The organism is Nostoc sp. 'Peltigera membranacea cyanobiont' 232, from assembly GCF_002245985.1.
GTDB lineage: Bacteria > Cyanobacteriota > Cyanobacteriia > Cyanobacteriales > Nostocaceae > Nostoc.
This window is the reverse complement of record NZ_NOLK01000025.1, coordinates 1-57,671: the sequence shown is the minus strand read 5'-3', so window position 1 is coordinate 57,671 and position 57,671 is coordinate 1. Positions and strand designations below refer to the sequence as shown.

At 41.9% G+C, this 57,671-nt stretch carries 49 protein-coding genes and 5 tRNA genes (1 of these 54 running past the window's edge); 30 read left to right on the top strand and 24 right to left on the bottom strand.

Annotated features, from left to right (window positions below; translation table 11 throughout):
* A protein-coding gene (locus CDG79_RS11225) for a Uma2 family endonuclease (protein ID WP_094342210.1) crosses the window boundary here: on the top strand, positions 1 to 349 show its 3' portion. It extends 254 nt beyond the left edge of the window; 349 of the gene's 603 nt are visible here — the last part of the coding sequence; its start codon lies beyond the left edge, outside the window; the stop codon is at positions 347 to 349.
* Positions 350 to 890: 541 nt separating this feature from the next.
* Here CDG79_RS11225 and CDG79_RS11220 read toward each other — a convergent pair.
* Entirely contained in the window at positions 891 to 1,523 is a 633-nt protein-coding gene (locus CDG79_RS11220) for a tetratricopeptide repeat protein (RefSeq protein ID WP_094342209.1), read from the bottom strand.
* A gap of 142 nt (positions 1,524 to 1,665) precedes the next feature.
* On the opposite strand from CDG79_RS11220, the gene CDG79_RS11215 reads away from it, so the two are divergent.
* The 3 genes from CDG79_RS11215 to CDG79_RS11205 all read left to right on the top strand — a co-directional run bounded on the left by CDG79_RS11215 (position 1,666) and on the right by CDG79_RS11205 (position 4,065).
* The gene (locus CDG79_RS11215) at positions 1,666 to 2,454 is read left to right on the top strand and encodes an SDR family oxidoreductase (RefSeq protein WP_094342208.1); all 789 of its coding nucleotides are present in this window, start codon (positions 1,666 to 1,668) and stop codon (positions 2,452 to 2,454) included.
* Positions 2,455 to 2,547: 93 nt separating this feature from the next.
* The gene (locus CDG79_RS11210; RefSeq protein WP_094342207.1) at positions 2,548 to 3,261 is read left to right on the top strand and encodes a rhomboid family intramembrane serine protease; all 714 of its coding nucleotides are present in this window, start codon (positions 2,548 to 2,550) and stop codon (positions 3,259 to 3,261) included.
* Positions 3,262 to 3,393: 132 nt separating this feature from the next.
* The gene (locus CDG79_RS11205; RefSeq protein WP_094342227.1) at positions 3,394 to 4,065 is read left to right on the top strand and encodes a rhomboid family intramembrane serine protease; all 672 of its coding nucleotides are present in this window, start codon (positions 3,394 to 3,396) and stop codon (positions 4,063 to 4,065) included.
* A 34-nt stretch (positions 4,066 to 4,099) separates the two neighbouring features.
* On the opposite strand, the gene CDG79_RS11200 is transcribed toward CDG79_RS11205, so the two are convergent.
* The 5 genes from CDG79_RS11200 to CDG79_RS11180 form a co-directional block, all read right to left on the bottom strand.
* Positions 4,100 to 6,280: a GumC family protein gene (locus tag CDG79_RS11200; RefSeq protein WP_094342206.1), complete on the bottom strand. Its 2,181-nt coding sequence runs from the start codon at positions 6,278 to 6,280 to the stop codon at positions 4,100 to 4,102.
* Between the two features lie 219 nt (positions 6,281 to 6,499).
* Complete coding sequence (locus CDG79_RS11195) at positions 6,500 to 7,861, bottom strand: polysaccharide biosynthesis/export family protein (RefSeq protein WP_094342205.1); 1,362 nt, start codon at positions 7,859 to 7,861, stop codon at positions 6,500 to 6,502.
* A gap of 310 nt (positions 7,862 to 8,171) precedes the next feature.
* Positions 8,172 to 8,894 carry a cyanoexosortase B system-associated protein gene (locus tag CDG79_RS11190; RefSeq protein ID WP_094342204.1) on the bottom strand — a complete coding sequence of 241 codons (723 nt, stop codon included), beginning with the start codon at positions 8,892 to 8,894 and terminating at the stop codon, positions 8,172 to 8,174.
* Between the two features lie 138 nt (positions 8,895 to 9,032).
* Positions 9,033 to 9,926, bottom strand: a complete 894-nt coding sequence (crtB, locus tag CDG79_RS11185) for a cyanoexosortase B (RefSeq protein WP_094342203.1) — start codon at positions 9,924 to 9,926, stop codon at positions 9,033 to 9,035.
* Positions 9,927 to 10,038: 112 nt separating this feature from the next.
* Positions 10,039 to 11,232, bottom strand: a complete 1,194-nt coding sequence (locus CDG79_RS11180; RefSeq protein WP_189524960.1) for a DegT/DnrJ/EryC1/StrS family aminotransferase — start codon at positions 11,230 to 11,232, stop codon at positions 10,039 to 10,041.
* A gap of 561 nt (positions 11,233 to 11,793) precedes the next feature.
* Here CDG79_RS11180 and CDG79_RS11175 point away from each other — a divergent pair.
* Both CDG79_RS11175 and CDG79_RS11170 read left to right on the top strand, forming a co-directional pair.
* A complete protein-coding gene (locus tag CDG79_RS11175; protein WP_094342202.1) occupies positions 11,794 to 13,347 on the top strand; it encodes a GAF domain-containing sensor histidine kinase in 1,554 nt (517 codons plus the stop codon).
* Between the two features lie 243 nt (positions 13,348 to 13,590).
* Positions 13,591 to 15,009 (top strand): IctB family putative bicarbonate transporter, encoded by a 1,419-nt coding sequence (locus CDG79_RS11170; RefSeq protein WP_094342201.1) that lies wholly within the window; start codon positions 13,591 to 13,593, stop codon positions 15,007 to 15,009.
* Between the two features lie 109 nt (positions 15,010 to 15,118).
* On the opposite strand, the gene CDG79_RS11165 is transcribed toward CDG79_RS11170, so the two are convergent.
* Positions 15,119 to 15,191 (bottom strand) — tRNA-Val (locus tag CDG79_RS11165).
* Positions 15,192 to 15,333: 142 nt separating this feature from the next.
* Here CDG79_RS11165 and CDG79_RS11160 point away from each other — a divergent pair.
* A complete protein-coding gene (locus CDG79_RS11160) occupies positions 15,334 to 15,954 on the top strand; it encodes a metal-binding protein (protein WP_094342200.1) in 621 nt (206 codons plus the stop codon).
* A 3-nt stretch (positions 15,955 to 15,957) separates the two neighbouring features.
* Positions 15,958 to 16,785, top strand: coding sequence for a nucleoside triphosphate pyrophosphohydrolase (gene mazG, locus CDG79_RS11155; protein ID WP_094342199.1), 828 nt, complete (start codon positions 15,958 to 15,960; stop codon positions 16,783 to 16,785).
* A gap of 22 nt (positions 16,786 to 16,807) precedes the next feature.
* On the opposite strand, the gene CDG79_RS11150 is transcribed toward mazG, so the two are convergent.
* Positions 16,808 to 18,025 (bottom strand): transporter substrate-binding domain-containing protein, encoded by a 1,218-nt coding sequence (locus CDG79_RS11150; RefSeq protein ID WP_094342198.1) that lies wholly within the window; start codon positions 18,023 to 18,025, stop codon positions 16,808 to 16,810.
* A 443-nt stretch (positions 18,026 to 18,468) separates the two neighbouring features.
* Between CDG79_RS11150 and CDG79_RS11145 the strand changes: the two genes are divergently transcribed.
* On the top strand, positions 18,469 to 20,754 hold the full coding sequence (locus CDG79_RS11145; protein WP_094342197.1) for a PAS domain-containing hybrid sensor histidine kinase/response regulator: 2,286 nt from the start codon (positions 18,469 to 18,471) through the stop codon (positions 20,752 to 20,754).
* A 203-nt stretch (positions 20,755 to 20,957) separates the two neighbouring features.
* Here the strand turns inward: CDG79_RS11145 and CDG79_RS11140 are convergent, their stop codons facing one another.
* Positions 20,958 to 22,973, bottom strand: coding sequence for a zinc metalloprotease HtpX (locus CDG79_RS11140; RefSeq protein ID WP_094342196.1), 2,016 nt, complete (start codon positions 22,971 to 22,973; stop codon positions 20,958 to 20,960).
* Between the two features lie 411 nt (positions 22,974 to 23,384).
* Here CDG79_RS11140 and CDG79_RS11135 point away from each other — a divergent pair, with 411 nt between their 5' ends.
* The 3 genes from CDG79_RS11135 to CDG79_RS42255 all read left to right on the top strand — a co-directional run bounded on the left by CDG79_RS11135 (position 23,385) and on the right by CDG79_RS42255 (position 25,478).
* Positions 23,385 to 24,692 carry a glutamate-5-semialdehyde dehydrogenase gene (locus CDG79_RS11135; protein ID WP_094342195.1) on the top strand — a complete coding sequence of 436 codons (1,308 nt, stop codon included), beginning with the start codon at positions 23,385 to 23,387 and terminating at the stop codon, positions 24,690 to 24,692.
* A gap of 154 nt (positions 24,693 to 24,846) precedes the next feature.
* Complete coding sequence (locus CDG79_RS11130; protein ID WP_094342194.1) at positions 24,847 to 25,302, top strand: type II toxin-antitoxin system VapC family toxin; 456 nt, start codon at positions 24,847 to 24,849, stop codon at positions 25,300 to 25,302.
* Positions 25,303 to 25,304: 2 nt separating this feature from the next.
* Complete coding sequence (locus CDG79_RS42255; RefSeq protein ID WP_189524959.1) at positions 25,305 to 25,478, top strand: hypothetical protein; 174 nt, start codon at positions 25,305 to 25,307, stop codon at positions 25,476 to 25,478.
* A gap of 68 nt (positions 25,479 to 25,546) precedes the next feature.
* Here the strand turns inward: CDG79_RS42255 and CDG79_RS11125 are convergent, their stop codons facing one another.
* Positions 25,547 to 26,962, bottom strand: coding sequence for an isochorismate synthase (locus CDG79_RS11125; protein ID WP_094342193.1), 1,416 nt, complete (start codon positions 26,960 to 26,962; stop codon positions 25,547 to 25,549).
* Between the two features lie 309 nt (positions 26,963 to 27,271).
* Between CDG79_RS11125 and menA the strand changes: the two genes are divergently transcribed.
* From menA to CDG79_RS11110, 3 genes are read left to right on the top strand one after another with little or no spacing between them, the layout of a single operon-like run.
* Complete coding sequence (gene menA, locus CDG79_RS11120) at positions 27,272 to 28,168, top strand: 2-carboxy-1,4-naphthoquinone phytyltransferase (RefSeq protein ID WP_094342192.1); 897 nt, start codon at positions 27,272 to 27,274, stop codon at positions 28,166 to 28,168.
* 13 nt (positions 28,169 to 28,181) lie between these two features.
* Positions 28,182 to 29,171 carry an o-succinylbenzoate synthase gene (locus CDG79_RS11115; RefSeq protein WP_094342191.1) on the top strand — a complete coding sequence of 330 codons (990 nt, stop codon included), beginning with the start codon at positions 28,182 to 28,184 and terminating at the stop codon, positions 29,169 to 29,171.
* Complete coding sequence (locus CDG79_RS11110; RefSeq protein WP_094342190.1) at positions 29,156 to 30,538, top strand: 2-succinylbenzoate--CoA ligase; 1,383 nt, start codon at positions 29,156 to 29,158, stop codon at positions 30,536 to 30,538. Before CDG79_RS11115 ends, CDG79_RS11110 begins: the two co-directional genes overlap by 16 nt.
* Here the strand turns inward: CDG79_RS11110 and CDG79_RS11105 are convergent.
* The 3 genes from CDG79_RS11105 to CDG79_RS11095 are packed head-to-tail and all read right to left on the bottom strand — an operon-like array spanning position 30,531 to position 31,715.
* Entirely contained in the window at positions 30,531 to 30,977 is a 447-nt protein-coding gene (locus CDG79_RS11105; protein WP_094342189.1) for an acyl-CoA thioesterase, read from the bottom strand. The genes CDG79_RS11110 and CDG79_RS11105 overlap by 8 nt on opposite strands.
* A gap of 16 nt (positions 30,978 to 30,993) precedes the next feature.
* Positions 30,994 to 31,452 (bottom strand): type II toxin-antitoxin system VapC family toxin, encoded by a 459-nt coding sequence (locus CDG79_RS11100; RefSeq protein ID WP_094342188.1) that lies wholly within the window; start codon positions 31,450 to 31,452, stop codon positions 30,994 to 30,996.
* Entirely contained in the window at positions 31,449 to 31,715 is a 267-nt protein-coding gene (locus tag CDG79_RS11095; RefSeq protein WP_094330234.1) for a FitA-like ribbon-helix-helix domain-containing protein, read from the bottom strand. Before CDG79_RS11095 ends, CDG79_RS11100 begins: the two co-directional genes overlap by 4 nt.
* 180 nt (positions 31,716 to 31,895) lie before the next feature.
* Between CDG79_RS11095 and CDG79_RS42250 the strand changes: the two genes are divergently transcribed.
* Genes CDG79_RS42250 through CDG79_RS11080 form a run of 3 tightly spaced genes read left to right on the top strand, consistent with a single transcriptional unit; the run spans position 31,896 to position 34,168 of the window.
* Positions 31,896 to 33,032 carry a hypothetical protein gene (locus CDG79_RS42250; protein WP_189524958.1) on the top strand — a complete coding sequence of 379 codons (1,137 nt, stop codon included), beginning with the start codon at positions 31,896 to 31,898 and terminating at the stop codon, positions 33,030 to 33,032.
* 4 nt (positions 33,033 to 33,036) lie between these two features.
* Complete coding sequence (locus tag CDG79_RS11085) at positions 33,037 to 33,402, top strand: hypothetical protein (RefSeq protein WP_094342187.1); 366 nt, start codon at positions 33,037 to 33,039, stop codon at positions 33,400 to 33,402.
* A gap of 7 nt (positions 33,403 to 33,409) precedes the next feature.
* The gene (locus CDG79_RS11080) at positions 33,410 to 34,168 is read left to right on the top strand and encodes a hypothetical protein (protein ID WP_094342186.1); all 759 of its coding nucleotides are present in this window, start codon (positions 33,410 to 33,412) and stop codon (positions 34,166 to 34,168) included.
* A 77-nt stretch (positions 34,169 to 34,245) separates the two neighbouring features.
* On the opposite strand, the gene CDG79_RS11075 is transcribed toward CDG79_RS11080, so the two are convergent.
* Positions 34,246 to 34,330, bottom strand: a tRNA-Ser gene (locus CDG79_RS11075).
* Positions 34,331 to 34,461: 131 nt separating this feature from the next.
* Positions 34,462 to 35,382 (bottom strand): TIGR04168 family protein, encoded by a 921-nt coding sequence (locus CDG79_RS11070; protein ID WP_094342185.1) that lies wholly within the window; start codon positions 35,380 to 35,382, stop codon positions 34,462 to 34,464.
* 149 nt (positions 35,383 to 35,531) lie between these two features.
* On the opposite strand from CDG79_RS11070, the gene nadA reads away from it, so the two are divergent.
* The 5 genes from nadA to CDG79_RS11045 all read left to right on the top strand — a co-directional run bounded on the left by nadA (position 35,532) and on the right by CDG79_RS11045 (position 38,722).
* Complete coding sequence (nadA, locus tag CDG79_RS11065) at positions 35,532 to 36,506, top strand: quinolinate synthase NadA (RefSeq protein ID WP_094342184.1); 975 nt, start codon at positions 35,532 to 35,534, stop codon at positions 36,504 to 36,506.
* 122 nt (positions 36,507 to 36,628) lie between these two features.
* Positions 36,629 to 36,714: transfer RNA gene (locus tag CDG79_RS11060), tRNA-Tyr, on the top strand.
* 87 nt (positions 36,715 to 36,801) lie between these two features.
* Positions 36,802 to 36,873, top strand: a tRNA-Thr gene (locus tag CDG79_RS11055).
* 155 nt (positions 36,874 to 37,028) lie between these two features.
* The gene (locus CDG79_RS11050) at positions 37,029 to 37,934 is read left to right on the top strand and encodes a DNA-methyltransferase (RefSeq protein WP_094342183.1); all 906 of its coding nucleotides are present in this window, start codon (positions 37,029 to 37,031) and stop codon (positions 37,932 to 37,934) included.
* The gene (locus CDG79_RS11045; RefSeq protein WP_094342182.1) at positions 37,931 to 38,722 is read left to right on the top strand and encodes a PmeII family type II restriction endonuclease; all 792 of its coding nucleotides are present in this window, start codon (positions 37,931 to 37,933) and stop codon (positions 38,720 to 38,722) included. Before CDG79_RS11050 ends, CDG79_RS11045 begins: the two co-directional genes overlap by 4 nt.
* A 140-nt stretch (positions 38,723 to 38,862) precedes the next feature.
* On the opposite strand, the gene CDG79_RS11040 is transcribed toward CDG79_RS11045, so the two are convergent.
* On the bottom strand, positions 38,863 to 39,123 hold the full coding sequence (locus tag CDG79_RS11040; protein WP_094342181.1) for a chlororespiratory reduction protein 7: 261 nt from the start codon (positions 39,121 to 39,123) through the stop codon (positions 38,863 to 38,865).
* 616 nt (positions 39,124 to 39,739) lie between these two features.
* Here CDG79_RS11040 and CDG79_RS11035 point away from each other — a divergent pair.
* Together CDG79_RS11035 and CDG79_RS11030 are read left to right on the top strand one after the other, a co-directional pair.
* Entirely contained in the window at positions 39,740 to 39,940 is a 201-nt protein-coding gene (locus CDG79_RS11035) for a hypothetical protein (protein ID WP_094331674.1), read from the top strand.
* Positions 39,928 to 40,953, top strand: a complete 1,026-nt coding sequence (locus CDG79_RS11030) for a response regulator (RefSeq protein ID WP_094342180.1) — start codon at positions 39,928 to 39,930, stop codon at positions 40,951 to 40,953. The genes CDG79_RS11035 and CDG79_RS11030 overlap by 13 nt, the downstream gene beginning before the upstream one ends.
* Before the next feature lie 122 nt (positions 40,954 to 41,075).
* Here the strand turns inward: CDG79_RS11030 and CDG79_RS11025 are convergent, their stop codons facing one another.
* Complete coding sequence (locus CDG79_RS11025; RefSeq protein WP_189524957.1) at positions 41,076 to 42,281, bottom strand: histidine kinase; 1,206 nt, start codon at positions 42,279 to 42,281, stop codon at positions 41,076 to 41,078.
* A gap of 1,497 nt (positions 42,282 to 43,778) precedes the next feature.
* Here CDG79_RS11025 and CDG79_RS11020 point away from each other — a divergent pair.
* The 3 genes from CDG79_RS11020 (at position 43,779) to CDG79_RS11010 (ending at position 47,618) form a co-directional block, all read left to right on the top strand.
* Positions 43,779 to 45,179, top strand: coding sequence for an S-layer homology domain-containing protein (locus tag CDG79_RS11020; protein WP_094342178.1), 1,401 nt, complete (start codon positions 43,779 to 43,781; stop codon positions 45,177 to 45,179).
* A gap of 302 nt (positions 45,180 to 45,481) precedes the next feature.
* The gene (locus CDG79_RS11015) at positions 45,482 to 46,561 is read left to right on the top strand and encodes an SGNH/GDSL hydrolase family protein (protein ID WP_094342177.1); all 1,080 of its coding nucleotides are present in this window, start codon (positions 45,482 to 45,484) and stop codon (positions 46,559 to 46,561) included.
* A 13-nt stretch (positions 46,562 to 46,574) separates the two neighbouring features.
* A complete protein-coding gene (locus CDG79_RS11010; protein WP_094342224.1) occupies positions 46,575 to 47,618 on the top strand; it encodes a M42 family metallopeptidase in 1,044 nt (347 codons plus the stop codon).
* 145 nt (positions 47,619 to 47,763) lie between these two features.
* Here the strand turns inward: CDG79_RS11010 and CDG79_RS11005 are convergent.
* A tRNA-Thr gene (locus CDG79_RS11005) sits at positions 47,764 to 47,835 on the bottom strand.
* A 33-nt stretch (positions 47,836 to 47,868) separates the two neighbouring features.
* Between CDG79_RS11005 and CDG79_RS11000 the strand changes: the two genes are divergently transcribed.
* Entirely contained in the window at positions 47,869 to 48,162 is a 294-nt protein-coding gene (locus CDG79_RS11000) for a DUF3493 domain-containing protein (RefSeq protein ID WP_094342176.1), read from the top strand.
* Between the two features lie 166 nt (positions 48,163 to 48,328).
* Here the strand turns inward: CDG79_RS11000 and CDG79_RS10995 are convergent, their stop codons facing one another.
* Positions 48,329 to 50,023: a DUF1565 domain-containing protein gene (locus tag CDG79_RS10995; protein WP_094342175.1), complete on the bottom strand. Its 1,695-nt coding sequence runs from the start codon at positions 50,021 to 50,023 to the stop codon at positions 48,329 to 48,331.
* A gap of 427 nt (positions 50,024 to 50,450) precedes the next feature.
* On the opposite strand from CDG79_RS10995, the gene CDG79_RS10990 reads away from it, so the two are divergent.
* Entirely contained in the window at positions 50,451 to 50,921 is a 471-nt protein-coding gene (locus CDG79_RS10990; RefSeq protein ID WP_094342174.1) for a hypothetical protein, read from the top strand.
* 173 nt (positions 50,922 to 51,094) lie between these two features.
* On the opposite strand, the gene CDG79_RS10985 is transcribed toward CDG79_RS10990, so the two are convergent.
* The 5 genes from CDG79_RS10985 to nusA all read right to left on the bottom strand — a co-directional run bounded on the left by CDG79_RS10985 (position 51,095) and on the right by nusA (position 57,585).
* A complete protein-coding gene (locus CDG79_RS10985; RefSeq protein ID WP_094342173.1) occupies positions 51,095 to 51,292 on the bottom strand; it encodes a hypothetical protein in 198 nt (65 codons plus the stop codon).
* Between the two features lie 193 nt (positions 51,293 to 51,485).
* Positions 51,486 to 52,115: a low-complexity tail membrane protein gene (locus tag CDG79_RS10980; RefSeq protein ID WP_094342172.1), complete on the bottom strand. Its 630-nt coding sequence runs from the start codon at positions 52,113 to 52,115 to the stop codon at positions 51,486 to 51,488.
* A 105-nt stretch (positions 52,116 to 52,220) separates the two neighbouring features.
* The gene (infB, locus tag CDG79_RS10975) at positions 52,221 to 55,388 is read right to left on the bottom strand and encodes a translation initiation factor IF-2 (RefSeq protein ID WP_094342171.1); all 3,168 of its coding nucleotides are present in this window, start codon (positions 55,386 to 55,388) and stop codon (positions 52,221 to 52,223) included.
* 482 nt (positions 55,389 to 55,870) lie between these two features.
* The gene (locus CDG79_RS10965; RefSeq protein WP_094331183.1) at positions 55,871 to 56,140 is read right to left on the bottom strand and encodes a YlxR family protein; all 270 of its coding nucleotides are present in this window, start codon (positions 56,138 to 56,140) and stop codon (positions 55,871 to 55,873) included.
* A 149-nt stretch (positions 56,141 to 56,289) separates the two neighbouring features.
* On the bottom strand, positions 56,290 to 57,585 hold the full coding sequence (gene nusA, locus CDG79_RS10960; RefSeq protein ID WP_094342170.1) for a transcription termination factor NusA: 1,296 nt from the start codon (positions 57,583 to 57,585) through the stop codon (positions 56,290 to 56,292).
* Positions 57,586 to 57,671 lie beyond the last annotated feature (86 nt).

Genomic DNA, 57,671 nt, shown 5'->3' with positions numbered 1-57,671 from the left:
AAAGTATTTCTATCCAGATGTGGTGGTAACTTGCGATGAGCGCGATCGCGATCCACAATTAGTACAATTTCCCTGCTTAATTATCGAAGTGCTATCACCTTCAACAGAAGCAGCCGATAGGGGAAAAAAGTTTGCCAAATATCGCCAATCTCCAACCTTGCAAGAATATGTCTTAGTACAAGTAGCTCAACCGGGTGTGGAAGTGTTTCGACGTAATGACCAGGGAAAATGGGTACTGTCGGAGTATAATTTGGGCGATATATTGCGACTGGAATCGGTGAATGTAGAAATAGCGATCGCCCATTTGTACCGACAAGTGCAGTTTGAAACCGAAGCCACCGAAAATTAGAATAGATGAGCGATGAGGATGCGATCGCGTAGCAGCTCTTGCAGAGGATTGCCCACTCATGGTAGAGATTAATTAATCAAGTGGACTCAGGTAAATCAATAATCCTCTTGAAGCTAAGGAAATTAGCAAATGTCTTGATAACGAAAAAATAGAAGCTTGGATTGATTTTTATTCAGATCAAGATTGGCTATGTACAAAAACACCTATTCCCAAAAAATCTAGTCCTGATTGAATACAGCAGAGAGAAACTAAAACACCCTTTTCTCTATGGAAGCAGCTTAATGGTGAATCTCACGATCGCTATTTTACGAATGAAGAAGTTCTCAAAGCAATTCTAAATCTGTAAAATTCAATATGTGGTTCAGTACTTCGTATGCCTTTTTATAAAGCTTAATTTATTTAAGTAGAACAGGGTAAATAATTAAAGGTTTGTAGTGAGAACTTTAGTTCTCAAATCAGGACTAAAGTCCTTACTACGAAATGATTTTCGCTAAAGTTACATTACTTTACATAGGTTGTTTTTTTCAAGTCGTTCTACTTACTATTGAGCAAATATAGTCCATCCTCGCAGAGTTTTATGTACCTGCGCTAGATACCACATATAATCATCAATTTTGTAATTATCAGCAGCTTTAACTATATATTCATGAGCCAAATCAACATTATTCTCAAGTTCGTAATATAATCCCAAGTAAAGATGACTGTAAAAATTCCCTTTTATCCCTTCTGATTGACCCACAGTTAAAACATCATCTGGTGTACAATTTCCCGCATAAAAATCATATACGCTCTGCATGATACGTCGAGGGTCATTTTTCACAGTTAGTAAAGAATTACGCGCCTCTTCAACACCTAACGAACAAGCTATGCAGAGATATCGCCATACTGTTTCTTCTACATCTTGAGCATTCACTGTCAAATCTATTTCAAATTGTTCAGCGCCCTCAGCAAATCTTTCTGCATAATAATACGATAATCCCCGTTGCCAGAGGTAGGATTTAATACTGGCATCCAGTTGCTCTGCCATATCAAAATCTTGAATAGATTCATCAATCTTGGCCAGTTGAAAGTTAACCATACCTCGACGAATGTAAGCATTAGGGTTTTTCGGCTGATTGCGGATGGTTTCGTTCCAGTGCTGGAGTTGATTTTCCAGAGAATTTGAAAAAAACATGGGTTTTGAATTGGAATTAGATGCAGTTGATGGTTTAGGGATTGCGATCGTCTACATTACGACAAAAGGCGATCGCATCGGGCACTTGCAAGATAAACTCTTAGGTTATTAGCTTTAAAATAAAAAATCCGCAGAATTACAAATGAGCGATGTCTACGGCGGGCTACGCCTACGCTGGACACTGACAGGAAAAAAAGCACTGATTACAGGTGCTACCAAAGGCATTGGACTAGCTGTTGCCAATGAGTTCTTATCTCTGGGTGCAGAAGTCACAATTGTGGCTCGGAATTCTCAGGATGTTGAGCGACAACTCAATACCTGGCAACAAGCAGGATTACCTGTTTATGGGATTACGGCAGATGTGGCAGCCCCTGATGGGCGACAAGCCATTTTTGAGCAGGTTGGCAAAACCTGGGATAAATTAGACATCCTGGTTAATAATGCGGGAACCAATATTAGCAAAAAAGTAGTAGAGTATACAGCCTCTGAGTATGAGTTTCTTATCCAGACAAACCAGACATCTATTTTTGAGATGTGCCGTCTATTTTACCCTCTGCTGCAAAATGGGGAAAACAGCAGCATTGTGAATATAAGTTCTGTAGCAGGTTTAGTCTCAAATCGTACAGGTGCTCCTTATGGTATGACGAAAGCAGCTATAAATCAACTGACGCGATCGCTATCAGTTGAATGGGCCTGCGATCGTATTAGGGTAAATACTGTCGCACCTTGGGCGATTCGCACACCTCTAACCGAGTCTGTACTCGATAACCAAGATTTTCTCAAATTAGTTTTATCACAAACACCTATGGGAAGGGTTGGTCAACCAGAAGAAGTAGCGGGTTTAGTGGCATTTCTTTGTATGCCTGCGGCATCTTTCATCACTGGACAATGTATCACTGTCGATGGTGGATTTTTGGCTTTTGGTTTTTAAGTGCCAAAGCGAAATCCATCCACGAGGTAGAAGAAACTACTTGCAAAATTCAGTATTGTAGAGTTTGTGCCTTAGAATCAGGAAAAAACGCCCGTGGTTCCCATTAGAGATAATAATCCGACCAAAATCACGCCTTATGTAACTTATGGGTTGATTGCTGCTAATATCCTCGCTTTTCTTTATGAAGCAAGTCTTCCCCCACAAGCATTAAATGGGTTTTTGCACCTTGCAGCTGTAGTTCCACGAGAACTCACCTTAAGCTTCGGTGGTACTTCTCTACATCAACCAGTACCAGAGTGGGCAACTTTGATTACCTCGCAATTTTTGCATGGTGGTTTCTTGCACTTAGCTGGCAATATGCTGTTTCTCTGGATTTTTGGTAACAATGTTGAAGATAAGTTAGGCCATGCCAAATATTTGCTGTTTTATTTAACTTGCGGTGTTTTGGCATCATTAACACAGTGGTTCTTCGCTCAAGATTCTAGCATTCCTTCTTTGGGCGCAAGTGGTGCGATCGCAGGCATTCTGGGAGCGTACATTCTCCGCTTTCCCAACGCTGAAGTTCTCGGTATAGTGCCTTTAGGATTTTTCTTCCCGACTTTCCGCGTTCCGGCATATTTCTTTTTGGGATTCTGGTTTCTCGAACAAGCCTTCTACGGGCTTGCTAGTCTTGAAACACCTACAAACATTGGTATGGAAAGCGGCGGTATTGCCTACTGGGCCCATGCAGGCGGGTTTATCTTTGGGGCAATTCTCGCCCCACTGTTGGGTTTATTTAGCGATAAATCCCAGGAAGAATCTTGGTAAAAGTAATTCTTTATAGTATTACAGTCACCCTCAATTATAGTGATTGATTTAATAGGTTAAATTGCCTAACCTTCGCAACTGTTAGCCTTACAAGCTATATTGCAGTTAGTCAATAATTTAGGAAAAACACCTGTGTTTCCCCTCTACGACGAAAATCCAACGCGAATCACCCCGTATTTCACCTACGGGTTAATTGGCATGAATATTTTAGTTTTTATTCACGAGGTGAGCCTGTCACATGCACAATTGAGTCAATTTTTAAATCAGTATGCGGTAGTGCCTCAAGAGTTAACCACCAATTTAAATGGGGAGTGGATAACCTTATTTACGTCACAATTCTTACACGGTGGTTGGTGGCACTTAATCTCAAATATGGTGTTTCTCTGGGTTTTTGGCAACAATATAGAAGATCGATTGGGTCATGCCAAATATCTGATTTTCTATTTGGCATGTGGTGCTTTAGCTGCCTTATGCCAATGGTTTATTGCCATGAATTCTGAGATTCCTTCCTTGGGAGCAAGTGGTGCAATTTCTGGGGTTTTGGGTGCGTATATTATCCGCTTTCCCCACGCTAAAGTTATGACCTTAATATTTTTGGGTTTTTTTATCACCACAATCAGAGTTCCAGCACTAGTAATAATTGGACTTTTTGTGGTGCAGAATTTAATCTCCGGTCTTGCTACCCTGCAAACAGCCGCTAATATGACTGTGCAAACTGGTGGAGTTGCCTATTGGGCGCACATTGGTGGTTTTGCTTTTGGCGTAATTCTCGCTCCCCTATTTGGGTTGTTTAGACGTGACTAATGGATAATTGGGTATTGGCAATTAAATCTCGTTCTTATTTGGCACCTGCTGACACTTCTTCTGATTTTTCAACAGTTTCCGATTCTACCTCAGATGTCGTTGGTGATTGTAAGACTTGTTCAGGTAGAGAAACAATAATATCAGCGCCATTGATAATTGCTCCTAATAACCCTAGTTCCGATTCAACCAATTGATCGATAGCTTCACCTAGCATATTCTCTTGTGTATAGTGTGGTCGCGCCACTATTACCATGCCATCGCTATAAGGTTGAATTAACAGAGGGTCATTGGATATGCTGAGGGGACTAGTGTCTAAAATAACTAAATCAAAACGTTCGCGGACATCCTCTATCAGCCGCCGCATTTCGCTAGACTCAAGAATAGCTGCTGATTGCCGCACAGGCCCAGGACTCGGAATAATATATAAATTTTCTACATCAGGAACTAAACGAATACATTCACTTAAGTTAGCGTAATAACGCAGGGGTTCAATAGTGGATTCGGGGTCAGGAATTACTTTCAGGGATGTACAACGAGAAGGCGATCGCAAATCTGTTTCGATAATCAAGGTTCTTTTACCAGCACGGGCAGAAGCTATACCCAAGTTATAAGCACTTGCGGTCTTACCCTCTAAGCTACTGGTGCTAGTAATCAACACCACTTTTAAGTTGTTACCACCAATTCGGCGCAGATTACTGCGGAACTTCTCATAAAATTCCAAATAAGGAGAATCGGCGGAAAGTACCACAGGCACTGCTTCTCGATCGAAATCATCAACAGGCATTAAAGGCAATTCTCCCAACACCGCCACATCCCTTTGCTTGAGGCTCTCGCGAATATCCTCCCTGGTTTTGAAAGTCCCTTCCAGCGATCCCAGTAAAAATATTACCCCGCCACCAATCACCACACCTAAGAAACCGCCCACAGCAAGGGTAATAGGTACACTCTTAGGGGGTTTGATGTCGGCAAGAGCTGTGGGCGGTCTGGCAATGCTGAGGCTGCTGGTAGTTTCTGCCTCGGCGGTTTTAGCATCAGTTAGCTTCACCTGCATTTGGTCATAGATGGCTTTTTTGAGTCCAACCTCTTGTTCTAAACGCGATCGCTCTAATTGCTTATTGGGTATCAGAGAATACTCTTGCCGTAGTCGCGCTTCTTGTTGGATTTCTTGAACTAGTTGTTGTTGTAGTGTCTCGCGTTGAGTTTGCAAAGACACCATTTGGTTTGCCAATTGCTGGCGGGCTGGATCTAAACTACTTTGGGTGCGAATACCTGCAATGCTACCCTGAAGCGGAGCCGCAGCACCATCACCACCTAACACCTCAGCAGCACGTTGTCGCAGTAATTCCTCAGCTGCTTGTTTCTGACGCTGCAACTGAATCATCGTTGGGTGTTCTGGTCGCAAATCTTTTCTGAGTACAGCAATTTGAGACTCGCTTTGATAAATTTGCGCTCGTAAATTCCCAATAATTGGATCGGCACTCAAAGCAGAAGAGATATAAGCTTGTCCGACTGTTAAGCCTAACTTACTTTGTAAACTGCGAATTTGACCATCAAGCCCAGAAATGGTTAATTGCATTTGCCGTTGAAGATTTTGGCTGGCAGTAATGGCGCTTAACAAGCTGCCATTTTCGGCTGCCAATATTGCTGTTCGCTCTATGCGATCGTACTGTTCCAACTTCTTTTCAGCAACTTGCAATTCTCGTTTAGCTTGTGGCAAGCGATCGTTAATTTTTTGAATAATTGCTTGTAATCGCCCAGTATTGATGTCACTACTCAACTTAATCATTGATTGCATCAATTCGGCCAATACTTCTATGCCTCTTTTGGGGTCACTATCTACATATTTTAGTTCAAAGATACTCGTTTCAAATTCCCCAGTTCTGGCATTCTTTTTAGGTAAAGAAAGCACGATACTTGCGCCGAGTTGTCTCGGTTTGAGATTTACTTTCTGTGCCACTGTGGCAATTATCTGGTTTGATAATAAAACTTCTTCATTCAATTCCTTTCCTTGCTGTTGGATTTGACTACCAGTTGTTGAGAAAGAAACTGGTGGGCCAGCATAGGTAAGGGCGGCAGATGCTATGTAGTTAATAGGTGGATCTGGCTGCATAGCCACCACCGTTGACCCCACTACAACTAAACCAAAACTAGCTAGTCCAATCCACTTATATTTTTCAAAAGCAATAAGATAGCGCTTAACAATTGGTGGGGTCATGGTCGCTTCGCTCCAATTAAAAATTAAAAATTAAAAATTAAAAACTAGGAAGCACCAAACTAAAGATAGTGACTTTTATATAAGGACGCTATCAACTTCCTATTGTATATATCCGTTGATATCTTTAATATTTTTCCATTAACAAACTCAAAGATAAGCTGGAGATGTGGCTTCCTCCACTCCCAACTATTTACAAACTGTATCCTTCTTGTATAGTCATTAATTCGATCCACCGCCACCGAAGTTGTCAAAAAACCGCAGAAAAGATTGAACATTGAAGAAGGGTTGGGTAATGGTAGTCAGTAAATTAGTAATTCTACCGATGAGGTTCCGACCAACAACAAGAACATCATTATCTTGAAGTGCCACATTTTGAGACGCATCGCCTCCTAGAGCTTTTTTAGCATCAAGTTTCTGGGTAACAGTTTTACCTCGTTCGGGATCGAAGCGAACCAGAGCGATATCCCGAAGATTAGCAGTATCAAGATTTACTCCTCCTAAAGCATCTACAAATGTACTGCCATTAGGCAGTGCTTGAACGGAAATACCTCCCGCAGCATAGTTTAAAACCCGGACTCTAATCTGTGGTGTAGCTAAGGATGAACGTGCTACCAAATTGCGGTCATAACCGTCATCATTACCAACTTCACGACGGGGGACGAGTATCGCATCTCCGTCTTGTAAGCGTAAATTAGGAATTGAACCGCCATTTTGCAGTGCTGCATATAAGTCAATAGTTTGTGAAATCACAGAACCATCGATTAACTTGCGGCGTACTTGTATTTGTCGCAGGTCTGCATTCAACGTTGAACCACCAGATATTAGCAAAGCATCAGCAACACGGGGTGTTGTTGAGTTAATCGGATAAATGCCTGGTCGAGATATTTCCCCGCTAATGGTAACTTGGACTGGTCGCGTCCCAACCAAGGATACTACTACGATTGGATCTGGGAAAATACGACTCAAGCCTAAGCGAATTTTCTCTTGGGCTTCTTCCAAGGTTAAACCTTGTAATGACACCGTTCCTACTTGCGGCACTATAATGTTGCCTTCTGGACTAATTACAGCTTGAAAACTCAAGTCTTGACGCTGCGTTGCTAAAGCTAAAACTATCACCGGATCGACTACATAACGATTTAAACCCAAGCGAATTTTTTCTTGAGCTTCTTCCAAAGTTAAACCTTGTAAGAAAACTGTTCCCAGTAACGGCACCACAATATTACCTTCTGGGTTGATTAAAGCTTGAAAGCCCAAATCTGGAAAGCGCTGAACCGAAACGCTAATTCCATCTCCTATACCTAAACGGTATGGGCCAGGGGGACGCTGAAGCACAACGCCAATTCCATCTCCTGGCCCCAACAGGTAGCGGCTGAGTTGTGGGGAAATTTCGTTATTTGCACCTGGAGGTACAAACTCAGTACCTGGCACAGGCGATGGGGGTTGCCTTGGTGATTGTCCTTGAGGTGGAAAAGGCTGGGCAACAACAAGTTGGATAGGTGTTATTAAGAAAACTCCTACTTGAAGACTGACAAAACATAGGGCGCTGAATCCACGCATATAATAACTGGGAGCTATGAACATCGGTGTAAAAATACTGATATAGAAATTAGTCGCGCCGAGTGGTTATTTTACTCTAAAAATGTCCTATGTGTCTCTTGTATCTGCAAGTATTTACCAAGAAAAAGAGAATAATTTTGCTAAATTGAATTTCTAATATCAATTTTTTCGGAAGCTGCGGTAAGACAAGGGGCAAAATCCTTTTATGCCATGCAAACTCATAGATAATCGCTATAACTTCTATATTGTTAACATCTTTTAGCTGAGTTTTAGCCTGAATAAATTATAGAGATACTGTTGATGAATCTTTGCACAAATGCATGTGTAACTGACTCTACAAAGGGCCTGCCATCAATTCAGCTTGCACTGTTTCTCCGATAGACTGGGCTAAAGACCAAGATGTTTCTACTTGCCCTAAAGGTTCCATTGGGATCAGAATGCTTACACTTACCCAGGGAATGCGTTGCTTACGCCACTGGGCCAATTGATCTGCCAAGAACCAGTGAAAAGGTGATGGATTCCCACCGTCTGGCATAGCGTACCATTGCAAGACAGCGAAGGTTTGCTGTGGTGTGGCGGCGCGAAAAAACCTAGCTTCTACTTTAGTTACGACATTAGAAGCCGACTTTGCAGGCGGTTTCACAGTAAATTCAGCAGAACGAAATTGAGCTACATCCCACTTTCCCCAGCGTGACCTTCCCCAGCCATTAACATCTGTCCACTCTACTTCTGGTTGATCCATAGGCCCATTTTGCGGCAGCAAAAGCAGGATTGCCTGGGATTGAGAACCTTGTTTTTTAAGTAGCTGTAAAGACCATTTATGTTCGCCAATTTGTTGGTCTGCTTGTTCAATAGTTTGCCAACCAGGAAGGGTCAACCCAGTGTTGCGGATCTCTTTTAACTCGTTGAGGGTAGCAATAGGTGGGGGCTGTTTCCATTGCCAGTGTCCTGTCAGATATCCAGGAACCCCTCCTATTGCTAGTAGCAGTAGCAGTAATAAAAGTGCTGCTACTTGACTCAATTGGTTTTCCTTGAAAAACTTGGAGAAGGAAATCATCAGTAAAATTTGTAATCCTTAGGCAGAATTTTACTTCATAAAATCACACCATGAGTTCAGTAATATTTATGAGTAGAGAATTAAGTAAGTGGGGGAGCAGAGAAAAAGAAATTAACCCATACCCCATTCCCAATACTCCTAACTTTCCGCTTCTTGCTGAGTTTCTTGAGATGCTGAAAAATAGCTAGCCAGCCAATTCAGTAAGGGCACTAATGACACCAGCATACAAGCAGAGTAGACATCACCACCCCAACCCTCATGGAGCCATTTAAAAGCTGCTTCTTGACCTGTGCCGTGAAAGAAAGTCAGTAAAGTATTACGAATGATATTCGCAGTAATACTAACGATCGCAGCAAGAGATAAAAACGATATAGTTGTGCGGCGTGAAGACAAAGCGTCTGTCCAATAAAGCAGCATCAAGCCTACGTAGAGAGTAGTAAACAACATTTTCAGCCCAGCACAATAGGGAGCAACTTCTACAATCCTTCCTCCCACATAGAGATTTACCTCGTTTACGGTTACATCCATACCAAATTGATTCAGGATGAAGCCTGCTGTACCAGCGATGAAGCTTTGAAGAGGCAAGGTATAGGGAGCAATCAGATATGGCATTGCTGTTGGGGTTGCCAAAAATACTAATAGCAGGGGGAATCCTTGCGATCGCAAACCTGCTATTCCTTTAAACCATAAGCATAATCCTACCAGGATAACGGGCAAGGAAAGGTTAACCCACTCTGTAACACCGCTAAGATAAAACACTGCCCCGAATAACAAGAAAACAGCGCTCAAAGGATGGATGGTATCTGGCAAACGTTTCCACTTTTTCCGGTTCATCCAGACTAGATAAGCCGCAAATGGTAAACCAATAATTCCGTGGCTGAAATATTCGTGTTCTGTACTGATATTTTTGTGCAGCCAACCATCGAACCAGTGTAGCAATATAGGAGCAAAAAGCAGCAGCAAAACGCCTATAATAGCTAGATTTAATAAGTCTGAGGCGTTCCTATTTTTTATCTTTTGCTGGAGTGCCATGATTTTTATTAGTCATTGGTCATTGGTCATTGGTCATTGGTCATTTGCAAAGGACAACTGACAAAGGACAAATATTCTAATTGTTAGATGTACATATAAGGATGAATTAACATCAGGCTACCACGCTGCCAAGGTCAGCTGTGGAGGGTTCATCTACCTTAGAAGTTGTTGAGACTGCATGAGCGATCGCAGCTACAACTTCTTTAACTTGGCTACTGCTCAAACCAGGATACATCGGTAATGATAAGATTTGCCGTGAGAGTTTTTCTGCTTCTGGAAAATCCCCAGGCTGGTAGCCTAAGTTAGTGAATGCCGGTTGGAGATGACAAGGAATTGGGTAGTGAATGCCAGTTTGAATTCCTACTGCTGTGAGTTTTTCCTGGAGTTGCTGGCGCTCTATCGGGCAAGAATCATCAATTTTAATCACATAAAGATGATAAACGTGTCCTGTATCACTTTGGTTTTCTATAGGGATAATACCAGTAGTTGCCAAGGGTGCTAGTTCGCTATCATACTGTTGGGCTATAGTTAAGCGATCGCGATTCCACTGTAGCAAATATGGTAATTTTTGGTGCAAAACTGCTGCTTGTAAAGTATCCAAGCGGCTATTCGTACCTGCTTCAGTATGAAAATACTTTTGCGATGCACCGTAATTTCGCAAGCGCACCATCTTCTGGGCTACATCTGAATCTCGTGTCAGCAGCATTCCTCCATCCCCAAATGCTCCCAAATTTTTGCTGGGATAGAAACTAAAAGCTGCTGCTATTCCTACTGAACCAGCGTGATATCCGTCTCTTTCGGCAAGGTGTGCTTGGGCGGCATCTTCAAAAATTAGTAGTTTGTAGGTATCGGCAAAGTTTATTAGTTCGCGTGGCGATACCATTTGACCATAAAGATGCACAGGGATTATTGCTTTGGTCTGAGGTGTAATTGCCTTTGCTGCTTTTCTTAAGTCAATTAAAGCTGTTTGGCGATCGCAATCTACCAGAATTGGCTTCGCACCAGCCCGTATAACCCCAATCAACGTGGCGATAAAAGTGTTTGCTGGTAAAATCACTTCATCACCAGCACCAATATTACACGCTTGCAATCCAAGAGCGATCGCATCTGTTCCTGATGCAACACCAACCCCATAAGCTGCCCCAGAAACTGCCGCAAATGCTGCTTCAAAATCTGAGAGTGCTTGCCCTAAAATAAAATCTCCCTGTTCCAATACAGATTGGATTGCATCTTGTAATTGCGTTTGAATTGGTTCGTGTTGTAACTTCAGGTCTACAAAAGGAACTCTAATGGTCATTTTATTCATTACCAATTGTCCTCAAAAAATATTTCCTCGGATGCAAAAATAGAAAAGCCTGCACAATTTTCAGCATGAAATTGTAATAGGTTTAATCTATTGAATCGAGACTTGTATTACTTGTATTAACTATCTAGGATTATCAGCCATCGGTGCTAGCTGTCATAAGTAAAAATGGCTATAAAAATTACATGCGTATAGTTTTTGTAAGTAAATTTACTTTGAATATCCCAGTCAGAATTTTTCCTTCTGTACATAAAGAATTACAGCTCCTTTCTATTGTATTCTTAGCATTAGCTTACCCTGGTTGAATCCAAATCTAACGCAGTCTGACTGTAAAATCTTAAGCAACAAAGGCTACACCAGTGCTAAATAAAGAACATTCAGCACCAGTAGCTAGTAACTTGTAGATACCGTGTCGCCGACTTAATGGAAGGGGTAAAAAATTTTTGCTCCAAACTTGTTTGTCAGAGGCAAAATTAGGGAATGCTTAAAAATAGCAATTGATAACCTAGAAATAGAGCTTATATCAATTCACAGTATCGAGAAATTATTAAGGTAGCAGTGGCAATGATAGAGCCTGAAAACAAATTATTTGCCCTAAAGGATGGTTGGGATTCTCATGAATCAAGAGAACAACAACGCCTCAAAGCTTTGTCAGATTTAGGTTTGCGGCAACCAGAAACGATTCCGGTTTTTGAAGAAGCCACACAGACTGCTGCCCACTTTTTGGAAGCGCCAATTTCCATATTGGGATTTGTAGATCAAGAACGTCACTGGTTCAAGTCATCGGTGGGCTTATCTAGACTAGGGCTAATGAATCATTTAGCACAAAGCCGCCAACTGTCACGCCGGGAATCATTCTGCACTCAGGTAGTAGAGAGTCTTCAAATATTTGTAATTAATGATACTCATAAACTTACAGATCCAGTGCTTGCTAGCAGCAAATTGGTGCAGGATTATGGCATTCGTGCTTACTTAGGAGCGCCACTAATTGATGCTGAAGGACATTGTTTGGGTGCATTGGCGGTGATGGATTTAGTGCCGCGCAATTTTACAAACCGAGACATTGAGTTTTTACAAATCATAGCTCGTTGGAGCATGAGTGAATTTGAGCGTAACCGACTCCTGCAAGGGAAACTCGAATCAAGCACTGCTGCGATACCTCCTATATTTTCACTCAATGACGAACGTAACACAGAGATTAAAATCACCGCACCCACTAAAGATAGCGACTCTATTTCTACCAAGCAACTGAAGTTGGAACTTTTAGGTCAGCTAACTCAGGAGTTACGCACGCCCTTAACATCTGTACTCGGTATGGCTGGTGTTTTAGGACGTGAGATTTATGGGCCTTTGACGACTAAGCAAAGAGAATATTTGGAAATTATCCAACACAGTGGTCGATATTTACTTTCCCTAGTAAATGAAATTACTGAACTAGGAGCTATGGATGACAACTCAACTGTACTTAATCTAGCTCCTGTGGATATCGAAATGCTGTGTCAACAAGCTATCAATACTTTAGAAGAAGTGGCTAATCGGCGCGAGCAAGATATTCGCCTCTCTATAGAACCGGGACGCAATCGCATTTGGCCTTTAGATAAAGAAAAGGTGCGACAAATCCTTTATCACCTGGTTTTCAGTGTGATTCAACTTTCGGCTACAGGTAGCGTTGTTCGCATTCATGTATCTTACAAGGAAGATACACTCAACATTACTATTTGGGTTTCCCATCCCTGGTTAGGGGATGGCATAACAGAGGTCGATCCCTACTTCCGTCTCAATTCTTTGTCGCTGCTAGAGTTAACAGGCGAAGTAGCAACTTACAATACTCATCCAGAAAGCCAGAAGCAACTAGATACTTCATCTGTAGCAGTGGAAAATTCAAAAAACTTGAGTGATTCTCACTCAAATTTCTTTGCTGCTAGTTCAGGGATAAATTTAGCTAAATCAACTGGAACTCTTTCTCGTGAAAGCTTGGGGCTATTGCTAAGTTGTCAACTGGCAGAGTTGCACAGGGGACAAATTTTGATTCAAGGTTCACCCGAATCAGGATATCGTTATGTGCTTTCTTTGCCACTCCAACTGGCAACTCCCTCACAAGCTATTAGCGATGTCTAAATTATTGGGATTGGGATTGGGAAAGAGGTATTTTCAACTATATTGTTGAGTACTAAGTACATGAAGGGCTATCTTAATTTGATATTGGCTGAAGTGGTTTCGGATTAAAGGTAGTAGCTGATGGCTAAAAATAAGAGCGCTATAACGCGATGTGCAATCTCTGTTATTACCTTTTTATAGCCATAGGCATTATGATCGATTCCAAGTTCTGCGTCGGCAGGCTAATCGATCGCAATGTTTTTTATGAATTTAGTCTGGCAACGATTTACTTTATCATCTTTACCGCTCAAAGAATATCTTGCTACCAGTTACGTACACCGTTATCTGGTCGGACTGTTAAGTTCTTGGCGGCAAACCAGCATCTTACTTCAGTGGGGAGATGCGATAGCAGCTGCTTTACTCAGCTTAATATATGCCCTTGCACCTTTTGCTTCGAGTACGTTAGTAGGTTTGCTACTGGTGGCTTGTGTGGGATTTTGGTTGTTGTTAACTTTATCTGATGAAGTCACACCAGCAAATGTCTCGTCAGTCACTCCCATTCACCTGCTGGTATTGCTCTATTGGGGAATTGCTGTCATCGCAACCGCATTATCACCAGTGAAAAAGGCAGCACTTAACGACTTGGGAACGTTGACCTTGTATTTGCTACTATTTGCCCTTTGTGCCAGGGTACTAAGGTCGCCTCGTCTCCGGTCTTGGATTATTATTCTTTACCTGCACGTATCGTTAATTGTCAGTGTCTATGGATTGCGGCAATGGTTTTTTGGAGCCACAGCACTGGCAACTTGGGTCGATCCTGAATCTCCTCTGTCTAAGACTACAAGAGTCTACAGTTATTTAGGTAATCCCAATTTATTGGCAGGATACCTTTTACCAGCAGTAATTTTTAGTTTAGTGGCAATTTTTGCATGGCAAAGCTGGCTCAAAAAAGCCTTAGCATTAACAATGCTGATTGTCAATACTGCCTGCCTGATCCTGACTTTTAGTCGTGGCGGTTGGATTGGACTAGTGGTGGCAATTTTAGCTGTGATGGCATTGCTAGTTTATTGGAAAAGTCTGGAAATGCCTCCTTTTTGGCGTACTTGGTCGCTACCGATTATCTTGGGGGGTTTAATCGGGGTATTACTGCTAGCAGTGATATTTATAGATCCAGTGCAGGTTCGGGTCTTGAGTATTTTTGCCGATCGCAAAGATAGCAGTAATAATTTTCGCCGAAATGTGTGGGATGCTGTCTTTGAGATGATTCGCGATCGCCCAATTTTCGGTATTGGCCCCGGTCACAACTCTTTTAATAAAGTTTATCCTCTCTACCAACGCCCTCGTTACACTGCTTTAAGTGCTTATTCGATTTTGTTTGAAGTGACTGTAGAAACTGGATTTGTTGGTTTAGCCTTCTTTCTCTGGCTAATAATTGTTACATTTAATACGGCACTTTTGCAAGTCCGACGATTGCGACAACTCAGAAGTGGAGAGGGATTTTGGTTAATTGGGGCGATCGCTATTTTGTTGGGTATGCTAGCTCACGGCACTGTAGATACTGTCTGGTATCGTCCTGAAGTCAATACCCTCTGGTGGCTCATAGTTGCCTTAATTGCCAGTTACTGGAAACCTTTAGCTCAAAATCAGACAAATTCATCTAACCCTGAACCAGCATTAAACTAACTTAAGTTAGTGTGTCAGTTGTTTTTATAATGAACAACTGACAACTTTTGAACGCATTAAAAAAAGGCTAGAGACAACATTTAACTTGTCTCTAGCCTTTTTTATTTAATGGGCAGTACCAGACTCGAACTGATGACATCCTGCTTGTAAGGCAGGCGCTCTACCAACTGAGCTAACCGCCCTCTGACCAATCCTTAACTAATATAGCAGACAATTTCGCATTGCGCTAGTAGTTTTGGTAAAATCTTTTTTTCTCTTATACTGGCTCAGTATTCAGTTACTCAGCACGGGCTAAACGCCCCACTATCGCTAACAGGAATTAGAATGCCCTCTGGTCGGACGCACGATCGCATTACTATGTATGCTCTGCCGTTGGTGGCGGGCGTTACTTTGTGGCAGACTCGCAGTAGCAATGCGACTTTGTTGGTTGCAGGCGGGTTTCTATTTGGAGGGCTGATGTTTGGCCCCGATTTAGATATTTACTCTGTGCAATTTCAACGCTGGGGTTTCTTGCGCTGGATTTGGCTACCTTATCAAAAAAGTCTGCGGCATCGTTCTTTTTTATCCCACGGGCCGATTATTGGCACAATTCTGCGGATACTTTATCTGGGGTGTTTGCTAGCAATCTTGGCAATTTTCGTTTTGGCAATTGCCCAAAGGTTATGGAATCTGAGTTTTACTTGGCAAGATTTGGGTGGAACTGTGGGGCGATCGCTCGGGCAATACGATACTGAATATATTGCCTTGTTTTTGGGTTTGGAACTTGGTGCCATGAGTCATTCTCTTAGCGATTGGGGCGGTTCGGCATACAAGCGCTTTCAAAAACAGGGGATTCGGGGGTTGCTTCCTAGTGGCAAAATGAAGAAGCGGAAAGTTACAAGTCGCGGTAGTCGTCGAGCTACAGTTAGCAGAAAGAGCAACGGAAGAACGACAAAGGACAAATGACAAATGACAAATGACAAAGTTGATACTTTGGCGGCGTTGCAAGAATTGATTGAGGTAGTAGCAAAATTGCGATCGCCTGATGGTGGTTGTCCGTGGGATTTAGCGCAAACTCCCGAAACGCTAACCCCTTATGTGATTGAAGAAGCTTATGAGGTGGTGGATGCAATTAAGAGTGGAGATAAAAGTGCGATCGCAGAAGAGTTAGGCGATTTATTATTACAGGTGGTATTGCAAGCCCAAATTGCCAGCGAATCTGGACAATTTTCCCTCAAAGAAATAACTCAGGGGATTTCCCAAAAGTTGATTCGCCGTCACCCTCATGTCTTTGGTGATGTATCGGTGACAAGTGTGGATGAGGTGCGGCAAAATTGGGAACAAATCAAGGCTGCGGAAAAAGGCGAACCATCCCCAGAGGCGCAAAAACTTAGTGCTAAACTCGGTCGTTATGGGCGTACTCTTCCCCCGTTGACAGCAGCGATGAAGATTTCTCAAAAGGCTGCGGCGATCGGGTTTGAATGGGAAAATATTCAGGGCGTTTGGGATAAGTTTCATGAAGAGTTAGGGGAGTTTCAACAGGCTTTAGCTGCGGAAACACCCGAACGACAACAAGCAGAATTAGGCGATTTACTGTTTGCAGTTATTCAGCTAGCGCGTTGGCATCATCTCGATCCCAGCGCCGGTTTGCAAGGCACAAATCAGCGATTTGTGCAGCGATTAGAAAAAATGGAGGCAGTTGTCGATCGCCCCCTTTCTGATTACAGTTTGGATGAGTTAGAAACTCTTTGGCAACAGGCAAAAGCCCAACTTGCTAATGAAAAGAGGAAGGAGTAGGGAGGCTCCCTATTCCCCTTCTTCAAGATTCTTTAGGAGAGAACCACTTATCATATAACGATTGATAAGTGTCATTTTCTTTGAGATTCAGCAGGGCCTGATTAATTGGTTTTCGGTAGGAACTGTTGTTAGGCATAATGATACCGTAGCTTTCTTCACGTAAGATACTGCCAACAATCTGTACTTTCCCTTTGCCTTCATTGGCAGCATAAAAGAGGAGTACAGGTGCATCAAACACCACAGCATCAGCTTTTTTTGTTTGTAGAGCATTGTAAGCTTCCTCAATTTTGGGGACTTCTAAAATTGAAATATGATGTTCTTGCAGATATGTCGCCGCTGTGCTACCCGCAGTTGTAGCCACTACCTTACCAGGTAAATCGTCTATACTCCTGATATCGCCCTGAAGTTGCTGCACTGTTAATGAAGTAGTCGCGCTGGCTGTAAAGTAGGCGACAAAGAGGACTCCGATGAACATCCAGACTACAGCTATTAAACGTCCCAGCACTCCCTTGGGCATTTCATCGGCTTGAGTCGCTAATGTGGCAGCTGCCCACCAACAAGCTTTAAAAATGCCAGGAAAGTATGATTGAGAAATCATCCCTTCTTTGTGATTGCGCTCAGATAACCAAATAATGTGGGCTGCTACGACAATTAGCACTAGGGCAATGCCTATTACCTGCAAGAAGCCAGTAGAAAAAAACAATTGCAAAATATTTGGAAAGGCACTGTTTTTACTATCTACGTTTCGTACCATAATTTGCAGCCCCCCAGCAAAAATGGGTAATGAGAAATCAAAATTCTGCTCGCGTTCGGCTGTAATTGAGATAGCTGCAATCCCCAAGTTGGCTTTGCTGTCTTTAATCGCAGAAAGCAGTTCCGGCACACTAGAATATTCAATAAATTTAGACTCTACACCAATTTGGTTAGCAATGCTGCGCCAAAGGTCAATACTGAATCCCGATAGCTCACCTTTGTTTGATAGTACAAAAGGCGGTATAACTCGTGTACCTACTAATAATGGTTGTTGGAGTTTTGGCGATTGTTGGGGTTCTGGTTTTTGGGACAGTCCTGGGGATGCTATTAATAACAATGCCAAAATTCCCCCTACTAATCCTATAGAGGTATACAGTGCTAAGGAACGCCTGGTTTTGTTTTTGCAGTCCTGTCTGTCAAAATAACCAATCGGGTTTTTCCTCTCAGCCATAAGTTGGCGAAATCTAGTAGCGATCGCATTTATCATCAGAATTAGCTTAGGGTTTCATGCAAAGTATATTTATCATTCCACGCCATATCAAAGATCCCATTCATTATCCCCATAAAACTGAAACCTGCATCAACAGGGTAAAATTCCACGGGATAATTTGACCTGTTGTTCTGCTACTGTTGTTGTAACCATCAGGCCCTCCTTAAGCTAGAAAAAAATTTGCTTAAATCTACTTATTATATTTCTAGCTCTACAGCACTCTAGGTAGATTTTTTTATTAACCCTTTATTGTAACATGGGCGATAGGGGCTGATATAGCTACAGTGTGTTTAATTGATTTTATAAGACTCGTGTTGGCAAGACAAACCTCTATCTTGTGAGCAATAGTTTTGAGTTCAGCTTTGAGCGTACGGTTGAACTTGTATTTGCTTAATATTTCCTCTCACGTGCGCTTCTCTAGTCTTAGCAAAGTGAGCAACATGAATGTAGACGATTTTAGTCAGCAAATAGAGACATTACGCTCACGGGTGACGATATTATTGCAAAGTACTGCAACTGAACAGTACTCGCAACAAAAGCTAACAGCAGAAGCTTTTGAAGAACTGAAAATTGCTTTGGAGGAAATGAGAGTCGCCTCCGAGGAACTACAAGCAACACGAATGGTAGTAGAGAAGGAGCGTCAGCGCTACCAAGAGTTATTTGATTTTGCGCCTGATGGTTACTTGGTAACTGATATTTATGGCACTATTCTTGAAGCTAACCAAGCTACTACTGTCTTACTTAATATCTCAGAGCGATTTTTGATTCGTAAACCGTTTGTTAGTTTTATCGCACAGTCAGATCGTCAAGCTTTTTTTGATTATCTGGCTCAGTTGCAGCATCTCGACCGGGGCGGAGAATGGGAAGTGTGTGTACAACCACGAGAAAAAGTCTGTTTTGATGTTGCTTTGACAGTAGTTACCGTCCGTAACAAGGAGGGTAAGCCAGTTGCTCTGCGCTGGCTAATGCGCGATATTACCAAGCGTAGGCGTTTAGAGTCCGAGCGAAAACTGTTATTTGCCAGCGAGCAAATTGCCCGGATTGCAGCCGAAGCGGCAGAGAGGCGCTCTAATTTTTTGGCTGAAGCAAGTCGTGTGCTGGCATCTTCCTTAGATTACCGCACAACTCTCACGAGTATGGCACAACTAGCAGTGCCTACCCTTGCCGATTGTTGCATTGTAGATGTCGTTGAAAATAATTCGGTAGCCTTTACTAACCCAGTCATCGCTGCTTCGGAACCGCAGAAAGAAGCACTAGTGCGAGAACTCCGACAACGCTATCCAATTCCTATCGATGCTGATTATGGACTACCAAAGGTTTTACGGACTGGTAAGCCGGAACTAGTTACAGACATTCTTGAGTCTTCATTGCAGAAAAACACATGGAACCAGGAATATCTCAATTTACTGCAAGTTAAGTCTTATATGGTTGTGCCCCTGTTAGTGCGGAAACGCAAATTAGGGACAATTGTATTTGCCTCTGCACAAGTAGGACGCTATTACACAATTGTAGACCTAGCAATGGCTGAAGAAGTTGCCCAACGCGCAGCTTCTGCTATTGAAAATGCACAGCTTTATCGCCAAGCCCAGGAAGCTAACCGAATTAAAGACGAATTTTTAGCGATCGTCTCTCACGAACTTCGTACACCTCTCAACTCGATGCTGGGTTGGGTTCAAGTAATACGGAATCGAAAATTGGATGAAGCAGTTACTTCTAAGGCACTGGAGACAATCGAACGAAATGCAAAACTTCAAAGGAAACTGATTGAAGATATCCTGGATATTTCACGGATTGTACAAGGTAAAATCCGCCTAAATCTCCATAAAGTTGACCTGGTAATTGTAATTAACGCGGCGATTGAGGCTGTATATCCCACATCTGAGATTAAAGATATTCGAGTTGAATCTAAGCTTGACTCGTCAGTAGGTGAGGTTATGGGTGATGCAGAACGCCTCCAACAAATAGTCTGGAATTTGCTCTCTAACGCCGTCAAGTTTACACCTAGCGGAGGCCGAGTTGAAGTGTGTCTGGAGCAGGTAAACTCAAATGCTAAGATTTCTGTCTCTGACACAGGTAAGGGAATTAATGCTGACTTTCTACCTTATATATTTGAGCGCTTCCGTCAAGCTGATAGCACAACTACTAGAGCAGACAGTGGTTTGGGGCTGGGACTGGCAATTGTAAACCACTTAGTAGAAATGCACTCAGGCACAGTTTATGCATTTAGTGAAGGGGAAGAACGGGGAGCAACATTTACAGTCTTGTTGCCTCTAATAGAAGCGCAACCAGAGCAGTTAATTGAAAAGAATCAAGTAAAAGTCAATAACCTCTTAGCGCTTGATGGGTTGCAAATACTCCTTGTAGATGATAATGCCGATACTCGTGAGTTAATTGCCTTCATTCTTCAACAGTCGGGAGCGCAGGTGACATCGGTTAGCTCAGTAGGTGAAGCCTTGGAAGCGCTGGTACGATTAAGACCAAATATTTTAGTCAGTGATATCGGAATGCCAGATGAGGATGGTTATTCGCTAATTCGCCAAGTGCGATCGCAAGAAGCCCTTAGTGGGGAGAAGATTCCAGCTGTAGCACTAACGGCATTTGCTAGAGATGAAGAACGCCGCCTGGCTCTGGAAGCCGGATTCCAAGTTCATCTATCTAAACCAATCGAGCCAGATAAGTTGGTGAAAGTACTGGCGAACCTAGTTAAAGGCAACCAACAATTTTAACGTATAAGTCTTAAGGTTTTTTAGCACGTAATCAGCAATTATCTGGGTGTAGCTAGTCGTAAATATTGCTGAATTAGCAAATGCTTAGGCGTAGCCAACTGTAAGTAAGTTAGCGTTAAAAAAAGAGGCAGTTACTACCGCCTCCTTGCAAATTAAAGCTTGGGTGGATTGAGAAATGCTTTGACAGCAGCCTAGAAACTCGGCTAGCGGCTCAAAAACATAATCAAGACCACTCCCAGGATAATCGATCCACCACCAAGGATGAATGACCAGAAGCGATGGTAACTGTTGACAATAGTGCCATTTTCACTTTGAAGTTGAATTAAATCCATCCAAGGCGCAACACCCCGACGGAACCAACCTACAGCCCCCACTTGTTCGCCAATCAAGCTTTTCACTCGTTTCATCCCAAACAAGAAATTACCGATGGGGCCAAAGCGTGAGGCGTAATGCAGATAAAGCATCCCGCTACGATCTTGAATTTTCAAATCCGAACCAAATTTATAACCAGCGTCGCCACGACCAATGAGTTGACCTTTCAGTTTTGCCGGTTGTCCGCGTAACGGACTGGCGTAAGGGTCTGACATTAGCGTGAGAATATCAGTTTCTGCTGCTTGCTTGTAGTCGGGGAACATCACCAAGGCTTTGATTACAATTCCTATGCCTAAGCCAATAAGTGGCGCACCAAATGCTAAACCTGTGTTTGGGGAACTTGACCACAGAATCACACCCATTACCAAGCCAACCAAGAAACCAATTGTTTCAGCGCCGTACAGTACAACATCTAAAAAGAAGTTGCCGTAAAGCTTACTCTTACTCAGAGTTTTGCCTTCTCCAATAACTCGCCCCATATCAAACTCAGTTGGTAAACCCAATTGTTCGGCATAAGTGCTTAATGCACGAACTCGTTTACCTGTCAATGGATGAGTTGAATTTAACTCCATCCACCAGCCCCAAGGGTTAAACATATCCCAGAGAAAGACGCGACCAATTTTTTGGGTATCGGATGCAATGCGGTAGGCGGTTCCTGTAGAAGCGGCGGCTTTATGGTCATAGATACCCAAGGCACGAGTCCCTTCAATTAAACGACTGGGTTCTTGTGTCCGCGAACCTTCCTCTAATATGCCGTAGGCAATTTTCACCAAAGCGCGGGATAATCCATTGGGATTACCTGTACTTTCGGCCGCAAAATGGTCAGCAAAGTATTCTCGTGTCCGAGATAGGTACAGCAGCAGATAAGTACCAATGAGATAAAACACGTAGGCAACTAAACCAGCAGTTTGGATAGCATCTTTAATTTTGCTATCGCCACCACGCCCTAATCTTCTGGCTGTGCTGTAAATCAGGTAGCAAATTTGCACTAAGGTGGAAGCTACGGTCATCACTGCAAAGTCCCAGTGGACGATGTGCCCCAATTCATGGGCGTAAACTGTAGCAATTTCATCGTCATCCAAATATGTGAAAAGTCCCTGACTAACTATTAAACGGGCGCTATTCGGCAATGAACCGTAAGTAAAAGCCGTGGGATTTTGGTCATTAATTATGCCTAGTCGTGGTGTTTTCAGCTTTTTCTGCTCGCAGACTTGGCGAATAACTTTAGCTGTCTCTGGACTGAGGCTTTCAACTTCTGCTAACTCTACCCAGCGAGTTTGGTAAAGCCAGCCTTGAGTTAAGTCCATCATGAATGGAGACAGGAAAAAGGCGGCAATATTAAAGACTAGGGTAATACCAATAGCGATCGCTAGTCCTTGGAGCGGATCGTTGCTACCCAAAATAAATACTAAGCTCAAACCTAAAGCAAACACCATGCCAAACAACAAGGTCATGGTGACACCAGAAGCTAACGCCAAACTACCACCCACACCCCCCATTGCTAATTTCATCCCAGTAGTGGCGGCACGGCCAGCTTTTTGGCTGGCGTTAGATTGGGTTGCTGGCGTTTGGCGGAAGGATTGACTGGCTTGTTCTGCCCAACTGCGAGCCTGTGGGTTTTCACTCATCATTAACCTTTGACACAGAATTTTGGCTTTTTCGATTTCGCCTATGGCTTGATAGGCTTTTATCAGCCACATCTGTGCTGAAAGATAATCTGAGGAATCACTTTCGCCGGAGGCGTTGGCGCGGCCATCAGCGCAATCCCGGCAGAATTGTTCGAGCAATTCAACCGCTTCTTGATAACGCTTGTCTTTTAAGGCATCTAATCCAGATTGCAATGACATAGGATCTCCCTAGTAAAGGAGTGGTATTTTATCTATCAATACTCAATAGAACCAGCGATCGTCACTGCAATTTCGTAAAAATTTAAATAATGGCAGTATAAATTATCTACTTAAGTAAAAGACTAGAGAAACATAAATTACGATGTCTCTCTAGTCTTGGGTACGCATAAATCATTTTTAAGGCTTTTAAATATTGCCTGTAATAATACTTAAATTATTTATATATGGGTGAAGTTGTTACTGTTACTTCCTCTGTGTTTCATACTCACAGAATAAATGTTTTGAATCAAGTTTTGCTTCACCCGATCAGAGGAATTATTGATTACCCAGATGGTTCACCCGATTGGAGGAAGACGATAAGCAACGATCGACTCAGATTGATAAGATGAAGAAAAAGTAAAGATTTCTGCTATGACTATTTTTGATATTGGCTCTCCCCTAATTGCGATCGCCCAAAAAACCCGCAAAGCCGCAAGTAAGCTGGCGATTCTCTCGACTGAGGCAAAAAATCAAGCAATTGTGGCGATCGCGCAAGCTTTAGAATCGGCTAGAGATGAAATTTTACAAGCAAATATTGCTGATTGTGAAGCTGCGAATGCCGAAGGAATTCCCCAACCGCTTTATAAACGCTTGCAGTTAGATGAACATAAATTAAGAGATGCGATCGCTGGGGTACGAGATGTAGGTAAGCTAGCCGATCCAATTGGTAAAATCCAAATTCACCGCGAACTTGATACTGGCTTAATTCTCAAGCGAATTACTTGTCCTTTAGGCGTTTTGGGGATTATTTTTGAAGCCCGCCCAGAGGCGGCGATTCAAATTGTTTCCTTAGCAATCAAATCTGGAAATGGTGTAATCCTTAAATGCGGAAAGGAAGCGGTGCGTTCTTGCGAAGCGATAGTTAAAGCAATTAAGCAAGGATTATCTGAAACTGCTGTTAACCCTGATGCAGTTCAGTTGTTGACAACAAGAAAAGAAACTCTAGAACTTTTGAAATTAGATAAATATGTAGATTTAATTATTCCTAGAGGTTCTAATTCCTTTGTCCGGTTTGTTCAAGAAAATACTCGCATTCCTGTATTAGGTCACGCTGATGGGATTTGCCATCTTTATATAGATAAAGCTGCCGATATTTCTAAAGCAGTTCCGATTACTGTTGATGCCAAAGCACAATATCCTGCTGTTTGTAATGCAATTGAAACTTTGCTAGTTCACCAATCAATTGCTACAGAGTTTTTACCTAAAGTTGCCGATGCTTTGCAAGAACGCAACGTAGAATTAAGAGGTGATAAACGCACCTTGGAAATTTTACCTAACATTGCAACTGCAACAGATATAGACTGGGAAACAGAATACAGCGATTTTATTTTGTCGATAAAGATTGTAGACTCTATAGAAGCTGCGATCGCACATATTAATGAATATGGTTCTCGTCATACTGACGCGATTATCACTGAAGATTCAGAATCTGTTGAAACTTTCTTTGGACTGGTAAATTCAGCTAATATATTTCATAATTGTTCTACCCGATTTGCTGATGGTTTCCGCTATGGTTTCGGTGCAGAAGTAGGAATTAGTACACAACAAATGCCTCCCCGCGGCCCTGTTGGTTTAGAAGGATTAGTTACATATAAATATCAAATGACTGGCGACGGACATATTGTAGCTACTTACACCGGGGCGAATGCTAAAGCTTTTACTCATCAGGATTTTGAGTAAAGTATTCTCGCATAATACGTTATGGAAACACTATAATTACACTTTTACCTCATCTACTGAACTACCACAAATACTACATAACTAACAAAAGGGGGTGTTAGTGGTTGCATCTTACAGAGAATCTTTATTGCCATGATTCAGTGAAACTGTCTACATCGAAACCAGCATCGTAGGATATCTAACTGCTAGACCGAGCAACAACTTGATTCTTATGGCAAATTTGGAAGCTACGCGTGAATGGTGGGACACTCGCCGAGATCAATTCACCCTTTATATTTCTCAAGTGGTTTTGGATGAGGTGGCGCGAGGTGATATGGAGATGGCAACTAGGCGACTTGAGATCCTATCTGATTTTCCATTACTCGAAGTAAATAAAGCTGTACAAAATTTAGCAGCGCAATTTCTTACAAGAAGTAATCTTCCGCCCAAAGCTGCTGATGATGCACTTCATATTGCTGCGAGTACAGTTTACGGTTTGAACTATCTTCTAACGTGGAATTGTAAACATATTGCTAATGCTCAGATGCAGAAGAAATTATCACAGATAAGCCTTGAAGCTGGATACGAACTACCGATAATTTGTACACCTTATGAATTAATGGGAGAATAAAAATGTGGAAAGATGAAATATTAGAAGAAATTTACAAAATCCGAGAAGAACACGCTAAGTTGTTTAACTACGATTTACAGGCAATTTGTGATGATTTGCAAAAGAAACAAGCTGTTAGTGGAAGGCGAATAATCTCAGTACCACTCAAACAACCAAGTCAGCAGTATAACAAATAGCTGCACCCGCCCAAGTAAAATTTAATGATTGAGTGTTGCAAAATTATCTGCGGCTGATAAATTAGCTATTAAACTAATGCTTTCAATAACGCCTGAAGTTTAAGTTGCACCTCTGCAAACTCTTTGTCAGGATCGGAACCCGCAACGATACCAGCACCAGCATACAATCTTGCGCGATCGCCATCAATCAATGCTGAACGAATTCCCACAATAAACTCACAGTTCCCCTGAGAATCTATCCAACCTAGAGGCGCAGCATACAAACCTCTCTCAAAGCTTTCGTAACGACGAATTTCGGCACAGGCTACATCTCGTGCTGCACCTGCAACGGCTGGTGTAGGATGCAATTGTCCGACAATCTTTAATGGGTGGATATTCAGTGGAACTACTGCACTTATTGGTGTCCATAAATGCTGGATATTCGATAATTGTCGCAGCCGCGGCGCTAGTATTTGTGGTGACAAATTTAGTTGGCGTAGGCGTTGTGTAATAAAATCAAGTACTAGCGAATGTTCGTGCTTTTCTTTTTCACTATTTAATAAACGATTGGCATTAGCTGCATCTTCGGCTGGAGTTTTACCTCGTGGTGCAGAACCAGCCAAAGCATCAGTAATTAACTTTTGATTATTAATACTAATTAATCTTTCTGGACTTGCACCAATAAAGTTTTGTCCTTTGCCATTACTTGTAGAAAAAATGTAACAATTAGGATGTATTTGTCTAAGATTATTTAAGGATTTAACTAAGTCAAACTGATTGCTTGATTTTACGTCTAATATATCTGCTAGGACAATCTTACTTAAATGACTAGACCGAATTTTTTCCAAAACAGATACTACTGAACGTTTAAACTGAGTAGCATTTGAGACAGATTTTTTGTAAAAGTTTCTCGAAAAAGAATCAATATTAGCAGAGTAATATTCTAAAGATTGGATGAATTCAATTTTATTTTGTACATTATCCAACAACCTTTGAATATTTGTATTTTCATTAAGAATTATGTTTGTTACTAATATACAACGCTGATTTTTAACAGCTACTTGCCAACGTGGAAGAAAAATGGTAGCAGATGGAAATGGATAATCGACTTGGGCGTTCTTATCAAAAAAGCTGAAATAAGAAAAAAAGTGAGGCCCAGAAAAAGGTTGATTAGCGTTACCAAAATTAATTATATTTTTTAGACAAGATTTGATAAAATATTCAGCTTGAGTAAAACGATCTGCACCATCAATCTGTAATTTTGCTACAGAATCAATTGCTGCGATCGCTTCTCCTTTTGCTCTGTCCTCAAAGTAAAAATTTATTTCATTTGCTTGTGTAAGTCGATCCAATACAAGTAAAGGATCGACTAAATCGATCTCTTGAGAGATACTGACAATTTGCTTGTCATTATTTTGGAGGCACTTTTCTTGGACTGATAACAAAAATTGATATAAATCTTTGCGCTCTACAAACAAGTTGCTACGACATGGTGAAACTGTCATGGATCTAACGATAGTAAATTTTTTTTAAGTTACTTCCTAAAGTGTAATTAATCGTGGTCGTATTTTTATAGGTAACATATTAAGTTGCCATTTCACCAGCGTAGGATTTGCTTTGTTCATGGTGTTCCTAGACCATAATAAGACAGTTTTAGCCTGAGACTGCAACGTGAGGGTGAGTGTTAACAACACAAGGTTAACAAGCCATAGTAAAAGTGATAGTTATTTATATATCACTCATATCTAGCGTCTCTTTAAATCATAAAATCTAAAGTGTGAGCAATATTCTGGTAATTTAATTAATCACAACTGATGACTACCAAGCAAATTTTATATCCCAACACTAAGTTATGGATGGCAGCGATTAAACCGCCAATGTACAGCGTTGCCATTATGCCCATTTGGGTAGGAACAGCAGTAGCTTATGCCGAAACTAAAAATTTTAATGGTGTAGTATTTTCTACTTTTGTAACTGCCGCAATCTTAATTCTTGCCTGGGAAAATATCAGTAATGATGTCTTTGATTCGGAAACAGGTATCGATCAAAATAAGCACCATTCTCTGGTGAATTTGACTAGCAATAAGCTATTAATATTTTGGATAGGAAATTTGTGTTTAGGTTTGGGATTGCTGGGCATACTAGCGATCGCCTTTTGGCAACATGACCTAACTGTGATCGGCATCATTCTACTATGCTGTGGTTTAGGCTATATGTACCAAGGCCCTCCCTTTCGCTTAGGATATCAGGGTTTAGGCGAGATTCTTTGCTTTTTTGCCTTTGGCCCCTTAGCAGTAGAGGCAGCATATTACAGCCAGACTCAAACTTGGTCAATGACAAGTTTAGCAGTTTCAGTCATTGTCGGCATTGCCACAACCTTAATTTTGTTTTGCTCACACTTTCACCAAGTTAAGGATGACATAGCCGCAGGTAAGCGATCGCCTATCGTTCGTCTAGGAACCCAAAAAGGGGCGCAACTCCTAGTTTGGTTTACTGGTAGCATTTATCCTCTCACCTTGCTATTTGTACTATTGGGGATTTCTCCAGCTTGGACATTACTGAGTTGGGTGAGTTTACCCTTTGCTGTCAAATTATGCCGCCACGTCCAAGAAAATCACAATCAGCCTGACAAAGTTAGTAACTGTAAATTCATCGCCGTAGCCGTGCATTTCTGGGCTTGCTTGCTGTTCGGCTTGGGATTTATGCTTTAACAATTACTAATTGATGCGTTATCAATTTAAATTTCGTCCATATCAGCGAAGATTTTTGCGATCGCTGACTACCAATCATGGTATTTGGGATGTTCGTGAAGGTATTATCCTCCGTCTCACCGATGAATCAGGTAAAGTCGGCTGGGGAGAAATCGCCCCCATTAGTTGGTTCGGTTCGGAAACCCTAGAACAAGCCTTAGATTTCTGTCGCCAACTCCCAAGAGAAATCACAGATCAGATAATTTTCTCCATCCCAGATGAGTTACCTGCTTGTCAATTTGGCTTTGAGTCAGCGCAAGAGTGGGGAAGTGAATTCTTTTCAATGCCCAATGCCCCATGCCCAATGCCCCATGCCCAATCTTTCAGTGGTTTACTACCATCTGGAGAAGTGGCTTTAAATCAATGGAAAATGCTGTGGCAACAGGGATATCGCACGTTTAAGTGGAAAATTGGTGTGGATGCGATCGCTGATGAACTAAAAATTTTTGAGTCACTGATACACACCTTACCAGCCTTTACGAAACTGCGATTAGATGCCAACGGTGGACTCAGCTATGAAGAAGCTAACTTATGGCTGCGGACTTGCGACAATCTCAAGGCAAATGGAGAACTACCCCTAGAAATTGAATTTATCGAACAACCGCTACCTGTAGAGCAATTTCAGGGGATGTTGGAATTGAGTACGAGTTATGAAACTGCGATCGCTTTAGATGAATCTGTCGCCACACTTGGGCAACTCGCCGCCTGTCATCAACAAGGTTGGCGAGGGATTTTTGTCATCAAGCCTGGGATAGTCGGATCGCCATCTCGTCTGAGAAAGTTTTGCCACCAACATCAAATTGATACAGTATTTTCATCAGTATTTGAAACTGCGATCGCTAGACTTGCAGCACTCCAACTAGCAGCCGAATTATCCCGAAATAACAGGGCAATTGGTTTTGGCATCGACCATTTTTTTGAACAAGAAGAAAGCTGGCTTCAAAGTTTATGGAAAGACCTTTAGACTATCTTAATAACCTGGCTAAAAATGATTGGCTTATCGGTTATGACAGCCATCAATTTAATCAAATAGCTCAACAATTATATTTAGAACTAACGCAACTATCAGCGTGTGGAACGCCACCAAAAATCATCTTAGCTGAACGCGAACCATTACGGTTTCTAGCAAGTTTTATTGCCGCTTGTGCAGCAAATTTTCCAGTTTTTCTGTGTAACCCCGACTTGGGAACACAAGAATGGCAACAAGTCTTTGATTTAGTAAAACCAGATATTATTTTGGGAATAGGGAATAGGGAATGGGGAATAGGGAATGGAAATAATTACCAATGCCCAATGCCCAATCACATCATGATTCCTACAGGTGGTTCATCGGGACAGATGAAATTTGCCATCCATACTTGGGAAACTCTCACAGCATCTGTACAAGGATTTAGCGAATACTTTCAACTAAAGCAAGTCAATTCTTTTTGCGTTTTACCGCTATATCACGTTAGCGGTTTAATGCAATTTATGCGTTCTTTCACCACCGCAGGTAAACTAGCTATTCAACCATTTAAATCCGTAGAATCTGGTCAAACATTAAATATTAAACAATCAGAATTTTTCATATCTTTAGTACCAACGCAGTTACAGCGACTCCTAGAGAATCCAGAACTAACTGAATGGTTATCCCGATTTAATACTGTACTTTTGGGAGGTGCGCCAGCATGGAATGAACTACTAGAAAAAGCTAGATTTCATCGCATTCGGTTAGCGCTTACCTATGGCATGACAGAAACTGCCTCTCAAATTGCTACCCTGAAACCAGATGATTTTCTAAGCGGTAAAATGAGCAGTGGTGAAATTCTTCCCCATGCAAAAGTAACTATTCGCAATCACCAAGGCGAAATTTTAAATTCCAATCAAATCGGAAATATCACCATTCACGCTCAATCTTTAGCCCTTGGTTACTATCCGATAACCAGAGATAATCCAACTGATTTACAAGTAGATGATTTAGGCTTTTTAGACGATCGAGGTCATTTAAATATTGTTGGACGTAACAGCGACAAAATTATTACAGGTGGAGAAAATATTTATCCAACAGAGATTGAATCAGCTATACAAGCTACTCAAATGGTTGCTGATATTTGTGTCATCGGCATCCCAGATAAACACTGGGGACAAGCCTTAACAGCGATTTACATTCCCAAAAAATCAGATACCTCTGCCTTAAAAATCCAAACCCTACTCAAAGACAAACTCAGTAAATTTAAAATTCCAAAATATTGGATTCCCCAGCAAAACTTACCCCGCAACTCCCAAGGTAAAATTAACCGCCAACAGTTACAACAAATCGCCACAGAATTCCTTCAAAATTCCATTACATAATCTCTCTATACTTTCTTCTCTCTGTGCCCTCTGCGTCTCTGCGGTTCGTCTCCAACCACTGAATAATCTCATCAGGCAATTCCCGCTTACTTCTACTACTCACATCAATACAAACATGACGAGTAATAGCCTTAGCAACTACCACCTCACCCACAGTAATTTCGTAAGTAATTTCAAACTTCTCAACACCTATTTTTTGGGAAATTAAGCTAATCAGCAACTTGTCCCCAACAAACATAGGGCGCAAAAAATCGACACTAGCATGAACAATCGGAAACCCCACAGACGGATTAGTAAAAAAATCTTTGAGATTAATACTTGATGCTTCTAAAGATTCTTCATAAGCTTCATGGCAAATACCCAAAACATTAGCAAAATAAACTACCCCAGCAGCATCAGTATCTTGAAAGCGAACCGTGCGGTTACAAGTAAAAGGCATTTTTGATAATTGAATATTAAATTGACTCCAACGGCGGAACCTCGAAATCATTAAACGAGGAAACATTGTAAGACGAAGTAGCTATTGCCTTCACTAGCTTACCGTCGAGAGTCAGCAAAGTAGCACCTACCTGCTGTGAAAGTGCAACATAAGAGCCATCGTAGGCAGAGATTCCATAATTTAATGCGATCGCAACTGCATCCGCCATCAAATCAGCCGTGGAGACAACACGCAACGGAAAAGCTTTGAGACTAGCTAAATTCCCCTGAATCAGAGAAACATCGTAACTACCTGCACGAGCATACTTCCACAAAACGTTTGCACACTCAATATAAAATAAGTCAGGTACAAAGATTTCTGTTTGGGGATAAGCAAGGTGAGCAAACAGTAGATTAACCTTGGCTGTTAGCGGATCGGGAATAAATTGCTTAACGGACACACTGGCATCAACGACGCATCTAAGAGGAATTGTCATCTGTCCCGATCTTCTCTAATCATGGCAGTGCTATCAGGCCATTCGATATCAGTTGGTAGCTTTTCACGGCGAAGACGGATTTCCTCTAAAAGTTTTGGGACATTCTTTCGTCTTTCTTCTTCTGTTTGCTGTGCTTCAGTTTTTAAAGCTTGTTCTAACAGAGTTATAACTTGGGCGTTAATTGAACGGTGTTCAGATGCCGCTAACTCTTGCAGCTTTGCATACAAATCATCGGGTAAATTTCTTACATAAAGGGTAGCCATCGCTTTACCTCAAAGTAGAATTTATGAAAATGATAGCATAATGCAAGCAGAAGGGGAGAGGAGCGATCACTTTTGAAACAAATATCAAAACTAAATACTTAAAGTAGACGCTATCTTAGTATGCCCTAAGTGCTAATATCACTTCCACCTAGTAAAATTGACCTCCTCAAAAAAAATTCTATGAGCATTAACGCTTTTGTGGATTATGGCTTCCCTTCTGGCAGAGATTTTTGCGTACAATTTTTGTCTAGTTCGGAGTTTAAGGCTGCAACCCTCAGAGAAATTGCTCCGTCAGCTACGAGTAAAGAAAATAAAGAAAAAATAGCTTTATACATAGCTGATTCCCTTGAAAAGGGTGAACTTACTACAGACGAAGTTCTACTAGCGTATGTCAAGCAGCCAAGGATGTGGTTGAGCATCAAGCAAGGACAGAGTGCCAATACACCTAGTTTAAAGTCGCCCGCTTTGCTATTAAGAGAATTTGGTGAAGAGGGCTGGTATGGCCCTATTCAAGAGACTACGGGATTAAAGAAATGGTATATTCGCACCTATAAGATTCCTGATTACATCCGCAGGAGGACTGGTGAAACTAGTCAATTTGAGGAATGCAATATTCGGTGGTCTGTCATTGCTGAGGTTGGTCATAATTATGTTGCTTTATCATGGGAAGGCTTCTCATTTACTCCACGCACTGATGAACACACAGAGAAATCAACACAGTTTCCTTTCTGGTTATATATTCCAGCATTCTTCGATCAATTAGCTGATTATCTGCAAGGTCAATGGGTTCACCCCAATCTTCCTCGTTTAGTTCTGCATGAAATGTGGAATAAATATCTCAATAAATCTATCAATGATTTTCACTATAAATGGCAGCACTTGCGGATAAGAGCAGAATCTGCTGGGGTTGCTCTGAATGCTCATAGTTCTGGAGTGCAAGAAATTGATACGAGTGGGTTACAGGCACTATCTCGACAATTAGCTGAATCTGCACTAGAGACACTTGGCTTTACAGATGATATAGAGAAAATCAGTAATGTTGAAAATGCCCTTTTGCGTACTCTGCTCAAAGAATGGGGCACTAAATCTTATGAATTCAGTCTAGACAGAGAAGTCAATTTGAGGGAAGCTGACACTGAAGGTTCAAAAACCAAAGCCCAATTAGAAAAGCTTTTCAAAGCACATTGTTACTTTGGACTCAAACCCGGTTCTAAAACCCAAGATTCTCTTCAGCACCTAAAGTGCCATTCAGGATACTATGGAGGGAGTACGGGTGTACTAAAGTTTCTTCTAAGGGAACTTGGACTTCGAGGCTAAGGCAATGGTCAGCTTGATTTGTAAAGGACGTTTAGATTTCCTATCTGGTGAGCAAAGGGCTGAACTGAGTAGGCACTTTCAGAAACCATCAAAAACGGCTATGCCACACCAGCTTGCCGTCAGATTGGGATTGGAATACTTTGAAGCGCTTGCAGTCATAGCTGTTCTCGAAGCTGAGGGACTCTGTGAAAATCAGCTTCTCATTTATCATAATTGTGAGCCTAATGTGCCAGCAGGGGCAATTCCCTATGGTCAAGGCTTTCCCAATTTGCCTTGGGCTTGTCCATTTTGTGAAAAGAATGTTGAAGACTACAATGAATTGTCCTTTGATATTATGGCAAAGTCTATGGATTCAATCGAATTTCTCTAATTAAAGTATGCCCAGTCAAGAAGAGTTAGTTCAATCAGCTCTCGATACTCTGGCACTTCTTAACAGAGACGACCCAGCATCAGATAAGTTAGCACCTTTTTTGTACACTGTAAAAGACCTAAGACTTTCAAAATATCTAGAACAACTCAAAGGCTTTACACAACTGAAAAATCCTACACTTCCACAAAGTAAACAAGCTGGTGAGTTGCTTGAGCAAATTGTCTGTCTTGTCTTTCGTGGACTTCAAGGAGCTACAAGCTTCAAGAGCTTTCAGTCAGCAGGGCCTCAATACGACTTTCTAGTTAGTGGAGATCAACCAGCCTGGTTATATGTTTGTAATCAGCTCTATCTTAAAGAGAATCAAAGAGGCATAGTTGTTGAAGCAAAAGCAACCAAAGATCGCTTGCCTGACAAACAGTTTGCGCGACTATGCAGCATCTTAGACTTAAATCTCTCAAGCACAGTCGGACTGGGAATATTTTTTACACTGAACGGAGCAGCAGGCTTTCCTCAATCAGGTGATGCTAGACAGAGAGCAATCAGTGACTGTAGATTACGTCAAGTAATTTTTCATGCTAAGACCCAAAAAAGAATAGTTGTCTTAGACAAAAATGACATTTTTGAGTTAGGTAAAAACGGTTCTCTAATTCAGATACTTGTTAAAAAAATCCGAGATTTAGATGAACTGAGCGGTCTTCCAACTCCATCAGTTGAGCAAACAGAGGAAATAGATTTGCCTGATCACTTAAACCAACTATGGGTGTGATACAAAATTTTGTATCAGCTTCCTGCTGAACTACTAAGCAATAGCTATTACCAATATCTAATTCCCAAACTATTCAACGGAGAGGGGGAGATTCGAACTCCCGGAGGTTTTAGCCTCATCCGATTTCAAGTCGGACGCAATCGACCACTCTGCCACCTCTCCAGTAAATCTGTCAAACTTGTGCTGATCCTAGTTTCAGACGCTATTCAGGCGCTTTTGTTGGTTAGCACTAAACTTGACAGATCATACTATACCCTATTATCTACGCAGATTGCACTACTAGATGCGAATGTCTACGACACAATCCGCGATCGCTCATACAAAATTTCCCCCTTAGCCACCTGAAAGTCATTCCCCACCCAAACTAGGGAAACTTGCGAAACCACACCCGCCTCTAGGGTGACAATGGAAAAGTTACGCAACTTCTCGCTGTCATTTTCCACAATCCTGGGGACACTAGCCGCATTTAAGTAAATTGTCCCCTCTGGACTTCTAAAGATGGGTTTGCGCTGCACCTTCTTGGTATGGCGTAAATCTCGGTGCATGTGACCAAACGTTACCAGGGGAATGGTTTTACCAGCAGTCAAGGCATGAGAAATCGCCTCGCCAAAATCTGGATCGCCAAAATCGCCGCCAATTGGGTGCCAGTCTTTGCCGCACGGGTCTTCGGGGCGATCGCCTAACCCACTAGGCCCATTGTGACCCAAAAATATAATCGTCTCGTAAGCGGCGCTTTTGATCGCTTTCACGATGCGATCGGCGGATTCTTCCAAACTCGTCACACCGTAACGTTCTTGACAGATTTCCGCGAATTTCCACTCTGGGCCACCCCAGGTAAAGGGACGACCCCCCACTACAGTTAAATTCCAAGCGGGAAAATCCAACTTACCGTAACCGACATGGGACGGGCCTAATAAATCGAGTTGTTCCTGTACCCAGTCTTCCTTAGAGCGGTCATAAGGAGCCTTTTTGCGTCCCCATTCGGTGGCGGTGTACCAGGCATCGTGGTTGCCCATTACGGCTGCTTTGGGAATATCGAGAGAGGCGATCGCTCTGACCACTTCCACCGACTCGTTGCCAAAATCCCCGACAAACAGCACTAAGTCAACACCCAAATGCTTGAGTGCAACGCCATCTTCCACTTCCCATTGGTCGTGAACGTCTCCAATTACAGCAATTTTGAGGTTTATCGATTGAGTTTTCTGACTGGTCATGCCACTTTCCTTGCCGTCTATCTCCAGGATATGAAACTCAGCCCGATTTGGACACAACCCCAAAATATCAACCGTCCACTATTTTTGGTAAAAACTACTATAATTGAATCCACAGGATATACATTTGCAACATAAAGCACCCCTAAACTGTGTTTACTACTGCACTAGCTCAACGAGAAAAAACCCAACCGGGTGAACTACCACTAGATTTGTTTGCCGCCATTGAGAGTCTCAAAAAAGAACTCAACGCAGTTATCCTGGCACATTATTATCAAGAGCCAGATATTCAGGATATTGCCGACTTTATTGGGGATTCATTACAACTGGCAAGAGCCGCCGAAAAAACCAATGCGGATGTGATTGTCTTTGCTGGTGTTCACTTCATGGCAGAAACAGCAAAGATACTTAATCCCGATAAATTAGTACTTTTACCAGATTTGAATGCTGGTTGTTCTTTAGCTGACAGTTGTCCACCGAATGAGTTTGCAGCTTTTAAAGCAGCGCATCCAAATCATTTGGTGGTGTCTTATATCAACTGCTCTGCTGATATCAAGGCGATGAGCGATATTATTTGCACCAGTTCCAACGCTGTGAAGATTGTAGAGCAGATACCGAAAGAACAGCCAATTATTTTTGCCCCAGATCGGAATTTGGGGCGGTATGTGATGGAACAGACTGGACGAGATTTGGTGCTATGGCAAGGTAGCTGTGTTGTCCATGAAACCTTTTCGGAAAAGAAAATTGTCCAGTTAAAAATCGTCCATCCTGAAGCAGAGGCGATCGCACATCCAGAATGTGAAAGTAGTGTATTGCGCCACGCCAGCTTTATTGGCTCCACAGCCGCTTTACTCAAGTATTGTCAAAACAGCCCCACCAAAGAATTTATCGTTGCGACAGAGCCGGGAATCATTCACCAAATGCAAAAACTAGCTCCTGACAAGCATTTTATTCCTGCCCCGCCGATAAATAACTGCGCTTGTAACGAATGTCCCTTTATGCGGTTAAACACCCTAGAAAAGCTCTACTGGGCAATGAAAAATCGGACTCCCGAAATTACCATGTCAGAGGATATTCGCCTTGCTGCACTGCGACCAATGCAAAGAATGCTGGAGATGAGCGTGTAACCAGTATTTTTATCAGATGGTAGAGACGCAATTTTACTGCGATCTCTACCCACAAGTTATTTTTTCTAATCACTTGCTATTTATAAAAGGTGGTGCTAAGATTTTAAATCGTGAGACAAATCGGGTCGGTGTCCGAGTGGTTAATGGAGACGGACTGTAAATCCGTTGGCTTGCGCCTACGCTGGTTCAAATCCAGCCCGGCCCACCACTTACGAAGTTATAAGTTATAATGACTGGGTTAGCATCAAAACTCCCAGCATTTTAACTTCTAGCTGAAAAATCAAAATCACATTTCGCCCGTGTGGCTCAGTGGTAGAGCACACCCTTGGTAAGGGTGAGGTCACGAGTTCAATCCTCGTCACGGGCTTTGATTATTGAAAATCAAAGTTTTTATCCAAAGTTGAGCTTGAAAGCTACTAAATTGTTTTTGCAACTTACAAAATTTTGCTGCTTTATTTTCATGCATTGAGTCTAAAAATAATGCTATTAATAAGTTTCTAAGATTTTGTGTGTATTGCGAAAATGAGTTCAAGTATTTCCCCAGAAATATCTACAGTTTCAGACCAGAATCAATCTGTTCAAAATTTAGCGGATTGGGGTAATAAAATTATCCTTGGCGACTGTTTGGATATTCTACAATCTGTTCCTCCTAATATTGTTGATCTTATTGTCACCTCGCCTCCTTATGCTGATAGTAGAAAAAATACCTATGGAGGGGTTCATCCTGATAAATATGTGGAATGGTTTTTACCCATATCTCAAGAATTGAAGCGAGTTTTGAAGGATGATGGAACATTTATATTAAACATCAAGGAAAGAGTTGTTAATAGCGAACGCCACACGTATGTTTTAGAACTTATATTGGAGATGAAAAAACAAGGTTGGTTGTGGACAGAAGAATTTATGTGGCATAAGAAAAATTGTTTTCCTGGTAAATGGTCAAATCGTTTTCGTGATTCTTGGGAGAGATGTTTACAGTTCAATAAGCAAAAAAAATTTAATATGTACCAAGAAGCAGTAATGCTTCCAATGGGTGATTGGGCTAAGTCACGATTGAAAAACTTGAGTGAAACAGATAAAAGGCGGGATAACTCAAAAGTTGGGAGTCCTTTTGGTAAGAAAGTTGCAAATTGGGTAGGTCGTGATTTGGTATATCCCACAAATGTTTTACATCTAGCAACAGAATGTAACAACAAGAGTCATAGTGCTGCTTTTCCTAAAGAACTTCCTTCATGGTTTATAAAATTATTTACTAAAGAAGGTGATTTAGTGCTTGATCCGTTTGTTGGGTCTGGGACTACGTGTGTAGTTGCAACAGAACTCAGCAGAGAATATATTGGTATAGAAATAAAACCAGATTACTATGATTTAGCAATAGCGGAGGTAAATGCTGTCAATAATAATGCTACCCAACTGAGATTACTATGAATAATTCTCTTTATCAAAATTATTATGATTATCTTTCAGAGGAAGTTGTTACTCCCTTCTATAACAATAGACTTAATAGCCTAAATAAATTACGTTTAAAAGATGTTCTGAAGCGGAAAAATCCTTATTTGTTTAAAGCTAAAAATATTGAGCTAGCTGGAGATTTGGTAAAAAGTATTGTCGATGCTTTCCTCTCTTCACAAGAAGAAACAATGTTTGGAAATTTCCTAGAAGGATTCGCTATCTATATATCTCAAACTTTATATAATGGTTTCAAATCTAATTTTAAAAGTGTAGACTTAGAATTTGAAAGAGATGATATTTATTATATAGTAGGAATTAAATCTGGAACTAGCTGGGCTAATTATGACCAGATAACTGCTATGAGAAATAATTTTAAAATCGCAAAACAAAATTTAAGACAGAATGGTATTACCAGTGAAATTATTGCAGTAAATGGCTGTATGTATGGAAGAGAAACTGTGCATTTAAAAACTAATATAGATATTGATAAAGTTTATTACAAATATGCTGGTCAGGATTTTTGGTATTTTATATCTAATGATGATAATCTTTATCAAGAAATAATTGTACCAATTGATGAAAAAGCAAAAGAGAGAGATGAAAAATTTAAATCTGCGTATGCTGCGAAAGTTAATGAAATGACTCAAGACTTTATACTCAATTTTATGACAAATAATCAAATTGATTGGGTTAAGCTGATTGATTATCTATCTAAACGAGGAAAATTTGAACTAGATAATTCTATACAAACTAGTTTATTTTGATTTCCTGGGAAAAACATTATTCTTATTCACCTGGATACAAAACTGCTTAAAAATCTCTCAATTATTTCATCCCTGATGTGGCTTATCTAAACACAAGGGTTTTTTGACTTCACTAATAGCATCAACTGCTGACCAAAAAGTTACTTTTCTAAGCGAACTGCATACCATTGCAAATATTGCCCAGTACCAATATCTAATTCGCAACTTGTGTCTAGTAAATACTGTGCTTGAGCTTCAAAAGTGTCAAATTTTTGCACATCAGGTGGTAAGTCTTGACTTCTGAGCTTTTGGAGAGTTGTTTTAAGTTTCTCTAATAACTCAGGCTGTGTTAAAAACTGTTCTTGTTGATTTGTTTCTAGAACAACAAAATTATCTTGGTGATACATTAATGGATCTGGCATTTTTAAGAATTTGGTAAATGTAAATAGATTTTGATTGTTTTGTAATAACTTCTGGTTATTGGCATGACCAAAAAAAAAGGCGATTTTATATAGTGTCTATAAACTAATTATAGTATTTAGTTGTTCAAGATATTAATCTGCATTTAGTATGTTTATCTAATTTTAGCTAATAAATTGCTGTCTTTAAAAATTAAAACCCTATTATTTTAATAATTAAGCTCATATATAGTTAATTGAATTAAATAATAGTTTTTACTAAATTTCTTAAACCAGAATGAATTTCAAGATAAGCTTTGCACCAAGCTAAATCTCAATCTTATGTAATTATACTAAACTTTCATAGACCTTACCTAATAAACTAAAGAAATTTTAGTCAAGTGAGATTAGCATTTAGTATTAGCTATCTTCTGAGCGCACTTTGGCAATAGCCTTGCCCTGCCTCACGAGGTTTCTAAACTAACTACAGAACTACATAATTGAGGTGTGTATTTGCAATTCTCAAAAAAACTGTAATTTAACTTTAACAATGGGGAAATATATAAGTAACATTTTCTCCCATAATCAAAGCCGAACAAAAAGGTAACAATTGCCTTCGTGTTCCAATTATAGATTGTCTATGCAACTTAGTTATCTACCGCTTGCTTGGCTCAAGAACATTGAGCAGTCTATTGTCAAACAACAGTTGATTTTGAAGCCAGACACACCTTTGCCGCAAATCCTGGCATTGATGAAAAGAGCGATCGCTCCCATGCGATTGAGTTGTACAGCCTTTTTCAGAATAATCCCGCAATTGGAAGGCAACTCATGTCAGGCATAAGCCCATTTTCTGTTTCTAAGCAACCACCACTGATCTTAGTGGCTGATGATGACAAGACCATCCGAGTATTGTTGCGTAAAGCTATGGAACAAGAAGGTTATCGAGTGGTTGAGGTCAATGACGGTAAGCAATGTTTAGATGCTTACGAGACTATCAGACCTGATATAGTTTTGCTAGATGCTGTAATGCCTGTCATGGATGGCTTTACCTGCTGTAAGCACTTGCTCCAAATTGCCAGGAATAATTTAATCTCAGCCCTTGCAACCTTTGATACTGACTCGACCCTTAATAATACTGTTATCTCCAAGATATGGGAGCGTACTCCCATATTGATGATCACATGCTTGGATGATGAGGACTCTGTAAACCGTGCTTTTGATGCAGGGGCAACTGATTATGTTACTAAGCCAATTCACTGGCCTGTATTGCGTCAGAGGTTGCGGCGACTGCTACAGCAAGCGCAAGTATACAAGCAATTAGAGGCGGCAAACCAAGCTTTGCAGCACCTGGCCAATGTAGATGGCTTAACTGAGTTGGCTAATCGTCGCCGTTTTGACGATTATCTCAATACTCAGTGGATTAATCTCGCACAGGAGGGATCTCCTTTGTCAATGATTTTGTGTGATATCGACTATTTTAAATTTTATAACGATAAGTATGGCCATCCTGCTGGGGATATCTGTTTACAAAAGGTGGGTGCTGTCTTAAACATAAAGGCACAAAAACATCAAGATTTAGTAGCACGTTATGGTGGCGAGGAATTTGCTGTGATTATGCCATACACCCATGCCTCTGGTGCGGTTCACATTGCCGAAGCGATACAAGCGGGAATCAAAGATTTGCAACTTGTTCATGATGGGTCTGCCGTGAGTCAGTATGTCACTCTCAGTATGGGCGTGGCGACTGTTGTCCCTACTTGGGAATCCTCACCTTCAGATTTGATTGTGCAAGCAGACAAAGCACTCTACCAAGCAAAGGCAGGAGGACGCGATCGCTTTGTTTCAAGTGATTAATAGTCATTTGTCATTTGTCATTTGTCATTTGTCATTTGTCATTTGTCATTTGTCATTTGTCATTTGTCATTTGTCATTTGTCATTTGTCATTTGTCATTTGTCATTTGTGAATGACCAATCCTTAAGAAGGATAAACTGGCAGTGTGAAGTGGAACCAGGCTCCGTTATTGGGGGCAGAGTCCACCCAAATTTGGCCATAATGTGCCAAGATGATACGTTGGCATAAACAAAGACCAATGCCGTAACCTTCTTTACCTTCATCCCGTTGCAGGCGGAAGTGGTTTTCAAAAATGCGATCGCGATTCTCTACAGGAATCCCAGGCCCAGTATCGCCAATACTAAACTGAACTTTTTGGGTAGTGCGGTGCAATCCGGCTACGCTAATCTTGCCACCTTCGGGAGTGTATTTGATGGCATTATCCAACAGATTCACTACCACTTGGCGGATGCGTTCTGGGTCAGCATATACATAAGGTAGGTCATTAGGAATATCTGTTTCTATCTCTTGGGCTTTGGCGGTGTAGCGATCGCACAATTCTTCGATTACATCCAAACATACTTTACCTAGTTGTACCTTTTGTGGTAGAATGGAGAATTCTGTGTCTGTACCACGACCTACCTGCAAAAGGTCGGCAATCATTCGGTCAATGATCTTAGTTTGATTGCGGGCTTGTTTTAATAAATGCGCCGTCATCGTTGGTTTGAGGCGGTGGAATTGCCCTGTCTCTAGATTATAATTAGATTGGAGGGTTTCCATTGCGATCGCGGCCGCAGTTAGGGGATTGCGAAGATCGTGCGCCAGCATAGCAATCACCCGATCTTTAAACTGTAGCTGCTCTTGGAGATTATCTTTTTCCTGTTTCAAGCGAAAAATTTCGTCTGAAAGTCGGATTAGTTCAGCAGAAACAGCAACTGAATGGATAGTGGATTTGGGTAATGTCGCCCGACCATTTTCGTCCATACGTTCTTGCAAGTCTTCCTGTAATTTTAAATAAGCGTCTACAGCGACTTGCCAGCGAGGCCACCAGTTTTTCAATTGCGCTATGATATTACTCCCAGCTAAAACCTGTCGTGGTTCAGGATGGATTTTGATTAAAGCTGGCGTTGCTACCAACTTAAAATGTTCTGCTAAGTAGGGTTGTTGTCCAACATCAATAATTTGAAGTTCAAAACTATACTCAGCCTGCAATTCTTTTAAGTAAGCGCGTATTCGCTGCACCTGTTGTCGGGACTTTGGGCGACCATCGACAAATAGTAACAGCTGGAGTGGAGCCTCAGAATAAATAGGCTGATCCTGGGAAACTTGCATGTAATCGTGTTTCAGCACTGGTAACAACCCGGTGACGCTTTACAGAAAGTAAAATGGACTGACGGTTGTCAATGGTCGTTGTTTTCTCTTGAATTTAATATCTATTTTAGATTTTTAATCCTCTTATCATTTGTGCGTTTTGACATAAGACATATCTTTTCAGCCTTTTGCGCTTTTTTGGGTAACTTCGTCTCCAAGAAACACCCAAGTCCCTTGAATATAAGTCTTAATTTGCCCTAGATAAAAATTTTTCGCTAGAGCCAGCACGTGAAAGGTTTAATACTATGTCAAATCAGCTAGTGGATCGGCATGTCAATTTGAATACTCGCTTTGAACAAGCCATCGCCCAACCAAACGCAGATGCTAATTGTATCTAATCTATCAGGAAGCTGTTGACTGTTCAGTCCAAATTTGTAGAGGGTTTTCTCAACCGCCAGTGCATCAGATGAAGTGTTTTTTTGCCTTTACCCAATCATTAGTAAGATTGAGAAAACAGCTATAGCTGACCTTTGCACTGCCTCTATAACTTGCGAAACATACTCTGTAGCTAGCTTTTATTTTAAGAACCGCTATCCTATCCCAGAAGAACAGGGAGGGATTGCCTAAGAGAAAGCTTGGGATAACATAGAGGCGATCGCACTTTTAGAGTTAGTACTCACTGCTTTCGAGACTTCCAGGAAGCTCTTGACTGACAGTACAAGTAACACTTTCCCCAGGAAATCTATTTATAGATATTAGGGAAACTGCTGTGACACTTGACTGCTTTGCCTAGAACCCCAGTCGCCAAGAATAACGAACTTACGCCAAGTTCCTGGAATTGCTTAACACTGGCACTTTCCAGCTATTGCCTTATTCAGCTTACCATCGTCAGATGAATAATTTCCAGAATCGATTGTAAGCCAATATTTAGCGAACTCTATTTGTTCCCCTCTTTGGGTGATGCTAAAGGGGGCTTTAGTCCTAGTCTATCACTTCAGTTGCTTGGCGATCGCATTAAGCTAGTGCATCTAGAAGTAGATTAAAGCTTTTGGTCGCTAAACTGTTCTTTGGCGAGTTCTCACTTAGTTCTCCCCTCTGCCAATTGAATATTTCCAGAACTATTTAAAAAATGGATTCTCAATTTAGTACTTTAGCCCATTCTGGCTCCTGACTCCTGAATTCTGTTTGATAAAACTCTTGTATAGCAAGTATTTCAGATTTATTTCTATTTTTTTTCCAAAAATGTTAGTTTGCCAGAATTTTAGGGAATTCTATAAATAAGCATGGGAATTATCAAAACCTAATGGCTGTAAAACAAAGACAATACGGTAGCTTTTGCTACCGTTTACTCATTTTTAGAGATATCATCTTCACCAACAGAGATATTTGCTAAGAATGAAGTGCTGAGTTGGTAGTGTCTTTGGATGATATTGAGAGGCAAAGGAGCAGAAAAGAGTCGGGAGAGAAAATTCCCAATGCCCAATTAATGAACAGTCTGCGCTAGGGTAGGAATTGAAACTCAATTTGTGATTTCCTGTGCTTCCCTGTAAACGTCCAGCTGTATTTCTAATTTGGGCTGTTATACTGACTTCTTTAACAGCCTGTGCTAACAGTCCAGTCGCCAAAAATCTTGAGGAATCTTTGGCGGCAGATCCTAAGCTACAAAGCAATCCAGTTGTTTTTGGAGAATCTCAGAGTAACCAACCACAGGCACAGTCAAACGCATCAACAGTTCAGTTACCATCTGATTTTCCTAAAGATATCCCACTATATTCCAATGCCAAACTACAGGAAGTTACACCTGCTAGCGGCTCAGAAAACAAAGTCTCAACTCGCTGGTTGACTTCCGATCCCAGCAACTTTATTGCTAGCTTTTATCGCAGCCAGTTTCAAACAAATAACTGGCAGATTTTGCAACAGCCAACAGATGATGCAGGAGGCGCTTTTGAGGCACGTCGCAACGATTTGCTGTTGAAGGTTTCTATTCAGCCTAAATCAGTTACTAACGCCACACCCAATCAACCCCAAACCGCTACTGAATTAGTGATTGAGTACGTACCTAATAGTATTGCTACGGCACAACCTGCCCCAACTACAAATTCTAACGAAACTACTAACGCCGTTCCTCAAGCAGGAAATTCACAGTTTATTGGCCCAGTACCACCTGCAAATTTAGCAGCACAGCCACCAAGTCCGACTAATAACCCAACAACTCCTACAGCCACAGCCGAATCTCAGGAATTCAACGATCTGAATAAAGTACCGCAAGAATGGCGGCAACATATCCAAGACTTAGGCAAATTAGGTGTTTTGTCTATAGAGCCAAAGGTAACTAAGAGTAATTCTACTACCACAAATAACCAGTTTGAACCCAGTAAAATCGTTACACATCGGGAATACGCTCGTTGGCTAATTGCTGCTAACAATGCTCTGTATGCAAGCAATCCAGCTAAACAAATTCGCTTGGCATCAGAAAGCACTCAACCCGTTTTTAGTGATGTTACCGCAAAAGACCCTGATTTTCCAGCAATTCAGGGATTAGCCGAAGCTGGGTTAATTCCCAGTCCTTTGTCTGGAGATTCTACAGTAGTTCTGTTTCGTCCTGATGCACCCCTAACACGCGAACAATTACTGTTGTGGAAATTACCCCTAGATACTCGCCAAGCTTTACCCTCTGCTAACTTAGATACAGTTAAACAAACCTGGGGTTTTCAAGATGCAGCCCGAATTGACCCCAAGGCTTTAAGATCGGTGTTGGCTGATTACCAAAATGGCGAACAATCAAATATTCGGCGGGTGTTTGGCTATACGACTCTGTTTCAACCCAAAAAACCAGTAACTCGTGCTGAGGCTGCTATGACTTTGTGGTATTTCGGCAGTCAAGGTGAGGGTGTGTCAGCTACTGAGGTTTTGAAATTAAAGCGAAGTTTACGATGAACTACACCATTCTATTGCGGTTAGTTCGTCAATAGCATAAAAGTGGGCAATTTCCACGCTTTAGCATATAAATTTTGCCATTTCTTTGTAATATAGCTATTTTTTCTGAAGAAAATATAAATCTAAGTACTTACAGCGTTTTTACCTGTGTTTGATGAATTTTTGAGGCATAGTTAAGCAAAACAACGTAAATTAACTCGATAGACTTACTGAGTTTTGAAGTAAGTCTATTGAGAAGTTGTCAGACTACCGCCTTTTCATTACTTTGAAACAAACTAAAAAATACCACAGGTAAAACAAATATGAAAAAACAAGCTATAGCCGCAGGATTTGTTCTCTTATCTTTCATGTTACCGCTCAAGGCAAGTGCGGCGAGTTTTAGCAAATTTTACGTATTTGGCGACAGCCTTTCTGATACTGGCAATGTCTTCGCTGCTACTGGTGGTTTAGTCGCTCCGACAACAGCCATTCCCCAAGATCCACCATACTTTCAAGGACGTTTTTCTAATCAGCAGGTTTGGGTAGACTACCTTGGAGATCAGTTGGGATTAACACCCTCTCCATACATTACTTTAAATCCTGCTATTCCCAACCAAGGAATTAACTTTGCTGTGGGCGGTGCTAGTTCTGGTCAAGGTAATGCTGTTGTTCCTAATGCACCATTACCGGGAGTACTAGAGCAAGTCGGCTTGTTGACGCAACCCATTCTACAAGCTAATCAGAAGCTCGATCCAAATGCCCTCTATGCTGTATGGGGAGGTGCAAATGATTATGTGTTTGGTCAAGCTACTAATACGACCCAAACAGTTCAGAATTTATCAGATGCAGTAGGGTTACTTGCCTCATCTGGCGCAAAAAATATTTTAGTATTTAACTTGCCTGATTTGGGCAAAATTCCCCTGGCACTCGCTACAGGTCAATCAAACAACTTGACTGCCTTAACAAATGAGCATAACAAGGAATTAGCAGAGGAACTGGACAAATTTAGCAATAATCCTGACCTCAATCTGATTTCTGTGGATGTGTCTTCCCTATTTAATCAAATACAAGTAAATCCAGGGGAATTTGGATTTCAAAATGCAACTAATCCTTGCGTAGTCGGGAATTTTCAGACAATCATCAGTGTATGCTCTCAACCAAACGATTATTTGTTTTATGACTCCGTGCATCCAACAACTAATGCTCATAAGTTAATAGCAGATGCTGCACTGGCGGCGATTGAGGCTAAGTCTGTTCCTGAACCTGCGATAAACTTGGGGATTTTAGCGCTTGGTGCTTTTGGTGCGGTAGGAGTGCTGAAGCGTCAACAAAAAAGATCGCTACTTGTATCAGCAGGTCGCGTTGTTGATGCACAATTGTCTCATACAACAGTTGAAAATTAAACTAACTGTATTGATGTGGGATTACGATCGCTTATTTCAAATTATTGAAGAATTAGTTATGCACCATTCTCCGAGTGGTGCAGAAGCTGAGATTAACCAGTTGTTGATGCAAAGATTTGCGGCGCTGGGTGTACAAGTGTGGTGCGATCGCGCCGATAATATTATTGCCAAGATTCCAGGAAAAAATCCAGACCGAGCGATCGCCATCACCGCACACAAAGACGAAATTGGTGCAATTGTCAAGAATCTCGGTGATGAAGGTCGTGTGGAAGTCCGTAAACTCGGCGGTTCTTTTCCGTGGGTTTACGGCGAAGGCGTTGTGGATTTATTGGGAGACAATGAAACCATTAGCGGTATTCTCAGCTTTGGTTCCCGCCACGTTTCCCACGAATCGCCCCAAAAAGTGCAGCAGGAAGATACGACTGTGAAGTGGGAAAATGCCTGGATTGAAACGAAGCTCACATCTGCTGAATTAGAAGCAGCTGGCATTCGACCTGGAACTAGAATGGTAATCGGCAAACATCGCAAGCATCCAATTAGGTTAAAGGATCATATTGCCAGTTACACTTTGGATAATAAAGCCTCTGTCGCCATTTTGCTAGCTTTGGCTGAAAATCTGAAGCAGCCAGCTGTTGATGTTTATCTGGTAGCTTCGGCTAAAGAAGAAGTAGGAGCAATTGGAGCATTATTTTTTACTCAAAATCAACCCTTAGATGCGCTAATTGCTTTAGAAGTTTGTCCATTATCCCAAGAATATCCTTTTAAAGATGGGGAAAGTCCTGTACTTTTATCTCAAGATTCTTATGGGATATATGATGAAGGGCTAAATGGACAACTGCGCCAATCTGCCAAGCAACTCGACATACCAGTGCAGCTAACGATACTGAGCCAGTTTGGTAGTGATGCTTCCATTGCGATGAAATTTGGCCATGTAGCGCGTGCTGCGTGTTTGGCGTTTCCTACCCAAAATACACATGGTTATGAAATTGCTCATTTAGGAGCGATCGCTAATTGTATTGATTTGTTAAAAGCGTTCTGCGAAACTGAGTTTGACTGAAGCATCAAAACTCATTTACTCCACAAAATAGAATCTAATTAATTGGGTGCGTAGCTTGCCACCGTAGGCAATCGTTTTCACACCCATCTGGATAGATGCTTGATTTATATCAAACTCTAATAATATTGAGGAATACTTTCACTAAAGCCGATGATGGGATTTGAACCCACGGCCTGCTGATTACGAATCAGCTGCTCTACCACTGAGCCACATCGGCGTACACAATCTAAGAGTATAACACGATTTAATGATGGTAGATCAAAATCCTAAAAATCGCCTTAATCCTGAACAGTATGCCAGCCTCAAAGCAGAAATAGCCGCTCCTTATCGCGGGTTACGACAATTTTTCTATATCGCTTTCGCTGCTTCTGGTTCACTCGGTGCATTCGTCTTTTTCTTCCAAGTCCTTGCCGGACGCAATGTTGAGAGTGCAATGCCAAGTTTAGCTCTCCAAGTAGGAATCGTTGCCCTAATGGTCTTCCTCTGGCGCTGGGAACAGCGTCGGCAACAACGCCCCCAATCGGGTAAAAATCCTAATTCCTAAAAGGAGTCCACCAGTTTAAATTTCAACTGGGCATCGACAATTCTGTGTTAATTAAAGACCCCAAATTTTATGTTTAAAAACACCTAAAATTAATAAAATTTACAATATTGGAAGCGCCAGACAGGTAATTTCTTAGTCTGGCGTTTCTAATTTGCTAACTAGGCATTTACTGGGCTGTTACCAAATAGGATGAAGGAATTGGTTGGGCGCGTCCAGCATTGACGAGTGCCTGGTAAACGAAGGCAGCAACTTCGGCTCTAGTCGCCTGACGATTAGGGTTGAGTTGCTTCACTGTGGGATAGTTGATTACTAATTGCCGTGAAGTTGCAGCCGCAACAGGTGCGATCGCATAATTAGGAATCTGGGCAGCATCGGTGTAAAAGGAAAGGACATTCTGATTACTTGCAGTTAAGCCCAAACCATTAGCTAAAGCTACTAACACCTGCACTCTGGGAATTTGCTGCTGTGGCTTAAAAGTGCCATCGGGATAACCAGAAACAAATTGACTCTGGTAAGCAGATTGAATTGCAGCGTAAGCCCAAAAATTTGTTGCTACATCTTTAAATTTAATGCCTGCGCGTTTAACTGGTGGTGTTAAAGCTTTAGTGACAATAGTAGCGAATTGAGCGCGGGTTACAGGTTCATTGGGTTTAAAGCTGCCATCAGGAAAGCCAGCAATAATATTTTGAGAGGCTAAAGCTTCGATGTAGGCTTTTGCCCAGAAATTTGCGGGCACATCTTTAAATGCAACAGGCCCTCCTGGCGGTACATCAACAGCTGCGGCAACAAAATCTACTGAGCCAAAAATCTTTTTCTGATCGATATCGTTACCAACAGCAATAATTTTACTGGTTTTAGTGGCGTTGTTCACATCATAACGAGTGTTATTGCGGATAAGATTACCACCAGGATTTTCGTTAGTGCCGAGGTCGGGTAGAGCATTAACAGTCGCTACTACGCCATCGCGCTTATTATTCTGAATGACATTCTTACGTAATACAGGCTTCGCTGACTCTGAGATAAAAAGACCATCTTGGTTTTCGACGATTTGGTTTTCCACAACTAGGGGTGTGGAAGTGCCACCGATCGCTAGACCAAAACCAGTATCCTGAAATAAGTTACCCCGAATTTCTCCTTGAGCCGCTTTAGCTATTGAAATCCCGTTGCCTTTGTTTTGCACAAAAAGGTTACTTTCAATTTTAGGATTGCCTGTACCCGTGACAAAAACACCTTCTCTAACACTGTTAGTAAAAGTATTGTTTTTGATGGTGGGATTAGTTGATTCCACCCACACAGCTGTACCCCGGCTATTTGGGTTAGTGACGGTGGCACCAGTAATCGTGGTATCTTGTTCGGCAAGGATGGTAATATCCTGTCTGGCAAAGGTGCGACTAGTGTAGAAACCTCCACCTGTAATTAATATCCCCTGACCTTTACTAGCTTCATCACCTCGCAGTGTTACCCCTGGTTTAAGCAACAATGGAAAAGTTTCGCCACTTTCCTGGTTATAGTTTCCAGGTGCTAATTGAATAACTGCACCTGCTTGGGCTTGACTGAGAGCAAAACTGATGCTTTTGTAGGGTGCCGATGAGGTTGTACCACGACCAGCACTATCTGCACCAGTTGCGGGATTAACGTAAATCGCTGCGGCGGTTGTCGGAACTTGCGCTGTGAGAGTTGGGGTAATACCTTTTGAGTGAGTCGCACCAGCATTAACCGCACCCGGTAGTAATATTGACCCACTAGAAACAACTAGCATTGCCGTTAGTCCGGCTCCCAGGCGCAAAGTATATCTGAGATGACTGCTAGAAAGAAGGCGAAAATTTTTCGCAAGAGTAATGTGAAAACCCCGATATTTCATTTTTTGAGTCTGTGATGTGCTGAATTATGGTATACCAAACAAGGTTTTATAGCAGCCTTGTAGCTGCTATAAAACCCATGCAAAACTATACTGGATGATTACCACTGATTCAGCTAAATTCCTTAGATACATCACAGAACTTATACATTAGTTATATTATTTTATTCAGAAAATTCTACTATAGTAGTACTTAGGCACTATACAAAACAATCATGTTGTGCATCAACGTAAATACGCCGTTTCAGATTTTTATTAATCATTCATTGATGGTAAATAGATCCGCGTCGTAGGGGCAATTCATGAATTACCCCTACGAAGGATCTGGTTTTTCCAATCATCTATACTTGGTCTTTCCTATCAATGCGTAAGTCGTATGTTATATAAATTCTTAAAATATTAGAGGAATTTTACACTGGGAGATAATATTATGCAAAAAAATATTTTTCTAATTAAATTTTTATCAGCTGCTTTGATTTTATTGACAGCGAAGGTTGCATTTAGTCAGTCAGTATTCAGACGTGCACAATCCTCTATTCCTCTCAATTCTGATGTAAAAACAGGTTGTTATATTCAAAGAACAGATAATATAAATTTAAATATATTATGTAAAAAAGTAATTGAGCCAATTAAGTTAACAAAACAAACTAAAGAGGATGAATCCAAGGATGGAGAAGGGGCAGAGTATAACGATGAATTAGATGGTTGGGCTGAAGAGACAAAGTATCTAACTGAACTAAATGAACTGAAAAACCGCATTGAAATACGTAATAGAAATAGTGGGATTAGGCTAGTTCAAATATGTGATGATAAAGGGAAGTGTTCATCAATAGTATGTGATGATAAAGGGAAGTGTTCATCAACAATTCGTAATCTTGATTTAGAAGTATCAAGTCAATAACTAGGGGCGGCAGAGAAAAATAAGGTAAGCGATGGGATGGACTGACTTTAGAATATTTTTAATCTGTAATTCTATTGCGTTCCCTTGTATCGCTTTTAGTCTAAACTCCAGTTGCAGAGTGTATACCATCAACTCCGCCGCTTGCAAACGACCCTAGAAGATTTATTTGCTGTTTAGTAAGCTAAAGTTTCTAAAGTTTCCCTTAAATACCGTTGTACTTGCTGTTCCAAGCGAATTCCGTGTAATTGAGTATCACGCTCTAGTTGCCAGCGTTGAAAACCGGAACTGGTGGAGATCGCACATTTGAGACTATACCAAATTTCAGTGTCAGCAGAAAATTGGCGATCGCTAGAAGCTGGAATTTGAGCCATAGTTTCTCATTCCTTTGTTTTTACTTCAAGGGTAACTGGGAATTGGGAATGGGGCATTGGGGATTGGGAATGGGGCATTGGGCAATAATTAATACTTTTTCTCCCTCTGTCTCCCCTGCTACCTTTGCTTCCTCTGCCTCTCCTGCTTCCCCTACTACTTCTTTCTAGCCTTTTAAAGTAAATAATATTACTTTCAGGGCTGTGATGAATCTGTATTAATCCTAAACAAGGATTGCAATAATCGGGGGACGATTTGATTAACCCGCACCCCTAAAATGGTAAAATCTTGCTTAATCTTTTCTAAAGATAATGGTTCTATCCCAGCGAATTCTGTGTCATTAGTCACTAAAACTCGCATTACACTCACAGGTATTTGTAAAAATAGATTACTACCCAAAAAAGCTAACCCCGCAAGCACTAATGCGGCGCTGCGCCATTGTGGGAGAAATTTAGCTGAATTTGCTACTAATGGGGCAATTTGGTAGAGATGCCACAGCACCCAAACTGACAATACTGCTGCCACTAATGCCAGGATACGATTTAACTTTGTATTAATTAAACAGAGAATTTTTCGCTGCCGTTCAGTCAGATTTTCTGGCTTTAGGGCTATTCCTAAAAGAGCAAATATATAAAAAGGGCGACGTAACTGCATCCATAGCAGGGGAAGAATACCAATGGCAGCAACTAAAGATAGCTCCATCCAGACTGGCAAAAACGGCTCGCCTACAGACAAAAACAATAAGCACAGGACTAAAAAAACAGGCAATGTCGCCAGTCCAGCGACGTGAATCCACAAAATAGGTTCAGAACGAAATGAATGCATATTATAAAAAGTTGTGAGTTAAGAATTAGGAGTTAGGAATTAGTAGCCTTTAACTCCTAACTCCTAATTTATTACTCCTAACTTCTAACCATTTTACCCTCAACACTATCTCGTTAAGGTGAGAGTGCGGCGCTTCGTAACCATCTGATAGGATTCGATGATGTCACCTTCAACCCAATCATTGAATTTATCCATGCCGACACCGCATTCGTAACCGGCGTTGACTTCACGGGCATCTTCTTTCATCCGTTTTAGGGAATCAAGAACGCCTTCAAAGATCACCTTACCGCCACGTCGTATCCTGACTTTGCAGTTGCGAACTAGCTTGCCAGATTGAACGTAGCAACCGGCAACAGCACCGCGACCGACTGGGAAGACGGCACGGACTTCAGTTTGACCCAAGGGTTCTTCCACCAACTCTGGTTCCAAAAGACCTTCCAAGGCATCTTGGATATCTTCTAGGAGTTTGTAGATGACGTTGTATTCTCGGACATCTACACCTGCTTCATCGGCGGCTTGTCTAGCGCCACTGGCAAAGGTGGTGTTGAAGCCAATGATTACAGCGTTACTGGCAGCTGCTAAATCGATATCTGTCTCGGTGATTTCCCCAGCAGTAGCCAAGAGCATCCGAATTTGGACTTCGTTTTGTGGAATTTGCTTGAGCGCTCCCACAATGGCTTCTACGGAACCTTGTACGTCTCCTTTCAAGATCAAGTTGAGTTCTTTCAACTCGCCTTCTTGGGCTTGAGCCGACAGGGTTGTCAGGGTAACACGACCTTGTAACAGGCGTGATAGGCGTTGTCTATCGGCGCGATCGCTAGCAAGGGATCTGGCTTCTTTTTCGTTCTGGAAGACCTCGAACTCGTCGCCGGCTGCTGGTACATCACTTAAACCTAGTACCTCGACAGCAAAGGAAGGAGAAGCAATGTCTACTCTCTTACTTCTGTCATCCACCATCGCCCGGACTTTACCGAAGGCCGAACCAGCTACTAAGATATCTCCCACATGCAGGGTACCATTCTGAATTAGCAGGGTAGCAACTGCTCCCTTGGCTTTATCCAGATGGGCTTCAATGACAGTTCCTTTGGCAGCACGATCTGGGTTAGCAGATAGTTCTCCAACTTCTGCTACTAAGAGAATCATCTCTAAGAGCGTATCTAGATTTTCACCTCTGATGGCGCTCACGGGAACCATAATTGTCTCACCACCCCAGTCTTCTGCGGTCAGACCATACTGGGTCAGTTCTTGTTTCACCCGCTCCGGTTGTGCCCCTTCTTTGTCAATTTTGTTGATGGCTACAACAATTGGCACTCCCGCAGCTTGGGCGTGGCTAATGGCTTCAATGGTTTGGGGACGCACACCATCATCAGCAGCCACTACCAACACGGCAATGTCTGTTACCCTAGCTCCTCTAGCCCGCATCGCTGTAAAGGCTTCGTGACCAGGGGTATCCAAGAAGACTATCTGCTGGGGTTTGCCCTCATGTTCTATATCCACATGGTACGCACCGATGTGCTGTGTGATCCCACCAGCTTCGCCAGCAGCCACTTTTGTTTTGCGAATTGAGTCGAGCAGGGTTGTTTTACCGTGGTCTACGTGACCCATGATTGTCACCACAGGCGGACGGCGGTGGAGATATTCTAAGTCTTCTGCGCCGACCATTTCGGTAATTTTCCGAGCTTCTGCTTCTCGCTCGACGGTTTCAACTTCTATTTCTAGTTCTTTTCCTACCAGGGTAATTGTGGGAATATCTAGATTTTGAGTGATACTCACCGCCATACCTTTGAGGAACAAGATTTTGACAATCTCTGTATCGGCAACCGCTAAAACGTCAGACAGTTCTTGCACAGTCAAGGGGCCTGTGATCGTCACCTTTTCGGGGCGATCGCGCTTGGTGTCAGCTTCTTGTTGGTGGCGACGGTTATTGTGATGGTCGCGGCTAGAACCAGATTTAGAACCAGGTTTCCTACTTCCTCTAGCAGTTGGGGCGCTAGCAAGGCTTGCACCCGGCATCTGTACAGGTCGAGTTGCTTTTGGTTTGGGAGGACGAGCGATTGATAGGCTGACTTGGACGGTTGCTGGTGAGTCGATATCGTCATCATCCAACAAATCTTCTTCAAATTCATCGTCCAGTATCGGCTTGATCCGCTTGCCTTTAACGCCAGCTTTAGCCTTCTCTTTAACTTCGTCGATTATTTCCTCTTCTACCCACTTCTTGCCGCCTTTGGTCGGGCGAGGTGGGCTTGGGCGTTTCAAGTCGAGGAGATCGGGTGGTGCAACTGGCTCATCACCCATTCCTTGAGATTTGCCGGCTATTCCTGACATTTGTCTGGGTGGAGTAGCGATCGGCATTGCGGCTGCTATCCCTTCACCAGGACGCGCTGGTCTGGGTCTTTGCCCCTCTCCTAGTTGTGATGGTGCAGATGGTCTATTGCCCCTCTGCTCTGGTCTGGTGGGCGCAGGGGTAGGCCTGGCCTGTCTTTGTGGTGCAGATTGTGGAGATTGGTCAGTTGGCAGTTTCGCAACTCTCGGCTTAATTTGCTCGCGATCGCCTTCAACAGGTTTTACCCGTTGGTCGCGTTTGAGAATTGGTTTATCTGCTTGAGACACTTGCTCATCTTGCACTTGCACCTCGGCAACTTCAGCTGCCGGTCTTGACGGAGGGGCAACTAATTGTGGTTTTTGAGGTTTTTCCGATTTCGGTCTGGGTGCAACTACTTTTTCTGGTTTTTGCGATGCTACTTTTTCCGGTGCCTGATTTTGATTAGGCGTTTGTTCCAAGTTAGTGACAGGAGGTTGCTCTTGAGTCTCAGATTGAGTCCGGGGTACAGGTCGAGTTGGTACCGTAGGCTTCATGGGTGAGACTGGTGTAGCAAAAGGCCGTGGAGGTGAGGGAGGATTAGCTTCAGACAAGGCAGCTTGGGTATTGTTGGCAACTGACGCATCAGGGGCGTTGGAGGTAGTATTTCTCAATATTGTGGGTTTGCGTATTTCCAAAATTTGCTGTTTGTGGGGTGCAGCAGGTCGGTTACGTCCGCCGTTTGGTGGTGAATTTGGCTTATGGCTGGTTGTACCTAGTTCCTTTTTGGCCGACACATTCGTAGTTGCAAGCTTTTCTGCTGCCGCCCGGATGTTTTCTGCCTCGGATTCTGAAATCGTGCTGCTATGACTTTTGACTGAGATGTCGAGCTGCTCGCAAATTGCTAATAGCTCTTTGTTATCCAAATTCAATTCCTTTGATAATTCATAGATTCTAACTTTGCCGTTGGTCATCCACTCTTCCCCTTTAATTTACAGTTTTAGCGGATGGTTGCCTGGTTTGCGACATCTCCATCCTTGGATTACTGTTTTTAGACTGCCGTTTAGTTTTTGCCGGTGCCTCCAATCAGGAAAGAGAGATGTTTCGGTTTAATAATGGCATCCCCACCAGAAATGATGGTTGAGGGACACCCATAAAAATTTTTTAAATAAAAGATTTTTATCGGAACCCTTGATGCCGAACTGCGCCTGAGCGCTACCAGGTTGCCATTTTGTAGTTTCTTGTTTTGTTGATTCTGAATCTTCCACAACACAATCGATTACATCTTGTTCTGGGAATGTTGCCTCGCCTCTCTTACTTTATTGGAGAGCCGAATGCCTTTTACACCCATTTACTATTTTGGCACTAACCTTAACGTTCCATAGAGGGTGTGATAAAAGCACGACTTCGGCTTTCGCACAATTCCTCTGGTGATAACGTCACAAAGTTGTTCCAATTAAATTTGGTTTTGGGTATTGCTGATGGCTAGACGTTGCGACAAGCTTTGGTACAGTGTTTCTGGCACTGATGCATGTAGCGATCGCCCTAGTCGATTTTTTTTTTGAGCCGCTTGTAAGCAACTCGTTTGCGGACAAATATAGGCAGAACGCCCCATGCCCCGATCTAATTGTACCTTTCCCGATGGAAAGACGCGGACAATCCGCCAAAACTCATCTTTTGACCCTACTTTTCGGCAACTAATACAGCGCCGATAATTTGGTTTCATCAGTTTTCTACAATCTCAGTCCAGCATTCTAGGTGTAAAAAGTAAGTTGTTTATTACTATTTTTTACTTATACCAAAGTGTCTTTCAGGAAATAATCCTTGAGACTTGGACTACAATCCACATTATCAAAACTTTACAAGGTTAATCAATTACTCGTCATCATTATTGTCAAAACTATCCTCTTCTTCTAATTCGTCCTGATTTTCATCCTCTAATTCTTCCTCAAAGTCAAGATCGTCTTGCTCTGACTGATATTTAGCCCTGACAGCTGTAAATTTCTCATCCTCTCCTACATAGTCATATTTAGCTTTGTCTTTGATGTCTATTTTCCAACCAGTCAGGCGGGCTGCCAAACGGACATTTTGTCCTTCTTTCCCAATGGCTAAACTAAGTTGATCTTCAGCCACGAGTACGTGAGTTTGCCGGGATTCTGGATCCATTAGGCGTACTTCATCTACCCGGGCTGGACTTAAAGCATTAGCGATGTATGTTGCTGGGTCTGGCGACCAGCGAATTACATCTATTTTTTCACCGCGTAATTCGTTGACTACCACTTGAATTCGCGATCCCCTGGCTCCAATACAAGCGCCAACTGGGTCTACATCGCGATCGAGAGTATCTACAGCTATTTTAGTCCGGGGGCCGACATAACGGGAGGGGGGGTTTGCCTCCCTAGCTACGGCAACAATCCGTACCACTTCATCTTCAATTTCTGGGACTTCGTTGGCGAAAAGATAAACCACCAAACCAGCATCAGCCCGAGATACAAGCAATTGTGGCCCTCGTTGTTGACCTTGGGAGACTTTTTTCAGATATACCTTGAAGGTAGCATTTGCCCGATAATTATCATTGGGCAACTGTTCCCGCTTCGGTAATTCGGCTTCTACTTCTGGCTGACCAAAATTACTGGTGACTGCCAAAACTACTGATTGCCGTTCAAACCGTAGGACTCTTGCTTGGAGAACAGTTCCTTCTAAATCTTGGAACTCTTCTTGCACCATCTGGCGCTGTTGATCCCGTAATTTTTGCGCCAATACCTGCTTAGTTTGCATCGCCGCCATCCGACCAAATTCTCCTTGGTCGGGGGTAACATCCAGTACCACTGAGTCGCCTAACTGTGCTTCAGGAGCTACTTGTTGAACTTCCTCTAGGGAAATTTGGTGATCTGTGTTATTGACTTCTTCGACAATGGTTTTGGTGGAAAGAACGCGAAATCCTTCTCCTTCAATATCGAGTTCTACTTCAAAATTCTCAAAATAATCTTCGTCAAACTGTTTGCGCTCTAAATTTTGGGCGCGACGATAACGTTCGTAGCCTTTGAGTAGTGCTTCTCTAATAGCTGATTGAACTGCAAGACGGGGTAAATTCCGCTCGCGACTTATACTTTCAATTAATTCTTTTAATCCAGCTAAGTGCCCCTCTGCCTCTTGTAGCCAATGCCCCATGCCCCATGCCCTATACTCGACTATCCATTAAATGCGCTAAACTCGTATGAGGGCGAACCATCATTGGTTCGTCACAAGACTTCTTG

Coding starts and splice junctions, on each gene's coding strand:
- CDG79_RS11220 (WP_094342209.1), bottom strand. CDS start 1,523: ATGTTTTTTTCAAATTCTCTGGAAAATCAACTCCAGCACTGGAACGAA.
- CDG79_RS11215 (WP_094342208.1), top strand. CDS start 1,666: ATGAGCGATGTCTACGGCGGGCTACGCCTACGCTGGACACTGACAGGA.
- CDG79_RS11200 (WP_094342206.1), bottom strand. CDS start 6,280: ATGACCCCACCAATTGTTAAGCGCTATCTTATTGCTTTTGAAAAATAT.
- CDG79_RS11195 (WP_094342205.1), bottom strand. CDS start 7,861: ATGTTCATAGCTCCCAGTTATTATATGCGTGGATTCAGCGCCCTATGT.
- CDG79_RS11190 (WP_094342204.1), bottom strand. CDS start 8,894: ATGATTTCCTTCTCCAAGTTTTTCAAGGAAAACCAATTGAGTCAAGTA.
- crtB (WP_094342203.1), bottom strand. CDS start 9,926: ATGGCACTCCAGCAAAAGATAAAAAATAGGAACGCCTCAGACTTATTA.
- CDG79_RS11180 (WP_189524960.1), bottom strand. CDS start 11,232: ATGAATAAAATGACCATTAGAGTTCCTTTTGTAGACCTGAAGTTACAA.
- CDG79_RS11175 (WP_094342202.1), top strand. CDS start 11,794: ATGATAGAGCCTGAAAACAAATTATTTGCCCTAAAGGATGGTTGGGAT.
- CDG79_RS11170 (WP_094342201.1), top strand. CDS start 13,591: ATGAATTTAGTCTGGCAACGATTTACTTTATCATCTTTACCGCTCAAA.
- CDG79_RS11160 (WP_094342200.1), top strand. CDS start 15,334: ATGCCCTCTGGTCGGACGCACGATCGCATTACTATGTATGCTCTGCCG.
- mazG (WP_094342199.1), top strand. CDS start 15,958: ATGACAAATGACAAAGTTGATACTTTGGCGGCGTTGCAAGAATTGATT.
- CDG79_RS11150 (WP_094342198.1), bottom strand. CDS start 18,025: ATGATAAATGCGATCGCTACTAGATTTCGCCAACTTATGGCTGAGAGG.
- CDG79_RS11145 (WP_094342197.1), top strand. CDS start 18,469: ATGAATGTAGACGATTTTAGTCAGCAAATAGAGACATTACGCTCACGG.
- CDG79_RS11140 (WP_094342196.1), bottom strand. CDS start 22,973: ATGTCATTGCAATCTGGATTAGATGCCTTAAAAGACAAGCGTTATCAA.
- CDG79_RS11135 (WP_094342195.1), top strand. CDS start 23,385: ATGACTATTTTTGATATTGGCTCTCCCCTAATTGCGATCGCCCAAAAA.
- CDG79_RS42255 (WP_189524959.1), top strand. CDS start 25,305: ATGTGGAAAGATGAAATATTAGAAGAAATTTACAAAATCCGAGAAGAA.
- CDG79_RS11125 (WP_094342193.1), bottom strand. CDS start 26,962: ATGACAGTTTCACCATGTCGTAGCAACTTGTTTGTAGAGCGCAAAGAT.
- menA (WP_094342192.1), top strand. CDS start 27,272: ATGACTACCAAGCAAATTTTATATCCCAACACTAAGTTATGGATGGCA.
- CDG79_RS11115 (WP_094342191.1), top strand. CDS start 28,182: ATGCGTTATCAATTTAAATTTCGTCCATATCAGCGAAGATTTTTGCGA.
- CDG79_RS11110 (WP_094342190.1), top strand. CDS start 29,156: ATGGAAAGACCTTTAGACTATCTTAATAACCTGGCTAAAAATGATTGG.
- CDG79_RS11105 (WP_094342189.1), bottom strand. CDS start 30,977: ATGCCTTTTACTTGTAACCGCACGGTTCGCTTTCAAGATACTGATGCT.
- CDG79_RS11100 (WP_094342188.1), bottom strand. CDS start 31,452: ATGACAATTCCTCTTAGATGCGTCGTTGATGCCAGTGTGTCCGTTAAG.
- CDG79_RS11095 (WP_094330234.1), bottom strand. CDS start 31,715: ATGGCTACCCTTTATGTAAGAAATTTACCCGATGATTTGTATGCAAAG.
- CDG79_RS42250 (WP_189524958.1), top strand. CDS start 31,896: ATGAGCATTAACGCTTTTGTGGATTATGGCTTCCCTTCTGGCAGAGAT.
- CDG79_RS11085 (WP_094342187.1), top strand. CDS start 33,037: ATGGTCAGCTTGATTTGTAAAGGACGTTTAGATTTCCTATCTGGTGAG.
- CDG79_RS11080 (WP_094342186.1), top strand. CDS start 33,410: ATGCCCAGTCAAGAAGAGTTAGTTCAATCAGCTCTCGATACTCTGGCA.
- CDG79_RS11070 (WP_094342185.1), bottom strand. CDS start 35,382: ATGACCAGTCAGAAAACTCAATCGATAAACCTCAAAATTGCTGTAATT.
- CDG79_RS11050 (WP_094342183.1), top strand. CDS start 37,029: ATGAGTTCAAGTATTTCCCCAGAAATATCTACAGTTTCAGACCAGAAT.
- CDG79_RS11045 (WP_094342182.1), top strand. CDS start 37,931: ATGAATAATTCTCTTTATCAAAATTATTATGATTATCTTTCAGAGGAA.
- CDG79_RS11040 (WP_094342181.1), bottom strand. CDS start 39,123: ATGCCAGATCCATTAATGTATCACCAAGATAATTTTGTTGTTCTAGAA.
- CDG79_RS11035 (WP_094331674.1), top strand. CDS start 39,740: ATGCAACTTAGTTATCTACCGCTTGCTTGGCTCAAGAACATTGAGCAG.
- CDG79_RS11030 (WP_094342180.1), top strand. CDS start 39,928: ATGTCAGGCATAAGCCCATTTTCTGTTTCTAAGCAACCACCACTGATC.
- CDG79_RS11015 (WP_094342177.1), top strand. CDS start 45,482: ATGAAAAAACAAGCTATAGCCGCAGGATTTGTTCTCTTATCTTTCATG.
- CDG79_RS11010 (WP_094342224.1), top strand. CDS start 46,575: ATGTGGGATTACGATCGCTTATTTCAAATTATTGAAGAATTAGTTATG.
- CDG79_RS11000 (WP_094342176.1), top strand. CDS start 47,869: ATGGTAGATCAAAATCCTAAAAATCGCCTTAATCCTGAACAGTATGCC.
- CDG79_RS10995 (WP_094342175.1), bottom strand. CDS start 50,023: ATGAAATATCGGGGTTTTCACATTACTCTTGCGAAAAATTTTCGCCTT.
- CDG79_RS10990 (WP_094342174.1), top strand. CDS start 50,451: ATGCAAAAAAATATTTTTCTAATTAAATTTTTATCAGCTGCTTTGATT.
- CDG79_RS10985 (WP_094342173.1), bottom strand. CDS start 51,292: ATGGCTCAAATTCCAGCTTCTAGCGATCGCCAATTTTCTGCTGACACT.
- CDG79_RS10980 (WP_094342172.1), bottom strand. CDS start 52,115: ATGCATTCATTTCGTTCTGAACCTATTTTGTGGATTCACGTCGCTGGA.
- infB (WP_094342171.1), bottom strand. CDS start 55,388: ATGACCAACGGCAAAGTTAGAATCTATGAATTATCAAAGGAATTGAAT.
- CDG79_RS10965 (WP_094331183.1), bottom strand. CDS start 56,140: ATGAAACCAAATTATCGGCGCTGTATTAGTTGCCGAAAAGTAGGGTCA.
- nusA (WP_094342170.1), bottom strand. CDS start 57,585: ATGGGGCATTGGCTACAAGAGGCAGAGGGGCACTTAGCTGGATTAAAA.